Origin of the sequence: Microcoleus sp. B3-D2 (assembly GCF_036705345.1) — a bacterium.
Taxonomy (GTDB): domain Bacteria; phylum Cyanobacteriota; class Cyanobacteriia; order Cyanobacteriales; family Microcoleaceae; genus Microcoleus.
Genome location: NZ_JAUBUG010000061.1, coordinates 1 through 45,187 on the forward strand (window position 1 = coordinate 1; position 45,187 = coordinate 45,187).

Genomic DNA, 45,187 nt, shown 5'->3' on the forward strand with positions numbered 1-45,187 from the left:
CAATTATGAGTTAGCTCTAGGGGGCTAAATTTAAAACTTCTGATTATAACATATATCTTTTTTGCAAGAGGTCTAATGCTCGATCGGCAGTGATTAACTTGAATTGGGGAGCATCATCGCAACAAAGAGTTTGTACGACTGGGCAATCTGTTTGCTGATGATAGAAAGCAATAGCTGCTGCTTCCCTAATCCGGGTAACTTGTTGCTCACCCAGTTTGGGTAGATACTTATTGAGTAGGTGATTAAACTGTGACTCACTCAACACCGTTTCTTGAGGTAATAGCTTGAGAGCATTCTGCCATTTAGTCGGAATTTTGAAGTCCTGAATTAGTGAGAATGTGAGTGGATTCAACAGGAATTCTAGTTCTCGTCCTGGCTGTAATCCTTTCAGGACAGTCAATCTGTCTTTATTCGCTGTTGTAAAGTAGACTGTATATAAAGGGTTGCAGATGATATTGGTAGTATGGTTTACTCCACCTACACGCGCACCAGTTTGGTCGAAGTGTTGCCAAGGACTACTTGCTAGTCCTGAATCATAAACTTCTTTTTTCTCGGTTTCAAAACCTGAGTGGTTTTTGATTAACAGCTTGGATAAATAACCTGCGGATATAGAAATACCTAAATCGGCTAAAAAATCTAGTAGTTTGCCTTGGGTCATATTGCCACCATAGTACAAACTGATGATTAAGGCTTTGATTCCTGGTCCAAATTCTCCTTCGTAGCCTAATGGTAATTCTGCTACATAAGTTTTCCCCACTGAGGGTGAGTAATATTTCTGTTTGCGAAATAATATGTTGTCGGTTGCCAAGCTGATATCTTGGATGATTACTTGTTCGTATCCTTTAAATTCTGCATCTGCTGGCAGTCGATCTTTGGGATATTCTAGTATTTCTTCTCGATCTATTTTAATCGTCGCGTTCTTACTGCCTTTTTTGTGCTTTTTTGGCGTTTTTCGCTCTTTTTCTGATGAGTGCTGGCTGCTGAATCCTTTGGAGTTGGCTTTGATGTCTGGTTTTCCTTGTTCTCCCTTCAATCGGTTGTTTTCATCTTTCAACCGTTGATTCTCTGACTCCAAGTCTTTGACTTTTAATTGTAATTGCTCTATGAGGTTCAGTAAGATCTCTACTGTCTGACGCATTGATTCGTCTGCAATTCCTTTTGGGTCGATGGTTTGCAGTATATTGCAGGATGACTTGTCTTGTGAAATAATCTTTGGCGTCATGTTTCCTATTTTATGACACTTTGTGTACTCTGCTTACTTTTTTTGCTCTGCTACCCCTACTTATTGAGCCGATACAGCAAATCCAACTCTAATTCTGGTTTCACCGTTAGCTTACTAACCAGCGGCCACTATCGTGGGATTGTTAATAATTATAAAAAAGGAGATTGGGTCGGTACAATTTAAAATTATGGTAGTAAAAATCAGATTAAATCTGGTTACTGACGGGGTGACAACCCCGTCAGAAGACCGGCCAGTGGCGGATTTACCCAAGTTGAGCTAAAAAAAGATGGGGTCGAAAATCTTAAGTGGCCCCATCTGTTAATTATGTTTCCTCAATTTTACCAGAATCATCTAGAAAAACAACTTAAACCTGCAGAATACCAAACTCTTCAGAGTCTAGTATATTTATTGCAGAGCCACAGACAAGTTAGTATTGAATTACTCGCTTCTGTAATGCCTTATCCGATTCAATTTGAGAGCCGGAGGCGTAGTCTGCAAAGATTCCTCAATTCAGACTGTCTCAATATAAAAAGTTTGTGGTTTCCCCTGATTAAAGAAATTTTAAAAGCTAAATTTAAGAAATCGAAACCTTTGAAGCTGGTTATCGATCGCACCCAGTGGCGAGCGCACAATGTATTTATGCTCAGTCTAGTCTGGGAAAAACGAAGTATCCCCTTATACTGGCGACTACTAGATAAGAGAGGATGTAGTAATATATGTGAACAACAAGCTTTAATCACTCCAGTTTTAGAGTTGCTATCAGATTATGAAGTTATCGTGTTGGGCGATCGAGAATTTGGTAGTGTTAAGCTGGCATCCTGGCTCTCATCAATGGATGTGAAGTTTGTTATACGGGTCAAACAAGAGCGCTATATCCTTGAAGAAAACTCTGATTACATCCGCCTGTCCGACCTGGGATTACTACCAGGAACGCGCTTTTATTTATCAAATGTAAAAGTTACCAAGCAAAAAGGATTTGGAACTTTTGATATGGCTGGTTATTGGCGGCGTAAATATCGAGGTAAAGAGGAGGATGAAGGTTGGTATCTTTTGACTAATGTTGGAAATCTCAAGCAATCAATTGATACTTTTAAATCCAGAAGTGGGATTGAGGCGATGTTTAAAGATTGTAAAACAGGTGGTTATAATTTAGAAAGAAGCCATGCTAATAATCAGCGTTTAAGTAGTTTGATATTATTGATAGCGATTGCCTATAGTTGTGCAGTAATTCAAGGTCAAAAAATCAAGACGATGGGAATCCAAAAATATGTGGGTAGGTTAACCGAATACGGGCGCTCCATACGTCGTCATAGTAGTTTTTGGATTGGATTATATGGTCAAGCTTGGGTAGTTGGCATGGAATTTTGTCAGGATATTATTACTGAATTAATGAGAATCAGGCGAAATAAACTACCATTTTTTCAGAGGGGTATGAGGGCTATGTCCTTTATTCTATCAATGTTTTGACGGGGTTGTCACCCCGTCAGATCTGGTTAGTTTATTCACCACTTTTGTATAATGTATAGTTATTGTCGGGGCGGGTTCCCCAGTATGTTTGATTTTAAAGCCTTTCTATTCCCAGTCTCTTAAAAAATAAAATCAATGAACTTCTTTAATAAAATTCCCATCGCGTTAATTGGTACAGTTGCAACTATTGTCATCGCACAACCAACCGCAGCTTTGGCAATATCTGCTGATGAAGTTGGCAAAATCGCTAAATCAATCACAGTCCTGATTGACAGTAAAAATCCTGGTTCAGGAATCATTATCAAACGGAATGGTAACACTTACACGGTAATCACAGCCCGTCACGTTTTCAAAGATGCTCAAGCTAAATATGAGATTGTCACCCCTGATGACAAGCGGTATTTGCTCAATTACAGCAGTGTCAAAAAACTGCCAAATATTGATTTAGCAGTTGTCGAGTTTACCAGCAGTCAAACTTACAGCGTTGCTAAGATTGGCAACTCGGATTTGGCGACAGAAGGGAAAGCAGCTTATGTGGCTGGGTTTCCGAAGACTTCATCGGCGATTAATAGTTCGATTTACAATTTCACGGATGGGCGGATTACGGCTAATGCTTCTCGACCTTTAGAAGATGGTTATGCGTTGGTTTATAGTAATAATACGTTGCCGGGAATGAGCGGGGGGCCGGTGTTGAATGAGAATGGCGAGGTGGTGGGAATTCACGGGAGGGCGGATACGAGGGCGGCGGAATCTAGCAATATTAATCAGAATATTCAAATTGCTAAGACAGGTTTTAATCTGGGGATTCCGATTAATACGAGTTTGAGATTGTTGGCTTCCTCTCAAGTGGATTTAGGGGTGAAGGTTCCGAGTGCACCTGTGGCGACTGGGCTGAGGGCTGATGATTTCTATATTCAGGGTGGGGATAAGTTTGAAAAAGGAGATTATCAGGGTGCTGTAGCAGCTTACAATCAAGCAATTGTGCTTAATCCTAACTATGCTGGAGCCTACTTCACCCGGGGTGTAGCCCGCTATAAATTAGGAGACAAACAGGGAGCCATTGCAGATTACGACCAAGCTTTGCGAATTTTTCCTAACTCTGCCCTTGCCTACAGCAACCGGGGAGTTGCCCGCTCTGATTTAGGAGACAACCAGGGTGCGATCGCCGATTACAACCAAGCCCTGAACATTAACCCTAACTCTGCCCTTGCCTACAGCAACCGGGGAATTACCCGCTCTGATTTAGGAGACAACCAGGGTGCGATCGCCGATTACAACCAAGCTCTGAACATTCACCCTAACTTTGCTGAAGCCTACTACAACCGGGGTTCAGCCCGCTATAAATTAGGAGACAAGCAGGGTGCGTTCGCCGATTTCAACCAAGCTCTGAAAATTAACCCCAACTTAGCTATAGTCTACCACAGCCGGGGAGTAGTCCGCGTTGATTTAAAAGACAATCAGGGGGCGCTCGCCGATGTCAACCAAGCCCTGAAAATTGACCCTAACTTTGCTGCAGCTTACAGCCTCCGGGGTACTGTCCGCTATAAATTAGGAGACAAGCAGGGCGCGATCGCCGATTGCAACCAAGCCCTGAAAATTGACCCTAACAATGCTGGTGCCTACATCACTCGTGGTGGAGCCCGCTATGGCTTAGGAGACAAGCAGGGTGCAATAACAGACCTTCAGAAAGCTGCAGACTTATTGCAGCAACAAGGAAAGATGGCTCTTTCCCAACAGATATTAAACCTAATCAGGGCATTTCAGAAATAAAGGCAGGATAAATATGGTCTAATCTCCGCAACAGATAACAGATATCATTATTGATACTGTCACTATAATCTGACAACTGCCTCAATAAATTTTTTTGGTGTCTTGAACTTCCAGGGATTTAATCATTTTCTCAACAACGGGCAAAAACTGCTCGTACTTCCCCACTTCAGCCACATAAGTAATCAAATAAGCCTTGTCATTTTTCATCGTCCAAACATCCAATTTTTTTAACTCTCGATCCCCTTCTTTGGTTATATAAACAACTCTATACCCGTTGTTGCCTGCTAAACTCGATTCACCCTCTTCAGCTATCTTAGCATTTTTATCTAAATTTATGATTTCTTGTTTAGATAACTTCGTATATTCATCGAGGGTTTTATTGCTCGTAGGTTCAACTGTGACAATCAGCCGTTCTCGAAAGCGATCTGCATCGCTTTCTTTAGGTGAAATAAACTCAACAACCTCTTTAGTAATTGCGTTAGGAGCTTCTTGTTTATCCCAATTCTCTGGATATTTCATCTTGATTCCTTGGGCTGTATTGTCATAACTTGCCAGATTATCTGCAGCATCCAATCCCAGGATTTTTCTAATTTCTGGTGTCAATAATCCTGCTACACCAAATATGACAGCCAAACAAAGGCTAAGGAAACCAATTTTATGATCTCGCGTCCAGTTACTCATTAATGTCAATAAGTTAGGAGATGATACTAAAGTAGAAGCTGGTCTAATTCTCCTGAAATTGTTGAAAGCTTGCAACACCTCTGCGGCTGACTGGTAGCGATCTCGAAAATGATAGCGCACCATTTTGTTTAAAATATTAGCAAAACCGGCGCTAACTGGGACGCGATCGCGCCAAATAATTTCACCGTTAGCATCTTTTGGCAACTCGTGAGGAAGTATGCCAGTCAGCCATTCAATGGCAGTCACTCCCACAGCATAGAGATCGCTGCTAAAGTTAGGCTGTCCGTTATTTTGTTCTGCTGGCATATAGCCACCTGTGCCGATGCAAATAGTCGGCGGAGTTTGCCCTGTGGTGTTAGCTATTTGAGTGCTAATTTGTTTGACAGCCCCAAAGTCAATTAAGAATATTTTGCCGTCAGAATTGCGCCTCATTAAATTAGCAGGTTTAATATCCCGGTGAATGACTTTGTGCTGCTGAACAAATACCAATATTTCTATGATCTCCTGCAAAATAGCCATAACTTCCGACTCCCTAAGCTGCTGGCCAGGAGTAATTTCTTTACTTAAATCTATCCCCTCAATCAACTCTTGAACTAAATAAAATTCTTGATTTTCCTCAAAATGATCCAAAAGTTCGGGAATCTGAGGATGAGTTCCTAGTTGGTGGAGGGTGTCTGTTTCTGTTTTAAATAAACGTCTAGCTATACTTAGAGTTTGCGGATCTGTAAACTGTGGCTTGAGTTGCTTGACGACACACCGAAGATTACCCGATCGCTTTTGATCTTCAGCCAGGTAAGTCTGACCGAAGCCACCGCCTCCCAAGTGTTTTATGATGTGGTAGCGTCCTGCGAGTGTTTGTCCTTGCATGAGAGTTATGTTGGGTAGCAGTAGTGTGGGGGCTGAACTATTGATAGCTTAGTTTAGTTTGGGAAACCTGTCATCTTTAACGGCTAGGCTGAGACTATCTCGATTTTGTAGTTATAACAGTTGTCCCCTACGGATGAATCTGACTCAAAATCACCCTCAACCTGTCATAATCATCCTTCAGCAAAACACTCAAACTCCTCCCGGCTTCCACCAACCAAGATCGATCGCGCATCCGCAACTGATAAATCTCCCGAATCGCCGCCGCCGTCAGCGCATCCACCGGCGCATTAGCCACCCCCAGCAGCGTCCTCAAAAAATCCAACTGCACCGTAAAATCAATCACCTCATCCGGTTCGCAGCGATAAACCGCCTGGTGAATTTGCGGCGGGCGCGGCGGCAAATACTGATAAATTTTACCCCTAGATGGGCCGTGACCGTTGAACCTTTCCGGCGCAGCCTCAAACCCCACAATCGCCACTCGAAACTCGGTTTTGAGCATCGCAAAAATCTGCGGTTGTTCTTCCCGCAACTCTTCCAGCGACAAACCCAAAGCGCGAGCTCTGTGCACCGAGTCGATCGGGCTAGTCGTAGCGTAATAAACCACGCCGTAGATTTGATTTTTCGACTCTTCATCCTCGGCCTTCACCCAACTCCCAAAAGGTGGCATCACGGGAAAACTTAAGTCTTCTGGTTCCAAACATTGAGCCAAAAATTCCGAAGTTGCCGTCTCGATTACCTCAGCAATGCGATCGGGATGGCGCTCTTTTGTAGCAAATTGGGGTAAAGGTAAACGCATATTAGTCAGTTGGCAGTTGGTTGTTGGTTGTTGGCTGTTGGTTATTGGCTGTTGGTTGTTGGCTGTTGGTTGTTATTTATTATTATTTGTAAGTGGGTACTAATAAACAATAACTGACAACTGACAACTGACAACTGACAACTGTCAACTGTCAACTGTCAACTGTCAACTGACTATTTCGCCCGACCAGCCGTAGCATCGACAAGTTCCAATTGCGACAGCCGGAACGTGATCAGCTTGTCCCAATTGCCACCTTCAAACAGTACGGCGACCTTCCCATCGCTAACTCGCTGAACTTGTCCTTGAAAGGCGTAGTAAATCTCACCCTTATCTTTAACTCGAACTGCCGAACCTGGAAAAATCATAATTCTGTGAATGTTAAGTTGGCTCTTTATAGCTTACCTTTTCTCGTTTCTAGTTCCCAAGCAGAGCCTGAGAACTAGGCAAATCTTCGTTTACAGGAAGACGCGAGGCAAAGCCCAGAAACGAGAGTTTGTTAGGCTAAGGCTGCTACGGAAACTTTACCGGCAATGCGGCCCGCGATCGCCCGCAACTCCCTAGCTGAAGCAGAACCCGGTTGCCCCACCACGATCGGCACCCCCGAATCCCCACCTTCCCGCAACGGAATTTCCAGCGGAATGCGGCCTAACAGCGGCACTCCCAACTCAGCAGCAGTCTTTTCGCCGCCACCGGAACCGAAAATATCGTATTGCTTGTCGGGCATATCCGGCGGCACAAAATAGCTCATGTTTTCCACAATTCCCAACACCGACACTCCCAACTGCTGGAACATCTTTAACCCCTTGCGGGAGTCCAACAATGCCACAGTCTGCGGCGTCGTCACGATCACCACACCAGCCATCGGCACCGCTTGCGCCATTGTCAACTGCGCGTCTCCAGTACCCGGAGGCATATCGACAATCAAATAGTCTAAATCGCCCCAATTCACCTGATAGAGGAACTGTCGAATGATCCCGTTCAACATCGGGCCGCGCCAAATGACGGGCTGGTCTTTGTCAATTAAAAATGCCATCGACACTAATTTGACGCCGTAGTTGAAGGCGGGTTCGAGGCTTTCCCCGCTTTTCCCGTCCCTAACCATCACTTTCGCGTCCCCCAGACCCAACATTGTCGGGTCATTGGGCCCATAGATATCCGCATCCAGCAAACCCACCTTAGCGCCGGTTTGCGCCAGCGCTACTGCCACATTTACCGCCACTGTGCTTTTGCCGACGCCGCCTTTACCGCTGGAAATTGCGATAATATTTTTAACGCCTTCAATGCCTTGGCGATCGACCACACCCTTTTGCTGGGGCGTCTCGGCTGTCACCTCCACCGCCACTTTTTCGACTCCTGGCAACTGTTTGACCGCTTTTTGGCAATCTTCGACAATAAATTCTCGCAGCGGGCAAGCAGGCGTTGTCAGCACTAAAGTAAAACTGACGACACCGCCGTCAATTTTTATGTTACGAATCATGTTCAATTCCACCAAACTCTTTTGCAGTTCGGGGTCTTGCACGGGTCGCAGGATTTCTAAGACTGAACTAACATCGAGTGTATTGGGCATTGTGTTCTCCACCATAGCTCTGCAATTGGGTTAGCGAATTTTCGATCGCAGGTTTAAGTATATTTTTATTGCTATTTTTTAATGTAACTTCATAGCGATCATTTGCAGACCTACGGTGGCATAATTACATGACGACTGGATTTGGGATTCATCGCCCATCTAAGACTCAAATCTGACAACAGAAAATTTTATGACAGTTTCTACAACACTTAAAACAGCCACTTCCCCGTTTTTGCCACCCGCTGACTCTAGAGCTAGAGTCAGCCAATTTATGAAAAGCCTACAAGACGAAATTTGTCAATCCCTCGAACAGCTCGATGGCGTTGGCAAATTTAAGGAGGACTCTTGGGAACGCTCAGAAGGCGGCGGCGGACGTTCTCGCGTCATGCGCGAAGGCGATGTTTTTGAACAAGGGGGAGTCAATTTTTCCCAAGTGTGGGGCGAAAGTTTGCCGGCTTTGATTCTGGCAAAGCACCCAGAAGCTGCTGGTCACGATTTCTATGCAACGGGCACTTCGATGGTGCTGCACCCCCGCAATCCATACTTGCCTACGGTTCACCTGAATTACCGCTATTTTGAGGCCGGCCCGATTTGGTGGTTTGGCGGCGGTGTAGATTTGACTCCTTATTACCCGTTGGCTGAGGATGCAGCTCATTTTCACAAAACTCTGAAAGCAGCTTGCGATCGCCACCATCCCGGATATTATCCGACCTTTAAACTCTGGTGCGACGAATATTTCTACCTCCCCCACCGCCAAGAAACCCGCGGCGTGGGCGGCCTGTTTTTTGACTACCAAAGCGCTCAAGGCGCGCTTTACCGCGACCATCATGTCAAAGGCAAGGCCGCTGAGTGCAGCAACAACATCGGGGCGCCGGAACCTAGGACTTGGGAGTCGCTGTTCGCCTTCGTACAGGACTGCGGCGGGGCATTTTTGCCGGCTTACACCCCTATTATTGAAAAGCACCGATCGAAAGAATACGGCGAGCGCGAGCGTAATTTCCAACTTTACCGCCGCGGCCGTTACGTTGAATTTAACTTGGTGTACGATCGAGGCACGACCTTTGGCTTGCAGACCAACGGACGCACCGAATCGATTCTAATGTCCCTGCCACCTTTGGTACGCTGGGAATACTGTTACGAACCAGAACCCAACTCTCCCGAAGCCGAACTCTACTCGAAGTTCTTAAAACCGCAAGATTGGGCGAATTGGATGCCTCAGCAGTCACCGACCTGAGTTAAACTACTGGGACAGTAACCACCGCGATAGATAATAAATTTGAGGGAAGGGTCAGTGATTCATATTGATCAAAAAACCCACACGCTTCAAGACGGTACAACAGTTATCGTCTTAGCACCGACAGGACGGTTGGACATCACTACAGCTTGGCAATTCCGCCTCAAGTTGCAAGAGTGTATTTCCAAACTCAGCCGCCATGTCGTAGTGAATCTTGGTCAGGTTAACTTTATCGATAGTTCTGGCCTGACCTCACTTGTAGCAGGTATGCGGGATGCGGATAAAGTTAAGGGAAGTTTCCGCATTTGCAATGTTCATCCCGAAGCCAAACTGGTGTTTGAAGTCACCATGATGGATTCTGTGTTTGAAATCTTTGAAACGGAAGAAGAAGCTCTAGAGGGGGTGCCACGCGCAAGTTGAGCACTCCTGCTGGCATCGATTGCAGTGTCGCGGGTAATTTAAGCTTGAGGCTCACAAAATGCGCCGGAACCCTGCACAAGAACAGGAAGCAGGTAAACTCTTGCCAGCTTCCTTATGCTTTCTTCCTTTCTTGAGAGGTTGAGAGGTTCAAAACACTAAAGTAGAAGAATAGGTCAAGGTAAAGTCTTGCCTTCTATCCTAGATAGCTAAATCTTTCTTCCTTGTTTATTGTTGCTTCTTGCTTCAAACGAATATCTCAGCAGCAAAATCCTGACGCTTGACAAATCTAAAAGGGCCCATTAAAGCTCCCCAGATAGCCTTGCCTGTCGTGGGGCTTATTCCTTTGTCGTAGCTGAGAAATTCCTCGCCTGCGGCTTCAAATCCCAAGTCTACTTGGTAATTTTGCCCCCCGTAGGCAAAGCCGCAGCGAGTTCCCTCCGGCAAAGATGCCCGAAAGCGATAGCTGTTTGAGCCTAAATTTTGCACTGCAACCGACAGGGTGCAGCCGGGGAGGAGTTGGATTTGCTCCTTCGTTAGCTTTCCAAGCAAGTCGGGGTTGCAACCGGCTCCTTTGACGGCTGTAATGTCGTGGAACATATAATACTGAGCTTCGATAAGTCCCGGCGCTATCTGTGAGTGCCTCAGTTGCACGATGCGGGGGCGGTATGGCTTGTCTAATTCCAGAATGTTGGCTTGTTCGGCAAACAGGGCAATGCTGGGTTCGGAAAATAAACGAACCTGCAGGGGTCTTTGCCACAAACGAAGGTGGACGTACCACGCCGGCTCTGCTAGCGCTTGTTCCCGGTTGTCAAATTCGCCCGCCATGTACTGGGCTAAAGCTATTAATTCAGGAGAAATTGTCATGTTTGTTTGATTTTTCACCATTGGGGGTTGACAAAAAAGAGTTGTTGTGATATGCAAGACCATATCTAGGCTGGGCCAGTCAGAAGATTAGATTTATGAGCGATCCCAGCTAAGCTATGATTGTAAAGATACTGGGGTTTTTCCCTCCTATTGCGACATATTAATTGTTGCTGCCGATCGCGCGTAAAATTTTTTTGATAAAATTTTGTCTCGCAAGGAGGCGGCAACGCTTAAAAAAAACTGGCACTTTTTGTCAGACCGATCGCAGAATTGACTACCCCGACTTTACTCACGCCGCGCTGGCACGCCCGCTACGGCAAAATTATTTATCTATAAGACTCAGGTGAACAATAACCGTACTGTTTCAGATACTAAGCGAAGTTTCTATACGATTCACACTCGACCGATCAATTCAATTTACCGTCGAGTGGTGGAAGAGTTGATGGTAGAAATGCACTTGCTTTCGGCGAATGCCGATTTTCAATACGACCCGATTTATGCTTTGGGTGTAGTGACAGCTTTCGATCGATTCATGCTTGGGTACGCCCCAGAAGCAGACAGAGTTTCGATTTTTAACGCTTTGTGCAAGTCGCTAGAAGACGATCCAGATCGCTACAAGCAAGACGCTCAGCGATTGGAAAGCTTGGCAGATAGACTTTCCGGGCAAGAGTTGCTCTCGTGGCTCGATCGTTCGACCAGCTTTGAAGATACCGCGGATTTGCAAGCTTCTTTAGGGGCGATCGCCAGCAACCCTCAATTTAAGTACAGCCGGTTGTTCGCGATCGGTTTGTTCTCGCTGTTAGAAAAAGCTGACCCTAACTTAGTAAAAGACCAAGAAACGCGAAATAACGCGATCGCCAAAGTCAGTGCGGCCTTGCACCTCCCAGAAGACAAAGTTAGCAAAGATTTAGATTTGTACCGCAGCAATTTGGAAAAAATGGCTCAAGCGCGAATAGTGCTTCAAGATGTCATCCAAGCGGAACGTAAAAAACGCGAAAAGCGAGAAACAAAAGTTACCGCTGGCCCCTCGGCAGACTCTTCTGACAGCAACAATTAATCGTTTGATGGAAGAAGGAAGAAGGAAGAAGGAAGAGGGAAGAAGGAAGAGGGAATTTTTTATTTGATGTAACAAATAAAGAAAACTCTTAAATTTTAATTTTTTTTCTTTAATTCTGGCTTCGGTCTTCCGATGAATCTTGCTGACTCAGAAACTAAAAATCCCGCTTTCTGAATTGAGCGGGATAGACTTAACTGAAATAGAGCTGTTGGGGTGGTACTAAGGCTGCGGCTCAAAATTAGTGGCGTTAGCTTGCAGCCAAGTGCTTAGCTGTGAAAGAACCTCGTTTCCAGAAGACTTGCCCAAAGCTGTGGGGTTTGGGGTGTCAGGCCGATCCAAGTTGCGGGAGATCGCTGCGTTGACTTCTTTGGAAATCAAATCGTGAAGTTGCTCTTTAGCCCTAGCCCTTTGAAAGTGAGCGCCCTCTTCCGTCGTAGCGTACAGAGGTGGCAGCCTATTTAAAGCATAAGCTGCAATATCTCCCACATCTAGACTCAGGTCGCTCGTCGCCTCAATTTCGGCCACCCTAGCGATCGCATCGCTCAGGACCAACTCTTCCATAACGTTGATGAACTGTTTGCGTGGCAGAACCACAACTTCGCCAGTCAACAAAGATCCCATCAGACGATCGAGAGCCATGTACTCTTCGATCGACAATTCCGAAGCCGTATTGCAGATCCGTCCCACCTCAGCTTCCATAGACGGCGTTAAATAACCATCCTGCAAAGCCTGTTCAACAATTTTTTCAATACTCATATATGCGTCCCCGCTCAACGGCATCATTAATAAAGTTTTGTGAAGACGCGATTGTTAGCGTCTTGAGATTTGAGTTGTGAGGGTTGAGTTGAGAAATTTTATACAAATCCTAACTCAATACAGATAACCCATAACAGTTATCTGCACACCCCAGCCACAAACTTACCCCATAATTGACTGATAAATCCGTCAAAACCTGTAAAAATTCCTACTCAACTCCCTGAAGCCGCCAAGGTACAGGATCGACGGACTGCCCGTGCACGTAAAGTCCCCAGTGCAGGTGAGGGCCTGTGGAAGCCCCCGTTGACCCCAGAGCACCGATTACTTGACCGGCTTTCACGACATCGCCTTCCTTGACATCAATCCGGCTGAGGTGCATCAAAATACTTGCTACCCCCTGACCGTGGTCGATACCAACCACGTTCCCGTGGATTTTGAAGCCTTGCGATTCGCGTCCCACTAGAGACACGCGACCTGCTGCCGGTGCCACGACAGGGGAACCGTAAGCACCTGCGTAATCAACGCCGCGGTGGTAGTAGTCTTGAGCAAATACCCCATTATAATAACGTCGCACCCCGTAAATAGTAGTAATTTCGCCGGAGTTGGGGCGCAACAATTGGCCGTCCCAAAATTTTTCGGGTGTCACCAGTGCTTTAAATGCGTCTACGCGATCGAATTCAGCATCTGTACCTTCCTCGTCTTTCCCAGGCGGTAGCCAGATGGATTGAGTGGGAAAATCTCGACCGCGCACTTGCACGCTCAACTTCTGCACTTGTCCATCACCTGTGACTTGGATTTGGCGGGCACCGGGTTTCTCTAACGGCGTCGTCGGCAGCAAGGCCCGAAAGCGCCCGTTGCCGATGGGAAAGGCGGGGTAGTTTTTTTGCTGTAGAGAAACTTTTGGAGTTTCCCCGCCATTACCGTCAGCCTGAATAATTACTGACAGCGTATCTCCCAGTTCGGGATTTGTCGGCGTCACAACTACCTGCAAAGCTTGCACCGGCAGGGCAAAACTCAGAAAGCCAGCAACAATTCCCCCGATCGAACTGGCGGTTAGCTTGTTTGCTTTGAACTGCCGCCACGGCCAAATCAAACCCCTAACTATCTCCGCACTTAGCCCGCAGTTGTCTCGATTCACAGTCATTACCATCACTCGCTGTCCTTAACCTTTCTCTCGCTGATATATTTTTAACTATCTAGACTAACTATACCAATCCGCAATGATTCGAGAGAAACAGCCGTAGGTAAAAAGCTCGGTCACAGATTTGGATATGAGAGACTAACTTTAATAAATACTTAACTTGAGGTGATAACAATAATAAAAATTCCCGTAGTCCGGGGAGGAAAGCCCGTTTGAGCCAGACGCTCACACTACCCTTTCCACCACAAATCAAGGAGAACCCAAGTTTCAACAGAAACACTCTTCATCTCTAAGCGGATAGGATTATATTTTATCTGTCCTAGCTACTGTTGCATAACCTTTAACAATTGGTATTAGTTATAGTTCACGGCGCTACAACAGAATTATTTTTCACTCAAGAGCTGTTAAATCAATTCTTTCTTTGCCGTTTACTTTCCGACAACCTTCCTCAAACTCTCTAGTTATTGTAGCCTGTTTTTGGCATAATAGTATTGATTCCCAATTTTAAAATCTCACCTCTAAAATGGTATGAAATAAAAATTGAGACTTGCTATAATCTTATCACCTAGAATTATAGGGATTCAAAGGTAGCAGTGAAACCATCTAATGTCAAGCATTCTTCCATAAATTCCTCTACATCATTGACATTCTCAAGCTGATATTCCATGATGCGTTGACCGTCGCCTTTCATCTTTTTGGAAGAGGAAGGCGTGGCCGGATATTTGGCCGCGATGGCTTTGAAAGTTTTGGAATGGATCTCCCAGCTTTCAGCAGAACATTTTATGATTAAACGCCACATAATTAAATTACTCCTTGGGTTTGGTTTAGTAATAGTCTGACGACCGTGAAACTTAGCTCAATAGTGCCGACAAATCAAGGGATTCTGTTGTTTGGAAAAAAGTTAAAAGCCGATCGACTATGCGAGCGACACCACCCTTAACATTAGACTCAACATTCAAAGGCATCACCGGATCGTGGAGTGATAAGCGTAACAGAAACCAGCCTGATTCGCTAGCTGACGTGCAGGAAATTCGCAAACCTTCGTAGTTATTGGGAACTATTTTCCAGTCTGCTTGGGTAGAGACAAATTCTTGCAGTTGTTCAATAACGCGCTCGCCGTGAGCCTTGAAATCATCTACACCAAGTTTAATCCGAAATTCTGCACTTTCTTCGGGTTCTTTTAAAGTCGCAATTAAATCGGGCAAAGATTGATTTGCTAGCTTTGATTTAGCCAATTCAATCAATAATTTACTGACTAAATAAGCGCCATCATCCAGAAAGTAATTTTCTTTCAAAGCTCCATGTCCCGATGTTTCAATCGCCAGCCATGATTCCTGTCCGGCTTCATTGAGGCGAATCGACTCGTCAATCACATTTTTGTAGCCGCGTTTAAAGCGATGGTGAATCCCTTTTAAATCTTGTTCGATGAATTGTGTCAAGCCATCGGAGGTGATAGAATCGGTAACAATGGTAGAGCCTGGGTGTTCTTTTAATACGATCGCAGAAATCAAGGCAATTAAGCGATTGCGATTGAGTTCCTTGGCAACTCCATCGACGGCCGCACTGCGATCGACATCCGTATCAAAAATAATCCCAAAATCCGCTTGATGTTCAATTACCGCTTGACAAATTGATTGCATTGCCTGTTTATCTTCGGGATTTGGCACATGATTGGGAAAAGTACCGTCTGGTTCTAAAAACTGACTCCCCGTGGTGTCTGCACCTAAAGGTTTTAAGACTTTATCAACATAAAAACCGCCAGCGCCATTGCCCGCATCCACAACAATTTTTAACCCAGTCAGCGGCTGCTCAAAGTTATCGGGATGATTGACTGATTCCCTAATCTTTGTGACTAATTGGTTAGCATAAACAGAGATAAAATCATGCTTTGTAATCTTACCGGGCGATGAGGCTGGCTCAAAGTAATTGCTTTGGGCTAGTGTTAAGATATCTGTAATATCCTGCTTTTGTAACCCACCTTTGGCAGTAAAAAACTTTAAGCCGTTTCGATTAAATGGCAAATGGCTAGCAGTGAGCATAATCGCGCCGTCGCAATCAAAACCAGGGGTAATGGTGCTCATAAACATGGCGGGGGTTGAGGCCATTTCAAAGTCGTACACGGTTGCACCAACTGAGGCGATTCCCTCCATGACTGCTTGCATTAAGGTTGGCCCTGATAGGCGACTGTCACGCCCGATCGCGATCGTTAATTCTGCCGCTGGTTTATTGACTTTTTGCACCAGCCAACTGACAAAGGATTTACCTAAGATTGTCGCAATTTCGGGCGTTAGGTTGACTTTTTCATTGGGAACGCCTTCGAGGGCGATACCGCGAATGTCTGATCCATTTTGAAGTTTTGTCCAGTTGAAGATTTGCATAATAATTGATGGTAAGTAAAAAGATCGGAGTCGGCGGTTGAAACCGATCGTACAAAGTTTGTTCTATGGCTAGACGGTTCGAGTCAGATTAGCAGAACTTCCGGCGCGGACTAAGAAATAAACAAGGGAGAAATTTTAGATTTGGTATTATTAGTCATTAGGGTGACAGAGTTTTTCAATTCAATCAGCTAATCGGCATTTAATTTGTATTTAAAGAAACAATCCCAGTCTTGTGGGTGGGATTTCAGCAACGCCCAAAATATCCACTTGAAATGTTGAACAGCTTACTGGGAATTGTTTGCCCCATCACCGCTAAGATTAAGCTCTAATTCCTTAGTTGCGTTCAACGCTGTAAATTGCCTGCAAGCCAAACTCACCATGAGGGGGAACTTCCACAATATCTGTAGCTGCATTGGTCGTTTCTACGCAGAGTAAACGTTGATAATCTGCATCATCAAGGTCGGCCATATTTGCAGAAATTGTCACCCAGGGATTCCACACTACGACGGATTTACTACCCGATGATTTAATGCGAATCCGACGATTGAGGGCGCTATCGTCAATGACTAATTCATTGGTGACATCGAGATAAATGCGATCGACTTCACCTGTTATCACCACTGCACCCACTTGAGTTTTTTCGACACCACCATCCGCTTTATCAAGATACTGGCTATTTTCTAAGCCTAAAACCTGCACGCGGTTGATATCGCCGACTTGGAAATAGGTGTGCAAAGCTTGGGTGAGGGGAAATGCTTTGTCGCCTAGATTGCGGGTGATTAATTCTACAGTGAGGCTGGTGCCGATCGTAATCACGATCGCCAGTTCAAAGGCTTGGGGCCAAATTGCTCTAGTTTCATCGGTATCCTTGAGCCCGAGAGTGACTTTGGTTGCGCCGTCTGGAGTTGTGGCGGTTTCTAGCACATTCCAGAGGCGATTCCGCACGAATCCATGACTCGGACGCCCCAAGGCTTCGGGATCCGGGCCAAACCATGGCCAGCAGATGGGTATACCGCCTTTTATGGCTTTCCCTTCGGCATAGTAGGCTTTTTCGCTGACGAACATCAAGTCTGTGGTTTCGGCGGCGGGTTGAAAGGAGAGCACTTGACCGGAATACACAGAAATTAAGGCTTTGGCTTGACCGTTGTCGATGTGAATCATCGGGAAACCACCGTTTCCGGTGGCGAAGGTGAGGTTCCCGGCAATGCCGTAGTCTGTGTTTAATTGGTCAATACTCATGCTGTTGGCTTGGTGAATTGCTTTACAATTATCCGATATTATGGTTGCTAGATTGATTAGATTGTTGGGTTGGACGGGGCAAGGTGCGATCGACACAACCATGCCCTCCGACAAACAGATTGGAAGTGCCAACCGATCGCGAGGGGATGTGCGATCGAACCCACCGACAAACTTTGCTGATTTCTCCGCAAGCAAGCCGATCGCGTTTAGCAGCGAGATCGTTGAGGATGGGATGCCTCAATCGCCAGCTTCGGGCCCAACTATGAATCAGCAGCAACGGCTTACCTGTGCAACCTCGAATGTAGTGCATTTCACCAGCCATTCGGTCTCCAGTTGAGCCGTTGGGTTAAATTCAGTTGAGTCGATCGACTTTCATTCGCCCCACTTCACAACTCCTGACGAGTCGGACGGATGATCATTTCGTTGACATCCACATCACCGGGCTGCTCAATAGCATAGGCAATCGCCCGGGCGATCGCATCCGCATCAATGGCGACTGAATACAACTGATTCACCCCTGATGCCGTATCACCATGAGTGATGGTACTGGTCAACTCAGTCGCAACCGCACCGGGTGAAATGTTGGTAGAACGAATTTCACCGTTTGACTCCAGCCGCAGCCCTTCGGAAATGGCTCGCACTGCATACTTGGTAGCACAGTAAACTGCCCCCGCCGGAAATACTTTATGTCCTGCAACAGACGACAAGTTGATTACGTGCCCAGACTTCTGTTGGCGCATAGTCGGCAGCACCGCAGCGATGCCGTAAAGCACGCCTTTAATGTTGACATCAATCATTTGATCCCACTCATCCACCTTAATCTGGTCAAGGGGAGACAGTGGCATTAAACCCGCATTATTGACCAGCACATCAATGCGCCCATAGGTTTCCAACGTTGCGTCAGCCAATGCTTGCACTTGGGCGCGATCGGCAACATCGGTGACTCGATAGGCAACTGTGCCACCTGTTTTTTCGATTGCAGCCACCAAGTCCTTGAGTCTATCTTCGCGACGGGCAGCAAGCATGAGTTTGGCTCCGCTGGCGGCTAAACGATGAGCGGTGGCTTCACCTAAACCGCTACTTGCTCCAGTAATGATGACAACCTTGTTTTGAATTTCAGACATATTCACTCCTGTTAATTGATTAAATCCGCTCACCTAAAACCGATCGCAAATCCGCTTAATTACCAAGCGCGAGCGTATTGAATTGGAGCAGGCACTGATTGACGTAGTTGCTTCGCAGCCCGCATCGGCCAATAAGGATCGCGCAGCATTTCTCTGGCAAGTAATACCATATCTGCTTGACCTGTACGGATGATGTGGTCGGCCTGCGCGGCTGCAGTAATCATACCAACGGCTCCGGTAGCGATGTTGGCTTCGCGTCGAATGCGATCGGCAAAAATAGTTTGATAACCTGCACCTGTCGGAATCTTTTCACCCGGTACAATTGCGCCTGAGGAACAATCGATTAAATCAACGCCCAGTGACTTTAATTTATCGCTGAGTACAATACTTTGTTCAATGTCCCAACCATTTGGAAGCCAATCGGTTGCAGAGATGCGAACCCAAAGCGGTGTTCGATCGGGCAAAACATTTCGCACCGCTTCTACGACTTCACATAAAAACCGGATGCGATGCTCAAAACTGCCACCATAGTCATCTGTCCGTTGATTGCTCAAGGGAGACAGAAATTCATGCAGTAGGTAGCCGTGAGCCGCATGAATCTCGATTACGTCAAATCCGGCTGCGAGAGCGCGTTGGGCTGCGTTGACAAAGAGTGTCGTCTGCTTCTGAATGTCTTCGATACTCAGAGCGATCGGGGCGGGGCTATCGGGTTCAAATGGAATGGCGCTAGGGGCGAGCGAAGTCCATCCTCCTTGAGATTCCGAAAGCACATCGCCGCCATCCCACGGAAGTGCTGTACTGGCTTTTCGACCTGCATGAGCAAGTTGAATTCCAGCAACCGCACCATTGCGGTGAATTAACTCGACGATTCGCGCCCACATTTCAATGTGAGCATCTTGCCAGATTCCCAAATCTTGCGGCGTAATTCGTCCTTCAGGCTCGACTGCTGCTGCTTCAGTCATCACCAGCCCTGCCCCTCCTACGGCTCGACTGACGAGATGAACCAGATGCCAATCATTCGCGAATCCATCAACGCTTGAATATTGACACATGGGAGAAACTGCAATGCGGTTGCGGAATGTAACACCGCGTTGATCCAATGGCTCAAATAAATGCGACATGGTTGTAAACCCGTGAGTTATAAAGTGCACAGATGTCAAGCACAGACTTTCTTCACACTGGGAAGTTGACTGACCTCATTCCACCAAGTCCGCAGCTTTGAAGTTCGCGCGATCGTTGCTTCGTACTCTGGGGTCTGCGATAGGTAGGTGAAGACCGGAATTAGGTAGAAATCGGCAATGCTCAGTTCGTGACCGAGCAAATACGGGTGTCCTGCAGTTAGGGACTCGATCGCCTCTAGTGCAGTTTTTACAGGTGCGACGGCAGCTTTGTCCCACCTACATCCCGAATGGACAAGTCATTTTGAGGTATCAAGAGCAACGACCAAATTACTTGTCTAAAACCTAAATCTTTATTGTTAGCAAAACCTGGGATTACTAGAAAAAGAGACAAAAGTGCCTGAGTAATTATCCAGTATATCGGGTAAATCCGCAACCAGGGCTTGAATAAATAAAAACGATTTTAACTAATCCTTTTTACAGAGCGCAGATTTGTGAACCTACACCGTGATAAAACCGCTCAATACAAAAAAGTAATCAACACCACTTTATTCGGTCTGAAATGGATTAAAAAAAGTAACTTGATTTAATCTCACCGCGCCCATCTCGTTGAGGTGAAACATTACCCTCAATCAAGGCGCAATGCCTCGCTCTACTTGCAAGAGGTTAAGCTTTTTTTGAGGAGTGAAACTCTTTGGCCTCAGAAAATACCTGGTTCTATAGTTGCAGTTGCCCTGGCTCCCCAACTACAGTCAACCCCCTAAACATAATCAACACATTAGACACTATAATATAACTTTATACTTTTTTCATAAAGTTGTGCAAGAAGACTTCCGACTGATCGTTGACTTAGTTCTAGTTCTCGCTGCTGCCGCAGCAGGAGGACTCTTTGCATCGCTGTTGCGACAGCCGGTAATTCTCGGCTACCTGCTGGGAGGGATCGTAGTTGGGCCGGCCGGTTTGGGGCTGATTAAAGAATTAATTCAGGTAGACACCCTGGCTGAATTTGGGGTTGCCTTTCTGTTATTTGCCTTGGGAGTGGAATTTTCCTTCGCCGAACTCCAGAAAGTTAAAACCATTAGTTTGGGCGGGGGGGGCTTGCAAATTGTGCTGACGATCGCCATTACTACTGCAATTTCCTTGGCTGTAGGCTGGGTAGAATCGCCCGCTCAAGGCGTGTTTTTAGGAGCGATTCTGTCGCTTTCTTCGACCGCAGTTGTACTCAAGTGCTTGATGGAGCGCAATGAAGGCGGTACTTCCCACGGTCAAGTCATGCTGGGAATATTAGTAGTTCAAGATTTGGCTTTGGGGCTAATGCTAGCGGTTTTGCCGGCACTCAACCAGCCCGCAGAAGCGATCGGCATGACGGTAGCGTGGGCCCTAGTGCGGATTGGGTTATTTGCTGTCGGTGCTGTAGTCGCCGGCATTTGGATGGTACCGCAGTTGCTGCGATACCTCGCGAAAACAGAAAGTCGAGAACTGTTTTTGCTGGGAGTTGTGGTTTTGGCTTTAGGGATTGCGCTGCTTACAGAATATTTGGGTTTTTCCATCGAGATGGGCGCATTTGTGGCGGGTTTAATGATTTCGGAGGTGGAATATGCTGACCAAACTCTAACTTATGTCGAGCCTTTGCGAGATATTTTTGCATCCTTATTTTTTGTCACCATCGGGATGTTAATTGACCCGATGTTTCTGTGGAACCATCTAGAAGTAATTCTGGGACTGGTATTTATAGTATTTGTCGGCAAATTCTTGATTATAACGCCGATCGTCCGACTATTTGGCTATCCGCTAAAAACAGCATTGATCGCAGGTTTGGGCTTAGCTCAAATAGGAGAATTCTCCTTTGTACTCGCTAGTGCCGGCCAAGCTATGGGGCTGGTTTCGCGGAACGTTTACCTGTTAATTTTAGGAACGACAGCCGTCACCCTCGTGCTAACTCCGTTTGTATTGAGAAGCGTGCCGCAGTTATTGAAATGGGCGGAAAATTTCGGGCCTTTGCAGCGCTATTTTGACGAAACATCTCAACCTGTGGCAATAGCTGAAACTTTGCCGGAACAAAATTATGTTGTGGTTTGCGGCTACGGGCGAGTCGGCAGAATTTTAGTCAAAATGCTGCAAAGCCGCAACTGTTCAGTTGTGGTGATCGACGAGTCAGAAAGTAGAATTCAAGAGTGCAGAGTCCAAGGAATTCCTTACATTTACGGGAATGCTGCCAGCTTGCACGTATTGGAAGCCGCCCGGGTGGAACGGGCAAAAGCAATGGCGATCGCCCTTCCCGATCCCATGAGCACTCGCTTGTGTCTGAAGCGGGCTTTAGAATTAGTCCCGGATTTGGATATTGTGGTGCGGGCCAACCAAGATAAAGACATCGAACTGCTTTACCAACTGGGGGCCTGGGAAGTCGTGCAGCCGGAGTTTGAGGCGAGTTTAGAACTGTCCGCCCACTTGTTGGCTAGTATTGGGATCTCCGCAATGGCGATCGGGCGCGAAGTGCAGCAAATTCGCAGCAGCCGCTATCTGGAATTGCGGCCACCGCGCGAACCTTTGGCGATTTCGCGGGATTTGAAAGTGGCGGTTCGAGATATGAACAGCGAGTGGTACAGCTTGCCGTCGGGTTCTCCCATTGCCAGCATGACTCTGGAAGAAACTAACTTGCGACAGTTGACAGGCGTCAGCGTCATGGCGATCGTCCGCGAGAATGGCGAGGAAATTGATTATCCTAACGGCAAGACAGCTTTGCACTCGGGCGATCGACTTTTTGTAGTGGGAGAACCGGAAGAACTCATCAGTTTTGAGTTGCTGGCGAAGGGCGAAGTTGCTGTGCCGCAGGGCGACAGTTCTTGCCAGTGGCTGAGGCTGCCAGCAAAGAGCCCTTGGGCGGGCAAAAAACTGTCAGAGGTAGAATTGCTGACCCAGTACGGGGTGCAGGTGCGGGCGATCCGCCGGGAAGGGAAATTTACTCGCTGGCCGGACGGAACTACCAATTTGCAAGAAGGCGATCGTTTGCTGCTGTGCGGTGGCTTCTACGAGCTCGGCTTGATGCAGCGGACGGCCTCGCCGCCGGTGCCGCAACCTGCTTTAAAGCTGCCTTTGGTCAAGGTTCAAGTCAGCGAAAAGCTGTTTAGCGATTAGGGAAGGAAGAGGGAAGAAGGAAGAGGGAAGAAGGAAGAAGGAAGAGGGAAGAAGGAAGAGGGAAGAGGGAAGAGGGAAGAAGGAAGAGGGAAGAAGGAAGAGGGAAGAGGGAAGAGGGAAGAGGGTAGAAGGAAGAGGGAAGAGGGAAGAGGGAAGAGGGAAGAGGGAAGATTTGTTCGACTGTCTCCCTCTCCCAATCTCTCCGTCTCCATTCTCCCACTGTCCCCCTCTCCCACTCTCCCCGTCTCCTCAGCCGTTGGGTTTGAGATAAGCAATTGCTGGCCGCGAGATCAGAATTTGTGTTTCTGAGGCATCGAGGAGGCAAATGCAGCTATGATCCTGCCAAAAAATTCTGCCCTCTAGCAAGTCGCCGGTAACGAGTTTGAGCTGCACCTGTTCTTTGTCTTTGATGTAGCTTTGTATTAAGCGAACGCTGGGCAATCCGGTTTCAAATTCAGACATAGTTCAGAAAAATATAGTCAAATATTACCTTAAACCATATTCTTCTGTTTATACCGTTTAACCCTTACTGCCGCAACTACAAGTGCCTGTACCAGATAAGGGAGAAACCAGTGGGTGGCTAGTTTTCGACCGATATTCATTGAGCCATTGACATCAGCATTAATTAGATCTCCCTGTGGAGTTATAAATATTATATTTGTTTATATTTGACTAGAAAGGACTATAAATTGCATAAAGTTTTATAATACTGGAAAATGGGTAATTTGGTCATCAAATTATCTAATCACTTTTAACCAAAAGAGGTTTGTTTTTATGCCGATCGAGTTTGCGAAGTATCACGGACTGGGAAATGATTTTATTCTGATTGACAACCGCCACTCGTCAGAACCGGCGATCGCGCCAGAACAAGCTGTGGATTTGTGCGATCGACATTTCGGGATTGGCGCAGACGGTGTGATATTTGCTCTTCCGGGTCAAAACGACACGGACTATACGATGCGGATTTTTAACTCCGACGGTTCGGAACCGGAAATGTGCGGCAACGGGATTCGCTGTTTGGCTAAGTTTATCGCCGATTTGGAATCGAAAGAAATTCACCCCCCCCAACCCCCCCTTGCTAAGGGGGGGAGTGAATCTAACACTGAGTACCGGATTCACACAGGTGCGGGCGTTATTATCACCGAATTGCGATCGGACGGTCAGGTGAAGGTGGATATGGGGGTCCCCCGGCTGCTGGCTGCGGAAATTCCGACAACTTTGGCGGCAGCGGATGCCAAAGTTATAGATGTGCCGATCGAAGTTGCTGATAAATCTTGGTCTGTTACCTGCGTCAGCATGGGCAATCCTCACTGCATTACGTTTGTAGAGGATGTTTCGGCTGTTGCTTTAGAAACTGTCGGGCCTCAATTCGAGCACTACCAAGCCTTCCCGCAGCGTACCAATACGGAATTTATTCAAGTGATACGTTCAGACTACGTAAAAATGCGGGTGTGGGAAAGAGGCGCGGGTGTTACTCTAGCTTGTGGGACTGGTGCTTGTGCTGCTGTGGTAGCTGGGGTGTTGGTAGGGAAGTGCGATCGGGCAACTGCAGTTGAGCTCCCTGGCGGCGTTTTGGAAATCGAATGGGCAGAAGTTTCTGGGCGGATTTACATGACCGGGCCGGCACAGCGAGTATTTACTGGTTGTATTAGTGATTAGTAATTAGTCATCAGTCATCAGTCATCAGTCAGAAGGTTTTTTTGGTGGAATTCACAAACAATAAAAATTATTGAACTCAAAATTTTTATTGAATTCTGACCAATGCCTTGGGCCTTCACAAGTTATTGGCTGCGGACTGAAGACTGAAGACTAATAACTAAGCCTGAAATCTAAAATCTAAAATCTAAAATCTAAAATCTAAAATCTAAAATTAAGTAGGTGGGCTTGCATGGCTGGAGGTATTTATCTGATTCAGGATGACGACAGGCTGGTAGAAATGATGGAACAGCCCTACGACTCGGAAGACCAGTTACAAGACTTGCTACTAACTTATCCCAATTTGATCGCGGGAGACCAAATCGATCGGGCGACACCGCGCAGGTGGCTGTTAATTTCGCGGGAAGCAGCAGTAGCCAGCGATGAGGAAACGGCGGTACAGTGGTCGCTGGATCATTTGTTTCTCGACCAAAATGCAGTTCCTACTTTGGTGGATGTCCGGCGAACTCCTAATGCCGAACTGCGGCAAAAAGTTTTGGGTCAGTCGATCGACTATGCTGCTAATGCGTTGTTTTACTGGCCGATCGATTCAATTATTTCTCTGTTTGAAGCTAATTGTCGCGATCGGGGTCGCGATCCCGAACAGATTTTTGAAGAGTTTCTCGGTGCAGATGCTAATGAAGACAGATTTTGGCAAAAGGTTAAAACTAATTTGCAAGCGGGTAAAGTTCGCTTAGTGTTTGTAGCTGACGAGATTTCCGCTGAAATGCGCCGAGTTGTGGAATTTCTCAACGAACAAATGGACCCGGTTGAAGTTTTGGCCCTGGAAATTAAGCAGTATGTAAGTGAAGATGGTTTGAAAACGCTGGTTCCCAGAGTGATCGGTCAGACAGCGGAAGCACAGCAGAAAAAATCCAGCGCAACGCGCGAAAGAAGGCGCTGGGATGAATCTTCATTTTTTGCGGAAATCAAAGCTAGACGGGGCGCGGATGAGGCGCAAATGGCAAGAGCAATTTACCTTTGGGCAAAAAGTCAAGAACCCGAAGTTCAAATCCACTGGGGCACGGGGGACGCTTACGGCGGTTTCGCCGCCCAATTGCCTCAAAGGGGAAGAAAACCTTATCAGTTATTCACTGTAGATATTGCTGGCAGAATGGAGATTTCTGCTGATAATTACGGTTCCCAGCCGCCGTTTAATGCGGAACACAATTGGCTGGAATTGAGAAGTAAACTGAGTTCGATCGGTCTGTCGCTACCTACAGAACCTGGGGAGAGAAGGTCGCCGAGTCTGGCTTTGTTTACTTTGCAAGATGAATCTGCCCTCAAGCAAGTTATACAAACTTTTGACTGGGTGATTGAGCAAATTCAAACGTTATAGTTACACTCAGAGATTAGAGAAACGAAGGACACGACAGTGCCGTTTACCTACGCCCATTAATTGTAGGGAAACGGCACTGCCGATAAGTGTCAACTTAACGTAAAACCGATAGTCCGGCAAGGGTTGAAACCCCTGCCTCAAAGCTAAAGTCCTCTCAAAGAGGACTAATGAGTTTTTCAGTCCTCTTTCAGAGGACTTTAGCTATTAGACAGGGAATTCATTCCCTGGCGGACTGCCGGGTGGGCGGGAGGACTGGCGCACAAAAAGCTTAAGTTGACACTTATGGGCACGGCGCCGTGTCCTGATTGTGGGTAATATTAATTCCGAGGCTACCGGATTTGATATGACACACCCTACCCTATGTGCTGGGTAGTATGTATATGCCTGGTTCAGTGTCTGGCCCAGGCAGAATTTCACGGCTGCTTTTAACACCTTTACTTTCGCACAGATTTGCAAACGATTCTAAACCCTCTAATCTCGCTGAAAGTTCACTCAACCCATCCAAATATTCAGCTACAGCAATTTGGCGATGTGTCCATGCTCGATCAAATTTAGCAGAACTATAGGACATTTCAAACTCTACATCAACATAATTTTTTTTGCCTCGGATTTGGTCAGGAGATAAAGTGCGATCGCTTGGTGATATTTCCGTAATTCGTTCTACTCGTTCTGAGGTAATATGGTTTTTAAACCGAGAATTAGTAAAGCGATAAGCAGTAGATAGATAAGTGTTTTCATCATTGATTAGTGCCTTACCCCATCTTTCCGCGACTTGTTTAAATTGGGGGATTTGTAACGCCAGTAATTCTTTAGCTTCTTGATGTTTCCCTATTTCTAAGAGAAGATTGGCTTCTGTTGCTAAGGCTACAGCCCAACCTTGAATAGAAACATCAGCATTAAGCATAATTTCAGCATCTAATTCTGGGGTAGCTTGCATTGCTTGATTACTGAGAAATAATCCCACCCTAGAAGCTGTTTTAATGGCTGATCTCGGTGATTCATCAGGAAAACGAGAGCGCTCGTCAAGTTCAGCTTTTAAAGCAGCTATTTCTTGAAATAGCATGGCTTGATGAAGATTGGAAATAGCTTTCGCGAGGCTTTTTTGCTTTTGGTGGCTGTCTTCTACCAATAAATACAGATATGCCAATTGTTCAGAGATAATATCTAAGCGATTATCAATCCGATTTAAGCCAGCTTCAACACGGTTAAAGCCTTCTTCCATTGACTGGTGAATGTGACCTAAAGTTTTTTGTACTTGGTTCAGTTTAGATCCCATATAGGCAAAGCCAGCAATACTGATACCAAGGTTTAAAACACTTGCGGCGGCAGCAATTTGACTTAGCCCCATCACTGAGGATAAGGTTTTTTCAAAGCCGATTAATTTACTATCGATACCGATTAATTTACTATCGATACCGATTAATTTACTATCGATACCGATTAATTTATGATCAACACCTATTAATTTATGATAGTTAAGCGCATGACCAATAACATCAATTCCTGCCACAATGGGATCAAATGGAACAGTCATCAGTTTGCTAGTCAGTCCGGGAGTTTCGGCTAAATGGCGGACAATTTGACCAGCCTTGAAAGTTCCCGCAGCCCATCTAATAACGCTTCCATAGCGTTTCATGGAACCATCAAGTAAACCCTTGATAATTTCTGGATCTTTAACTAAAAGAGTGGCCTCAATCAGCATTTTACTTTCTCCTGTTTAGCGATTATAAACTTCAAGGTTTTCGTAGGCTTCTATTTGCAATCTATCAGACACTTTAACATCAACTGCTAAATCAGCTAACTTACGAAAAGCATCGAATCTATCGAGTTGATTGACATTAGGCTTAAATCCTTCGTCATCTTGCTTGAGTTCAATATAAACCAAGTAAATGTTATATTCTGATTCGGCTCGGCCCACTGAATACTTATCGATATCAGGTCGGTTTTCAGAAAGTTGAGTGTCAGTTCCTAGCCCTAAATATCTCGTAATTTGGTAAAGTTGTTCTCCCTCACTAACATCAATATGCTTTTTGTCTTTGAGCGATTTAAGAAACTCTGCGTGCGAGGCAGAAACGACTAAAACTAAAATTGAAGATTCTTGAGAATTTTCCTGATCTAGAGGAGTTTCAACTGGCGTAGATTGATGATTAAAATCTTCTCTAGAAGTTGGCTTTGGTAATTTTTGTCCTTTTTGTTTCTTGAAAACAAGTGCTGCTCTTCCTACTGCTCTTCCTACTGCTAATACTACTACTCCTACTCCTAATACTGCTCCTACTACTACTGTTCCTCCTACTAATACTACTACTACTATTAATAAACTCTCCATATCCCTAGATTCCATTTTTTAACTCCTGAATTTCATTAGGTTTAAAACTTGCTTCACTGACGAAAAATTTTTTGTAACTTTTCACAATCTGCTGTTGCATGATATTTTTTATCTTCAAACTCACGCCAAAACAGTTTTTTTTGCTCAAAATTGCCCTCAATAATACTTAATTCTTGCTGCAAAGCACGTTCAGCTAGATTGGTAATCTCATCAACGGATTCTTTAAAGATATCGCTAACATAATCTAACCGTTGGAGAATCCACTCAAGCAAAATATCCCACAAACTCCCTTTCCCTTTCTCAATTCCACTTGACCATTGTTTTGCCATTAAGCCTGAAGACGGAAGGAAAAGTTCGATGTATTCAACATCTTGGGTAATATCACGAGTTACTGATTCTTGGTAAGTACGAGTTACAGGTCGTGTTTTTGTTCTCGTTTTTGTTGTTTTCAAGCAAGACCCTTCCTTATAAGATTTTTCATACTTCTCCTGTTCTGTTTTGGTGGGTGTTTCGTCTTCTGTTTTTTGTCGCACTACTTCTGTTTTTTTTGAACGGTTTTGCTGGATATTATCTGGCAATTCAAAAAAATTTTCTGGTAAATTTGGTAAGTGTTGAGCTAGCTTTTTGCGTAAATTACTGAGGGCTGCTTTTTCAAGATTAATCGAGTAAAAAATGCCCTCGGTCAGAAAAAGTTTTAGTTTCTTAACTTGTTCCTCAACTAATGATTCTAAAGCTTGTTCAAACTGTTTTGCTTTTGATTGTAGAACAAACTCTGCCCTTGCCGACATAGCTTCTCTCATCGTGTGATATAGCAAGCGAACATAGCGTTCATCATCTTCAAGTTCTTTTTTCCCCTTATCATCATCAGCCCGTATACGCTTAACTAAGTTTTCTGACTCAGAAGAAAATGTACTGAGTCTACGACTAACATGATCATAGGCTTTAGAAATATCATCAGCTAATGGGGGGGATGTTACTTCCCCTAGTTTATCTCTGAGTTCAAAAGCTCCTTGATGATTTTTAAAAGCATCAAAAACAGGAATAATTAAAACTTTAATTAAATCTCCTTCTACTTCTCGAACAGCATCATAAATCGGCTCAAATCCCTTACGCCCTTTTTTTACCGCATCTTGTACAAGTTGATCATTAGTCGTAGGGTTGTTTTCCTTAAGCTTTTCGATTAATTCCTTAACTTCTCCATTAAATTCTTTGCCAATTGTTTGTATATTTTTATGTAAATTTTGACGAATTTTAGCAAGGTTATCTCTTTCTTGCTTAACCTGTTCTTGCTTAACCTGTTCTGGATTGTAAATTTTTCTCGTTTTAATGATAATTTCCAGAGATTGTGCTAAAGCATTGTAATTGGCGAATACTTCCAACAATGCAGGAAGTATTACCAATTCAGCAAATGATTCTTGAACCCGCACACGGAAACGATCCCAAAGTTCTCTACCTCCACTCCATTCTAAAGAAGATTGGAGAATTTGCCGCATGGTTTCATCATCAATAGTCTTATTGTCTTCTACCCGATCTTCAATATCGCGAAACCAATTCTTTAAATCGCGCTTCTCCTTAGTATTTAATTTAATAACTCCTGCACAGTCTTGAAACATAGCTTTAAGGAGTTTTAACCGTATCTCCTGACTGATCACTGACGGTTCGTTAAAAGCTCCTGAACCCCAAGCACACTGAGCATAATATAAAAGACGAGCATTAAAAGGCAGAACATCAGGAAGTTCTGGAAGCGATAAGACCTCTTTAATTTCTTCTCTTAACTTATCAATCCGCTCTGATAGGGGTAAATCATCGGCTCCTCGGTTATCAACCCGATTTAAGATAAAAATCATCGAATCTGTGCGACCTTGTAGATCTTCGACAACTTTCTTTAATTCTTCTAATAAGCGTTTTCGGTTCTCATCATCTACCTGCATATAGTCTAAAGCCACTAAACTAAAAGCTTTATTAAGTTGCTTTTGGATAGTTGCTAAGTTAGCCCGGTCTTGAACAGATTTCAATCCCGGTAAATCAATCAATTCAACTCCGATTCCGGTGGGTAAATCTAGCAAAGAAGCATGACAAGCAGGTAAAAGAGGAACATGAGCGGTTATTTGTGGCGCAACATACTCACGCTTTTTCCGCGCCGCGTGATAGGAGTGCATCACGGTGCTAATTCGCTGGTATAAATCCTCATCGCTTAATCCCGTCCATTCACCAGTATCCCAAGCAGCATCTTCCGTTTCTGCAATCATTAATCTCTGTTCTTGAGAATGTTTGATGGTTAATACACCCCCACTCATTTCTCCGGCTTCAATCGGTGCGATTTTTCGACCAATCAGCGCGTTAACAATCGTTGACTTTCCAGAGGAAGTTGTGCCCAGAGTAGCAATCCGAAAACTAGGATTTTCTAGGCGTTGGACGGCTTCTTGATAAACATTTAAAAAATCATCTAGGCAAGATTTAATCCCCGCATCAGCAAAAACATCAGGGGAGCAGTTGACTAAGCTAGAGACTGAGTTGCCTAATTGTTGTAAAAGGTTGCGGGTGTTGTTTAACTTAGATTCAATTAGGGGCATGGCAAAAATGCTTTCTTAATGATCTTTGTTAAGTATAACTAAGGAGACACGGCATCGCACCTCGTACATCCACCGATGTTTTAAACCTTGGCACAAAATAAAGAGTCACTCTTAAATCAACTTGTAGAGTGCCTCGGAGATTGATTATTTCGATTTTAACAGGTTTATTCTGCTCCGGGGCATCCTACGCACTAAGCTGTCCCGCATCTTGCGTTGTATTTTTCGGGCGGGCGGGACACCCCACAATAATTTCATCAAACTTGACTGTAGAATTTATATGCGCCTGAGCTTGTTAATCTCATTATTATGTTTAGGGGATAATGGGTGTGACCCTCAACATAATAATGAGTTGATGCAGAGTGAGCGACCGATCGCAAATTACCAATAACCAATGACTATTGATAGCGAATGTTTGCTTGTTTCAAACGCCGCAATGCTTCTCCCAGTCGGTCGCAATCTGCAATTAAACTAATTCTCACATATCCTTCGCCGCCCGGCCCAAAAGCATTGCCAGGAGTCACCACAACACCCGTTTGCTGCAAAACATTCAGGGCAAAATCAGTCGAACTCATGCCCGGAGTGCAGGGAACCCAAAGATACATGGCCGCCAGAGGTTTAGGAATATTCCACCCTAATTCTGCCAATCCTTCCACCATGAAATCCCGGCGAGTCCTGTAACGATTCTGCACTTCGTGCAAGTAACTATCCGGCAATTGCAGTGCTGTTTCTGCTGCTGTTTGCAAAGCGGAAAATATACCGTAATCTAGGTTAGTTTTTAATGTCCGCAAACCTTGGATAATTTTGCTATTTCCTACTACAAAACCGACGCGCCAGCCGGCCATATTGTAGGTTTTGGACATGGTGTGAAATTCGACGCCGATTTCTTTCCCGCCGGGAATTTCTAATAAACTTGTCGGTTGATACCCGTCAAAGGCTAATTCCGCATAACACAAGTCGTGAACCAGCAAGATTTGATGTTTGTGTGCGAAAGCCACAATATCTTTGTAAAATTCGCGGGGTGCAGTTGCTCCTGTCGGATTACTGGGATAATTGAAATAGAGTATTTTGGCTTGTTCGGCTACGCTGTCGGGAATGTCGGCTAAGTCAATTACCCAGTCATTTTCGGGTTTGAGGATGATGTTGTGAACTTTTGCACCGGCGATTATTGGGCCGCGAAATAATACGGGATAAGCGGGACTTGGTACTAATATTACGTCCCCTGGATTGATATAGGCGATCGCAAAATGTGCTAAACCTTCTTTAGAACCCAACAAAGGCAATGCTTCGCTTTCTGGATCGAGTTCAACGTTGTAGCGGCGGCTGTACCATTTAGTAATAGTACGGCGGAAACTGGCAGTTCCTTCAAAGGGTGGATAGCCGTGATTTGCAGAATTTTGGATGGCTGCGACAGCGGCATCTACTACTGGTTGAGGAGTGGCACCGTCGGGGTTTCCCATTCCTAAGTCTATTAAATCGAGTCCTTGTTCGCGGGCGCGGGCTTTGAGTTCGTCGAGACGGGCAAATACGTAGGGCGGTAGTTTTTGCAACCTGTCAGCAGGGCTAATCCAATCCAAGGTCATTTATTTTTTGTCAGTTGTCAGTTTTCCTGGTTTGTAGTAAGGACTTTCGTCCTTGCTAGCACAGCCTTTTCAGGACTTTAGTCCTTACTACAAACTGTTTTAATTCTTAATCTTTAATTCTCCCACAGGTGCGGTGGTAGAAACCATCGCTGCCATTAATTGTTGGGGAACAACTTTAAAAGGCAGTCGGTGGATGTCGGAATTCGGATTGCAGGCTATGTCGGCGGCGCGCTGCAATTCTGTGAGGGTAATGTCTCCGAGTCCGAGGTTGTCTAAAGTTTGGGGCAATCCAATCTCGGCGTAGAATTTTAGCAGTTGCTGTCTGGCGCTAGCGGCGAGTTGATTGTTTTGCAGCATTTCTTCTAGTCGCAGTTGTACTAAAATGCCGTAGGCGACTTTTTCGCCGTGCAATGTGCCGTGACTTGCTAATAGATGAGTTAGGCCGTTGTGGACGGCGTGGGCGGCGACGGTGCGACATTGGGCGCCGCCAATTCCGCCGATTACTCCTGCTAGCAATACGGCCGCATCTGTGACTTCTTGCCAGGTTTCGCTACCGGGTTCTTTGAGGGCGGCGGCTGATTTTTGGAATAATATATCGCGCAGTATTCTAGCTTGTTGAACGGCGGAAATTATCAGGGTTTGTTCGGAGTGTCCGCTGCTGACTGATGCTTCGTACCATTTGGCGATCGCATCTCCAATTCCTGCTACCAATGTCCGCTGCGGTGCGGTTTGAATTAAGCCGTAGTCGAGTATTAATAAGTCGGGACATCTGGCTAATGTGACATCGTATTGGAATGCACCTTGTTCTGAATAAATGTTAGAAAGGGCTGTCCAAGCGGCACAGGTGGCGGCTGATGTGGGTATGGTGACGATCGGGATTTTGCACTGATGGGCGACGAGTTTGGCTGCGTCTAAGGCTTTGCCGCCGCCGACACCGATGATGAAGTCGGCTTGATGGGTTTGGGCTGCTTCGCGGAGGGTTTCGAGGCTGGTTTCGCTGCAATCCTTGCCGTATGCTGTTTCGGCGGATTTTAACTGCTGCTGTTCGAGGATTGGTTGCAGGTAGGGTTGGGCGGCGGCGAGGGAGTTGCTGCCGCCGACGATTAGCGGCCGCTTTCCGAAACGGGCGATCGCCTCTCCGGCTTGTGCGATCGCCGATCGACCGCGCAATACACAGGCGGGAGCAATTGTCAAGGAATAAATTGCAGTTGGGGTGGCGGTTTTATTGCTTTGGGTTTGAGTCATCGAACCACTGGATAAGTGACGAGAAGGTTGACGCTTTGCAGGATTGCTGGATTTTCTAGGATAACTCTAATCTATGCGGAAATGGTAAGTTTTATAAAGTTTTTATTAAGTATTGTTGGGCTGTTGGGGGATGGGAGGGGGGAGTTGAGGGCGATCGCTATGATAAATTTAGGAATATAAGCAATTTCAAGGATAGGGCAATGCTGACTAAACAAGATTGGGACTGGTTAGCAGTGTGTTCTCATTATCAAACGGCTGTCACAGTCCAGACACTTCTCAAAGAAGGAAAATCTATGGAAGCAACGGCAGGTTTAGAATCTTTAATTGAAGCAATGGGAAGAACCGAAAAACGAGCATTAAAAAGCCAGTTAATTCGTTTAATGCTTCATATTATTAAATGGAAATCTCAACCTGAGAAACGAACTGCTAGCTGGGCTATTAGTATTCGTTCTGCGCGGCGAGAAATTGAAGAAAGTCAAGAAGAAATGCCTAGTTTAAATCGTGATTTTATTGAGTCTATCTGGGATAAATGTTTTCAAGTTGCGGTGAAAGATGCCCAGGATGAAATGGGTAAAAAATGTCAATTAACCTCACTTGCTTGGTCTGAAGTTTTTGAGGATGAATATAGTTTTGAGACTTTTTGAATTCTGTCATCCTCCCAGTCTTCGCCATCGAGTACCGAAAACTCGGTTAATTCAGGATATGTCAAAAAATCTTCGGCTGTAGCAGGTATAAATGGTGCTAGTATTTTATGGCGTTCTGCTATTGGCAGGCTAGCAATTTCTCGCTTGTGATAGCTTGAGACTAGGTTCGGTTGTTGACGAACTGTTAGACTCTGAACTTTCCCTGGGTAACTGCTTTTTCTGTTCCATTTTTTGCACGAGGAATTGTGCAAAGTCGAGCACTTCTTGTTGTTTTTCCCTTGGCAACTGTCGCAGATTCTCTAACACGGCTTGCTCAAAATTAATTGTTTGTGACATTTGAATTACCTTCCCTAAGCGTTTATCGGTTTATTTCTCACACAGTCAAGTTTTGTAGTTCCATGTTTGCCAATCGCTCCATAATTTTCATCTTTCCCTGTTAGTTCACTTATGACACCGCCAAATCTTGATACTCCCATCATTACTGCCACTAACCAGAGTGTTTCCATCTGGGCTAAAACAGACCGAATTAACATTGGCTGAATGCCCTGTGAGAGTGAAAATTGTGTGTCCATTTTTTAGATTCCACAGTTTGATAGTGTTGTCTCGACTACCACTAGCAAGAATTTGTCCATCCGGGCTGATGACAACAGAAAAAACCGGCTGTGAATGCCCAGTGAGAGTGCGAATTTCCTGTCCGGTTTTCAGATTCCATAGTTTAATAGTGTTGTCTCCACTACCACTAGCAAGAATTTGTCCATCCGGGCTGATAGCGATAGACCAAACCGACTGTGAATGCCCTATAAGAGTGCGAATTTCCTGTCCGGTTTTCAGATTCCATAGTTTAATAGTGTTGTCTCCACTACCATTAGCAAGAATTTGTCCATCCGGGCTGATAGCGACAGACAAAACCGACTCTGAATGCCCTATGAGAGTGCGAATTTCTTGCCCGTTTTTCAGATTCCACAGTTTGATAGTATTGTCTTGACTGCCACTAGCAAGAGTTTCTCCGTCTGGACTAAAAGCAAGAGACCGAATTAAAGATGAGTGACCCTTTATGGTTCTAAATTCTTGTCCAGTTTCCAGATTGCAAAGCTTAATTTGTTTGTCATAACTGCCAGTAGCTAAAATTGTTCCATTAGGGTTAATGGCAACGCAATAAACCGCACCTGAATGCCCGGAAAAATTACGAATCAGCTCTCCTGTATGGAGATTTAAAAGTTTGCTGCAATTTCTACTGCTGTTACTAGCAAAAGTCTTGCCATCTGGACTAATAACTACGCAATCAACAGATGACCTACCTACGCCATCAAGAGTTTTTATACATTTGAAGGAGTGAGCTTTTCTAATTATTTTTTCTTCTATTTGTTGTTTGCTTTGGGCTTTAGCTTTGGCAGACGCTTCTTGTATTTGTTGTTTGCGTTTTGCTTCAGCTTTGGCAGATGCTTGAGATTGACCTTCAGCCTCTATTTGCTCAATCAGCTTTTTCAACTCCTGTTCATACTGTTCTCCCTGTCGCCGCTGAATATCCTGAAGAATATCAAAATAAGGTTTCACCCATTCTTCAGCCAAGCCATCTTCAGTCAATTCATCCCTTAAATTAAACAACAGAGGTTCATAGCCGGGGTCAATATTGAGATAATACAAATCGGCTAAAAATCCCGCCAGTAACTTGTGAATCGCTACAATTAACTGCCGAATCATGCGGAGGGCTTTTTTCTCACTTACCCCAGATGCTAAAAGTGCATTTTTTGCCTCTTCCCAGTCAAAAACTTTGGTAGAAAACAGGGAGACTTCCTGATTATTCAGGAATCCCCAAAAGCCGACGCGAAAAGTTACGGCATAATCACTGATATCGCTATATAAAATTGTAGTCGGAACCGGAGATAAAATTCGCTGCAAGCGTTCCACATCAATATCACCAATCGACTCAGTGAAATAGTCGCTATAAAACTTAACGGGGCGTAAGACATCCTGTTGAGGATAATGCTGTCTGAGAAAATCTCCCACACTTCTCATCTCAATGGGCCAATCTTCACAGAAGGTTTCCGGGCATCGCTTGCTAATTTTTGGCGGTGACAGTAAGATTAAGAGGCGGTGTTGCTGCTGAAGTAAAATCTGCTTAGTTTCCTCTCGATTCAACTTAGAAAACCAAGTATCTTTATCCCAAATTGTTTGAATTTCAGCCAGCTTGACCTGAATATCCTTTGCTTGCAATTCTCGCATCAAATCCCGTTGCAAGGCTGCCAGCTTCACTCTATCCTGCTGTTCCTGTTCCTGCAACTCAATGCGACGTGCCGTTTGTGCTACTGTTAGCTTTAACAATTCCCGGTCTCTGGTATCTTTCGCCTTCGCGTATTCCAGCATTTCCTCGGAATAACGCTGTTTTGCTTGCTCTATTTCTGTCGAATCAGATGAATTATTAAGATAGGGAATCATGATATCTCGGTAATTTTGAGAGTTATGGCCGAAGGCTTCTCCTAGTTTCTGGCCGATATTTCGGGCGATGGGTGAGAGCACTCCCGATATGTAGGGAGCGATAGCGGCGATGATTGTTGGAAGCATAAATGTGGGTGAGGATGCGGTTATTAATAGTGTAGCAGGATGTTGGGAGGTATAATTCGGATGGTTGCCCGATATTCTGCACTTCTTGCTTTTTAGATTTAATTTCATCATTGATACTCCTGGACGCAGAAACCAGGTTTTTTACGGACATACTGCATAACAATATTTTTAGACTTTATCCTGTAATGTACCGCAAATGCGGTACAATTATCAGTTAGCTGGCTTCGCTTTGGGCTGCAACAATGCTTCTAAATTATCTGCCAGTGTTTAACATTAAGCTATTCACCTCTAATTGCTGTAGTTCAATCTATGAGAAAGCCACAAACTGTTAAAGCTTTGGAAGAGCTAGGACGGGTTCAACTCTCTAAGAGTTTTTTCATGCGTGAGTTTCTTTATTCAGAAATCTCTCAAATTGAAGGTATCCCTAACATTCCTAGCGATCCTGACTTGGCGATCGCAGCAGGAAAGAATTTGTGTGAGAGGGTGCTTGAACCAATTCAAGATGCGCTTGGTCGGATTAGTATCCGCTCAGCCTATCGTTCTTGTGCGGTGAACGCCAAAGGAGCAGAGAATAAAAATCAGTACAACTGTGCCAGTAATGAGGCCAACTATGCAGAACATATCTGGGACGTAAAAGATTCAGAGGGGTATATGGGAGCAACAGTATGTATTATTGTTACATCATTCATCCCTTACTACGAACGCACTCAAGATTGGACAGCATTGGCATGGTGGATACATGACCACATTGATGCTTATGCAGAAATGACCTTTTTCCCAAACTATGCAGCGTTCAACATTAGGTGGAGCGAGAATCCTAAGGTTTCAAAAGTAATTTATAGCTACGTAGAAAACCCGCACACTGGTAAGAAGATCGGGTATCTGACAAAGGAGGGGATGGAGAATTTCTTAGGTTTGCATGAGCAGTTTTACCAAGAATTTATCGCTCGCTGACTAACCATCACCTTGAACCTCAATAGTATAACTGTAGCCCTGTTCAGTGAGCCATTAAAATCGCCTGTTTTTCCGGGATGGCTGCGGTGGGAACAATGCTGGATATAGCCTTTACTGAAGCCGGAAAAATCGCAGAGGCACTTAAGCCGATTATCAAAATATTTAGCGGGTGTTTGAAAGTTTTGGCTGGTTTGTTCATGGGAGTTTAACACTATGAGTGAAATGGATTTAATTGTATGATTATAGCTGACTCGCCTTGTGTGCGTGCGATCGCTCTTACCGATAGACTAATTTTAGCTTTTGCAAACTGTCAATCGATTTCAGCTTTGAGATTTTAGATTGAAGCCTAAGATGTGGGATAATTTTGTACGATCGGGACTTACGCATTACTGTAAAGCTGCCGGCGCGCGCCCAAAAGTAAGATCGCCCGTCAGCCGTGTTACCAAAAAAATTGCCAGTCCAGGACGCACAAAAACCTTCAGAAACCGGGTTTCTTGACAAAAAACTACGCTTTCAAACAGATTCCCCCACAAGAAACCCGGTTTCTGACCAACTGTGCGTAAGTTCTGTTTGCACAATTCCTAATTATCACAAACGAGACGATATGACTCAAAAGCCAACCGCAACCTATCGCACCGAAAGCGACTCGATGGGAGACAAAAAAATCCCATCTAATGTCTACTACGGCATCCAAACTCTAAGGGCTATCGAAAATTTCCCGATCAGCGGCATTAAGCCTTTATCAACATACGTTGATGCTTGTGTTTTAATTAAAAAAGCAACGGCGATCGCCAATGGCGAACTCGGCTGCATTCCCCAAGACATCAGTCAAGCAATTGTCCAAGCAGCAGATGAAATCCTAGCTGGCAAATTGCGCGATCAATTTGTAGTTGATGTCTACCAAGCCGGCGCCGGAACTTCTCACCACATGAACGTTAATGAAGTTCTTTCAAATCGCGCTTTGGAAATTATGGGCGATGAAAAAGGCAACTACAAGCGCGTTAGTCCTAACGATCATGTAAACTACGGTCAATCGACAAATGATGTGATTCCGACAGCGATTCGGATCGGCGGATTGTTGGCGTTAGAAAAAACTCTTTTTCCGGCTTTGTCGGATGCCGTAGTCGCCCTAGAAAACAAAGCAGAAGAATTCAAAGATATTGTTAAATCCGGCCGCACTCATATGCAAGATGCTGTGCCGGTTCGACTCGGCGACACCTTCGGCGCTTGGGCGCAAATTCTCAGAGAACATACCTTGAGAATTGACAGGGCATCCGATGATTTGACATCCCTGGGATTGGGTGGAAGTGCGGCAGGAACAGGCTTAAATACTCACCCTGAATACTGTCAAAAAGTTGCTGAAATTCTCTCAGAATTAATCGACCACCCCCTGAAACCAGCAAAGCATTTAATGGCTGCTATGCAGAGTATGGCACCGTTTGTAAATGTGTCCGGCGCACTGCGAAATCTCGCTCAGGATTGCGTTAAAATCTCCCATGACTTGCGTTTGATGGACTCCGGGCCGAAAACAGGTTTGAAAGAAATTCAACTCCCTCCTGTGCAACCTGGTTCGTCAATTATGCCGGGAAAATACAACCCTGTGATGGCAGAAATGACATCGATGGTTTGTTTTCAAGTTATGGGTTACGATAGCGCGATCGCCCTTGCCGCCCAAGCAGGACAATTAGAGTTGAACGTGATGATGCCCCTGATCGCCTACAATCTCATTCACAGCATCGAAATTTTGGGCAATACCATCAGCGCGTTGACTACACAATGCCTCGACAAAATTGAAGCTAAGGGCGATCGGTGTCTCGCTTACGCAGAAGGCAGTCTCGCCCTCGTTACCGCCCTCAACACTCACATCGGCTATCTCAACGCCGCCGCCGTCGCCAAAGAATCTCTAGAAACAGGCAAATCTTTGCGGCAAATTGTGCTAGAACGGGGTTTAATGAGTGCAGAAGACTTGGCAAAAGTTCTAGATTTAGAGAAAATGAGTGCGATGCCGGCATCTTCTGCTAACGTTTAGGATCTCGCAGGTATCAGCTAGAAACTAGAAGGCTGAACTCGATTTAATTCTGCCTTCTGCCTTCTGAGTTCTGCCTAAGTGCTGTCACAGGTTAAAGTTAAAGAATTCAGAATTCAATTTTTTTACATTTAATTCTGAATTTTTTTTATAGTCTAAAGTTTGGGAGCAACATTTATGCGCGCAGGTTCTTTTGGCAAATTAACTCAAGATAAAGAGAACACAACTCACGTGACATTTCATTATGTGGAAGGTCACGCAGAAACCTTTACTCTTCCGATGCCTGCACAAGAATTCCAAGAGGAAGTGCTGAATTTGTTAAATCAACCTTGGTTGACTTTCCATTTAGCAGATCAAACGGTTTTTATCTGTACGGCCCGGGTAGTAAAAGTAGAAGTAAAACCTGCTATCCCGGCACTTCAAGGTCAAGGAGTATTCTCTAACTCGCTGCGAGTTAGTACCATGCAGCGGGCGGCAGCGGGCAGATTGCCGATGGATACTTAAACCGAGTTGCTAGTTAGCGGTAATGGGTAATGGGTAAGGATAATCGCTGACAATTAATAGCGAGGTAAAATTACCCACTACCAATTACTAATTACCAATTATCAATTACCAATTACCAATTACCAATTATGTCGGCTGTTAGTTTAATTCGTGCCAATTCATACGATCGCCCAATCTTGCAAGCATCTTTAGAAAGTTTGCTCGCACCCTTGGGCGGAATCTCGGCTTTTGTCAAATCGGGTGATCGGGTTTTACTCAAACCCAATCTCCTCACCGGTTCTCGCCCTACAAAAGAATGCGTCACCCGCCCTGAATTGGTTTACTGCGTCGCTAAAATGGTGATTGAAGCGGGAGGAAAACCCTTTTTAGGCGATAGTCCGGCTTTTGGCAGCGCAATGGGTGTAGCCAAAGCCAACGGTTATTTGCCGCTGTTGGAAGAACTGAATTTGCCAGTAGTTGAGTTTCAAGGAAAACGCTACGAAACTGTCAGCGAAGATTTCAATCATCTGCGAATTTGCAAAGAAGCAATGGAAGCGGATGTAGTGATTAATTTGCCAAAACTCAAATCTCACGTTCAATTAACGGTGACAATGGGCGTGAAAAATTTGTTCGGCTGCGTCCCCGGGAAAATGAAAGCTTGGTGGCACATGGAAGCTGGCAAAGATAGCGCCAGATTCGGTGAAATGCTGGTAGAAACTGCCCGGGCAATTAACCCAAATTTGACGATTTTGGATGGCATTATCGGTCACGAAGGTAACGGGCCAAGCGGTGGCGAACCTAAGTTTTTGGGAATTTTGGGCGCGTCTGATGATGTGTTTGCTTTGGACAGAACTTTAGTTGAAATCATTAATGCCGATCCGGCGGCGGTTCCCACTGTAGCTGCGGCGATGAGATTAGGACTTTGCTCGAATTTAGAGGATCTTGATTTTCCGCTTTTGCAGCCGGAAACTCTCAAGGTTTTGGATTGGAAGTTGCCGGAAAGCATGATGCCGATCGACTTTGGTATGCCCCGCGTGGTGAAGTCGGCTTTCAAGCACCTTTATATCCGGTTTATTAAAGAAAAGTTCAGCATCAAGGCTTCGCATTAGCGAAGACAGAAGGAGTAAAATTTCTTTTTTTTTATTCCTTCTCCTTTGCCTGGTTAATTGTAAAGAAATATAATGTGTATGTTACACAATATGTATTTATGTAAAGTTTTAATAAATTTGTTATAACTCTATGGTTTAAGTAGGGACGCCGGATTAAACCGCATAATGTAACACTATGTAAACAGGTTTAAGTCAGCCAGTAGAGATAACTTGGAGACTTGGCCCTCGTTTACATAGGAGCGTTTTTTCGCGCCGACTTACTTAAAGCATTGGTCTCGCCGTATTCGCAACTCGCGCTCATTCTTGCTAGCTAGAAGCAGTTAAAGGATATTACTTAAGTATAAATACTTATAACAGCCCTTGTTTTAACCAAACTCACCCTAAAATTGCGCTCTTCTTTATAATTGACCGCTCAATTATAAAGATTGAGTAAAGCTCGGAAAAGGTTATTGACACTTATACGTAGATCGCAGATGATTGCGAGATATGAAACAGACCTCACCTTAAATAATAAAGGTCTAATCCAGTTGCGGGTTCCATCTTAAGTATGAGATATCTCCGCAACAGAGTCTGAAATGCTTCTCGTATCAGGCGGGGAAATTTAAATTCGGTCGATGTCGGTTATATCGATCAACAGCCCTTGCCAAATAGAGCAAAGATTCACTACCGCATCAACAGTCAAACCTTAAAATCAGGGAGTACCTAACCTATGCTTACTAACCACAATCTGACAATCTTACAGCCACTCAAAGCTAAGCTTTTGCCCAACGGTGAAGTTTTACTCACCCGCAAATTGATTGAAGCAGTTGGTGAGTTAGCCAAGTATTGGTCGGGTTCCATTACGGTGATGATGGAAGAAACGAAAGAAGACAACGACCAGATAGATTCAAAAAAATTAAAACTTGATGAATTGGCATTCAAACTGGAAGTAATTTCTTTTAGCCAAATCACCCCTGCTTTACTACACCAGCATCAGAGCTCGCTGGTATTGGCAGCCCCGGAACACAGACAGAACCATATCAGTAAAGTGTGTAAGTTAGCGGGAGTACCGTGTATTTACGTTTCGGAATACAGTCTAAAAACTCGCAAACAGATAGTGAATGTGAGTACGAGCAATCCCTTGCTCCGCTTACGAAGAATTCTTTGGACTTACAGTCAGGAAAATAAGCAGCGCAAGGCGATCGCAATGGCAGATGGATTGCAGTGCAACGGCACTCCTACCTACGAAGAGTACAAGCGTGTCAATGGCAATCCACTGTTTTTCTTTGACACGCGGATTAGCGAGGATATGTTAGCAACACAAGCTGACATTGAAATGCGGACTGAAAACCGCTCTCAAGATATGCCTCTGCGACTGGTATTCTCAGGTCGCCTAATTAAGATGAAAGGAGCAGATCATTTAATTGAGGTCGCTAAAGAACTCCAACAACTGAAGGTGAAATTTGAAATGTTCATCAGTGGTGCTGGTGAATTAGAAGAGATGATGCACCAGCAGATAGCTACCAATAAACTTAGTGATTGCGTGAAAATGCTCGGGGTTCCAGACTTTAAGACGGAGTTTTTCCCGTTTGTCAAGCAAAATATTGATTTGTTTGTTTGCTGTCACCGGCAGGGCGATCCTTCCTGTACTTACATAGAAACTATGTCTTGCGGCGTGCCGATTGTTGGGTATGCTAACGAAGCATTCCAGGGAATTGCAGAAATGTCGGGCGCAGGATGGGTAGTGCCGATGAATCAACCCAAACAAATGGCGAAGAAAATTGCAGAACTCAGCCACAACCGGGAAGCAATTAAATCGATGTCGTTCAAATCGCTGGAGTTTGCTCAACAGCACACTTTTGAGAAGACTTTTAAAGCTCGCGTAGAACATATGCAACAGGTTATTCTCTCCTCAATGCGGGCTAATCAAGCCACCGAAAGTCAATTATGCGAGCAGCCAGATCCGGTTTTGGCTTACTAGCAACTGCCTTAACAATTCTTCGGCCTAGGATTGAGACCAGTTTCATTAAGGTAGCCACTGAAATCGGAGGCCCTGTAAAGGCAATGGTTGAGGTGATGGATCGCCATTAGATTTAGATGTTTTTTTTCCAACTTAATAGCCTCAAACTCGACTTGGCGATCGCACTTCCTCCATAGGTTCTCATTTGGCTGCGAGGGTGACAACGAGGCCTATGAAGTAGACTCCATCTGGTTGGCACCCCGTATACCCCGTTGATAACAACGACGTTTATTATGAGTTAACTTCATTAACTCTTGTACAGATTCAGAATGTCGCTCGAGATAATCAAACCACTGCTCTCCATAGAAGCCAACGCCAAATGTACTCCGTCTACGGCGTTGCATAATAGAGGGATGAATTGCCCAAACTGTGAATCTACCCACGTCAGTAAGAAGGGTCATCGACGCCAGGGCTATTTCATTCTGAACAAGATTTTGAGTGTGTTAAGATTAAAGCCAGCACTTCGTTGTGCTTGAGCCATGTTATTAAAACCGTTATCTCGGTACAAATTGAGGGCAAAATGGCGGGCGATTGCCCAAATTTGCACTCTTTTGTGGGGTGCGAATACGAGAAGCATCCTCGCCTTGAGTTACGTCTCGAACATAATGGACTTTGTTCTCAACGCCTTACTTACCCTCGAATTCGTGCTGCAAAAGCTTGAACCGTATCGATAAATGAGGCAACGTACCGGTTCATCAAGATTAGAAAATGTGCGATTAGCTAGAGGTTGATCTGTTAGCGTCCATAACCTTTCTGCTGGTTGAAGTTCAGGAGAATGTGACGGTAAGGGCAACAAATGAATCCCTTCTGGAATAACTAATTTCTGACTCATATGCCAGGAGAGCGCGATCAAGCACCAATAACACTCGTTTCTCTCTACCAATTCCAAATTCTTTGGCAAAGTCTGCCAATACTGTAGTAAATACGTCAATATTCACGTAAGGTACAATCCACCAGTATGTTTCACCTGATTGCGGATGAACGAAGGCGTATAACCACAGCCATTTAAACCGCCAATTTACCTGTGCAATTGGGTTTTCCCCTTCAGGTACATAGACTCGTTTGAGAATTGGCTTTAGTCCAACTCGATGTTCATCTTCACACCAGAGCTCGATAGTCGCATCTGGATAGTCCGCCTGTATTTGTTCAACCTCGCTAGCTAGTTTTTTTTCCAGGCATCTTGCTCTTGTGGATCAGCTTTAGTGTGTGCTGGGCGAGGTACCCGCAATCGGAACGTCATTTGCTTTAAAATTTCCCACCCTCGTTGTCGATGTACAGGTTCCCCTTTCCACTTACTCAAACAATCTGCTACTTTTCTGCCATTCCACAACCCTCCATCAGGAGCCTCCCCTTGCAAGGCTTGCCATAGTTCGGCAAGTTCAAGATCATCCAATATGCTGTTAGTTCCATAGTTACCTCTTCGCCCATCTCCTACCCCTGCTATTCCTGAAGAGTTGTAACGCCTGACTACACAGTATATCCAGTTCCGACTATAGCCCGTAATTGAGCTGACCTCCTCAGTTTTTTTCCCTTGTGCTAGTAACCAGAGGACGTGGAACTGGCGACTTTCGATCCCAACTTTTGCTTGACGGTAACACTGTTCTAACTCTTCTACACTCAGGTGATTTGCTAGGGTAATTCTGGTTCGCATCGCTTTGAGCGCGTTACTAAGCTGTTCGACATCTAAACTGCATTAACCAAGTTACCTTTATTTTTTATTTTTCGGTTCCATTTCATAATTAGGGCTTGCTGAATAAGTTAAGAAAAATCACGATAGCAATTGAGGAATGATTCAAGTTCAGCGACACATAATTTT

At 44.9% G+C, this 45,187-nt stretch carries 37 protein-coding genes and 2 pseudogenes; 14 read left to right on the forward strand and 25 right to left on the reverse strand.

All coding sequences use genetic code 11. The annotated features are described in order from the left end of the window. Positions 1–43 precede the first annotated feature (43 nt). Positions 44–1,222, reverse strand: coding sequence for a hypothetical protein (locus QUB14_RS21150; RefSeq protein WP_333218815.1), 1,179 nt, complete (start codon positions 1,220–1,222; stop codon positions 44–46). 324 nt (positions 1,223–1,546) lie between these two features. Between QUB14_RS21150 and QUB14_RS21155 the strand changes: the two genes are divergently transcribed. Further along, on the forward strand, positions 1,547–2,689 hold the full coding sequence (locus tag QUB14_RS21155; protein WP_190737770.1) for an IS4 family transposase: 1,143 nt from the start codon (positions 1,547–1,549) through the stop codon (positions 2,687–2,689). Between the two features lie 135 nt (positions 2,690–2,824). After that, positions 2,825–4,459: a tetratricopeptide repeat protein gene (locus QUB14_RS21160; RefSeq protein ID WP_333218817.1), complete on the forward strand. Its 1,635-nt coding sequence runs from the start codon at positions 2,825–2,827 to the stop codon at positions 4,457–4,459. Positions 4,460–4,540: 81 nt separating this feature from the next. Here QUB14_RS21160 and QUB14_RS21165 read toward each other — a convergent pair whose 3' ends face one another. From QUB14_RS21165 to QUB14_RS21180, 4 genes are all read right to left on the reverse strand, one after another. Then, positions 4,541–6,007 carry a protein kinase domain-containing protein gene (locus QUB14_RS21165; protein WP_333218819.1) on the reverse strand — a complete coding sequence of 489 codons (1,467 nt, stop codon included), beginning with the start codon at positions 6,005–6,007 and terminating at the stop codon, positions 4,541–4,543. A 127-nt stretch (positions 6,008–6,134) separates the two neighbouring features. After that, a complete protein-coding gene (locus QUB14_RS21170; protein ID WP_333100500.1) occupies positions 6,135–6,803 on the reverse strand; it encodes an HAS-barrel domain-containing protein in 669 nt (222 codons plus the stop codon). A gap of 173 nt (positions 6,804–6,976) precedes the next feature. Continuing rightward, the gene (locus QUB14_RS21175; protein WP_015175937.1) at positions 6,977–7,168 is read right to left on the reverse strand and encodes an NAD(P)H dehydrogenase subunit NdhS; all 192 of its coding nucleotides are present in this window, start codon (positions 7,166–7,168) and stop codon (positions 6,977–6,979) included. A 131-nt stretch (positions 7,169–7,299) separates the two neighbouring features. After that, complete coding sequence (locus QUB14_RS21180; RefSeq protein WP_006631390.1) at positions 7,300–8,370, reverse strand: Mrp/NBP35 family ATP-binding protein; 1,071 nt, start codon at positions 8,368–8,370, stop codon at positions 7,300–7,302. Between the two features lie 190 nt (positions 8,371–8,560). Here QUB14_RS21180 and hemF point away from each other — a divergent pair, with 190 nt between their 5' ends. Beyond that, positions 8,561–9,604, forward strand: coding sequence for an oxygen-dependent coproporphyrinogen oxidase (hemF, locus tag QUB14_RS21185; protein ID WP_333218821.1), 1,044 nt, complete (start codon positions 8,561–8,563; stop codon positions 9,602–9,604). A 57-nt stretch (positions 9,605–9,661) separates the two neighbouring features. Further along, positions 9,662–10,024 carry an STAS domain-containing protein gene (locus tag QUB14_RS21190; protein ID WP_006631392.1) on the forward strand — a complete coding sequence of 121 codons (363 nt, stop codon included), beginning with the start codon at positions 9,662–9,664 and terminating at the stop codon, positions 10,022–10,024. A gap of 243 nt (positions 10,025–10,267) precedes the next feature. On the opposite strand, the gene QUB14_RS21195 is transcribed toward QUB14_RS21190, so the two are convergent. Further along, positions 10,268–10,888, reverse strand: a complete 621-nt coding sequence (locus tag QUB14_RS21195; protein ID WP_333218823.1) for a chromophore lyase CpcT/CpeT — start codon at positions 10,886–10,888, stop codon at positions 10,268–10,270. A gap of 343 nt (positions 10,889–11,231) precedes the next feature. Here QUB14_RS21195 and psb29 point away from each other — a divergent pair, with 343 nt between their 5' ends. Further along, complete coding sequence (gene psb29, locus QUB14_RS21200; protein ID WP_190658646.1) at positions 11,232–11,945, forward strand: photosystem II biogenesis protein Psp29; 714 nt, start codon at positions 11,232–11,234, stop codon at positions 11,943–11,945. 219 nt (positions 11,946–12,164) lie between these two features. Here the strand turns inward: psb29 and QUB14_RS21205 are convergent, their stop codons facing one another. The 9 genes and pseudogenes from QUB14_RS21205 to QUB14_RS21245 all read right to left on the reverse strand — a co-directional run. Next, positions 12,165–12,701, reverse strand: coding sequence for a late competence development ComFB family protein (locus QUB14_RS21205; RefSeq protein WP_190658647.1), 537 nt, complete (start codon positions 12,699–12,701; stop codon positions 12,165–12,167). Positions 12,702–12,909: 208 nt separating this feature from the next. Continuing rightward, positions 12,910–13,851 (reverse strand): M23 family metallopeptidase, encoded by a 942-nt coding sequence (locus QUB14_RS21210; protein ID WP_333218827.1) that lies wholly within the window; start codon positions 13,849–13,851, stop codon positions 12,910–12,912. A gap of 562 nt (positions 13,852–14,413) precedes the next feature. Then, the gene (locus QUB14_RS21215) at positions 14,414–14,641 is read right to left on the reverse strand and encodes a hypothetical protein (RefSeq protein WP_333218829.1); all 228 of its coding nucleotides are present in this window, start codon (positions 14,639–14,641) and stop codon (positions 14,414–14,416) included. Positions 14,642–14,693: 52 nt separating this feature from the next. Beyond that, positions 14,694–16,220 (reverse strand): phosphomannomutase/phosphoglucomutase, encoded by a 1,527-nt coding sequence (locus QUB14_RS21220; protein WP_333218831.1) that lies wholly within the window; start codon positions 16,218–16,220, stop codon positions 14,694–14,696. 333 nt (positions 16,221–16,553) lie between these two features. After that, entirely contained in the window at positions 16,554–17,459 is a 906-nt protein-coding gene (locus tag QUB14_RS21225) for a D-hexose-6-phosphate mutarotase (RefSeq protein WP_333218833.1), read from the reverse strand. 28 nt (positions 17,460–17,487) lie between these two features. Then, entirely contained in the window at positions 17,488–17,781 is a 294-nt protein-coding gene (locus QUB14_RS21230; protein ID WP_333218835.1) for a hypothetical protein, read from the reverse strand. Positions 17,782–17,845: 64 nt separating this feature from the next. Beyond that, the gene (locus QUB14_RS21235) at positions 17,846–18,583 is read right to left on the reverse strand and encodes an SDR family oxidoreductase (protein WP_333218837.1); all 738 of its coding nucleotides are present in this window, start codon (positions 18,581–18,583) and stop codon (positions 17,846–17,848) included. A 59-nt stretch (positions 18,584–18,642) separates the two neighbouring features. Further along, positions 18,643–19,704, reverse strand: coding sequence for an NADH:flavin oxidoreductase/NADH oxidase (locus QUB14_RS21240; protein ID WP_333218839.1), 1,062 nt, complete (start codon positions 19,702–19,704; stop codon positions 18,643–18,645). Between the two features lie 35 nt (positions 19,705–19,739). Continuing rightward, positions 19,740–19,955, reverse strand: a pseudogene (locus tag QUB14_RS21245) (glutathione S-transferase family protein); the annotation flags it as partial. Positions 19,956–20,520: 565 nt separating this feature from the next. On the opposite strand from QUB14_RS21245, the gene QUB14_RS21250 reads away from it, so the two are divergent. Next, a complete protein-coding gene (locus QUB14_RS21250) occupies positions 20,521–22,836 on the forward strand; it encodes a cation:proton antiporter domain-containing protein (protein WP_333218841.1) in 2,316 nt (771 codons plus the stop codon). A 249-nt stretch (positions 22,837–23,085) separates the two neighbouring features. On the opposite strand, the gene QUB14_RS21255 is transcribed toward QUB14_RS21250, so the two are convergent. Then, a complete protein-coding gene (locus tag QUB14_RS21255) occupies positions 23,086–23,298 on the reverse strand; it encodes an Hfq-related RNA-binding protein (RefSeq protein WP_333218843.1) in 213 nt (70 codons plus the stop codon). A gap of 312 nt (positions 23,299–23,610) precedes the next feature. On the opposite strand from QUB14_RS21255, the gene dapF reads away from it, so the two are divergent. Next, positions 23,611–24,495 carry a diaminopimelate epimerase gene (gene dapF / locus QUB14_RS21260; protein ID WP_333218845.1) on the forward strand — a complete coding sequence of 295 codons (885 nt, stop codon included), beginning with the start codon at positions 23,611–23,613 and terminating at the stop codon, positions 24,493–24,495. 229 nt (positions 24,496–24,724) lie between these two features. After that, the gene (locus QUB14_RS21265; RefSeq protein WP_333218848.1) at positions 24,725–25,870 is read left to right on the forward strand and encodes a hypothetical protein; all 1,146 of its coding nucleotides are present in this window, start codon (positions 24,725–24,727) and stop codon (positions 25,868–25,870) included. 358 nt (positions 25,871–26,228) lie between these two features. Here the strand turns inward: QUB14_RS21265 and QUB14_RS21270 are convergent, their stop codons facing one another. The 5 genes from QUB14_RS21270 to QUB14_RS21290 all read right to left on the reverse strand — a co-directional run bounded on the left by QUB14_RS21270 (position 26,229) and on the right by QUB14_RS21290 (position 33,594). Further along, the gene (locus QUB14_RS21270; RefSeq protein WP_333218850.1) at positions 26,229–27,572 is read right to left on the reverse strand and encodes a hypothetical protein; all 1,344 of its coding nucleotides are present in this window, start codon (positions 27,570–27,572) and stop codon (positions 26,229–26,231) included. Positions 27,573–27,587: 15 nt separating this feature from the next. Next, complete coding sequence (locus tag QUB14_RS21275; RefSeq protein WP_333218852.1) at positions 27,588–28,211, reverse strand: hypothetical protein; 624 nt, start codon at positions 28,209–28,211, stop codon at positions 27,588–27,590. Between the two features lie 38 nt (positions 28,212–28,249). Next, a complete protein-coding gene (locus QUB14_RS21280; RefSeq protein ID WP_333218854.1) occupies positions 28,250–30,769 on the reverse strand; it encodes a dynamin family protein in 2,520 nt (839 codons plus the stop codon). A gap of 395 nt (positions 30,770–31,164) precedes the next feature. After that, positions 31,165–32,349, reverse strand: a complete 1,185-nt coding sequence (locus QUB14_RS21285; protein WP_333218856.1) for an aspartate aminotransferase — start codon at positions 32,347–32,349, stop codon at positions 31,165–31,167. A gap of 99 nt (positions 32,350–32,448) precedes the next feature. Beyond that, complete coding sequence (locus tag QUB14_RS21290) at positions 32,449–33,594, reverse strand: iron-containing alcohol dehydrogenase family protein (RefSeq protein ID WP_333218858.1); 1,146 nt, start codon at positions 33,592–33,594, stop codon at positions 32,449–32,451. Between the two features lie 200 nt (positions 33,595–33,794). Between QUB14_RS21290 and QUB14_RS21295 the strand changes: the two genes are divergently transcribed. Continuing rightward, the gene (locus QUB14_RS21295; RefSeq protein WP_333218861.1) at positions 33,795–34,238 is read left to right on the forward strand and encodes a DUF29 domain-containing protein; all 444 of its coding nucleotides are present in this window, start codon (positions 33,795–33,797) and stop codon (positions 34,236–34,238) included. A gap of 129 nt (positions 34,239–34,367) precedes the next feature. Here the strand turns inward: QUB14_RS21295 and QUB14_RS21300 are convergent, their stop codons facing one another. Together QUB14_RS21300 and QUB14_RS21305 are read right to left on the reverse strand one after the other, a co-directional pair. After that, a complete protein-coding gene (locus QUB14_RS21300; RefSeq protein ID WP_333218863.1) occupies positions 34,368–34,574 on the reverse strand; it encodes a DUF2281 domain-containing protein in 207 nt (68 codons plus the stop codon). Between the two features lie 105 nt (positions 34,575–34,679). Next, positions 34,680–36,800: a WD40 domain-containing protein gene (locus tag QUB14_RS21305; RefSeq protein ID WP_333218865.1), complete on the reverse strand. Its 2,121-nt coding sequence runs from the start codon at positions 36,798–36,800 to the stop codon at positions 34,680–34,682. Positions 36,801–37,109: 309 nt separating this feature from the next. Here QUB14_RS21305 and QUB14_RS21310 point away from each other — a divergent pair, with 309 nt between their 5' ends. Continuing rightward, positions 37,110–37,754, forward strand: a complete 645-nt coding sequence (locus QUB14_RS21310; RefSeq protein ID WP_333218867.1) for a peptidase M15 — start codon at positions 37,110–37,112, stop codon at positions 37,752–37,754. A 43-nt stretch (positions 37,755–37,797) separates the two neighbouring features. Here the strand turns inward: QUB14_RS21310 and QUB14_RS21315 are convergent, their stop codons facing one another. Next, on the reverse strand, positions 37,798–37,953 hold the full coding sequence (locus tag QUB14_RS21315; protein WP_333218869.1) for a hypothetical protein: 156 nt from the start codon (positions 37,951–37,953) through the stop codon (positions 37,798–37,800). Positions 37,954–38,358: 405 nt separating this feature from the next. Between QUB14_RS21315 and QUB14_RS21320 the strand changes: the two genes are divergently transcribed. The 4 genes from QUB14_RS21320 (at position 38,359) to QUB14_RS21335 (ending at position 43,332) form a co-directional block, all read left to right on the forward strand. Beyond that, complete coding sequence (locus QUB14_RS21320; protein WP_333218871.1) at positions 38,359–39,783, forward strand: aspartate ammonia-lyase; 1,425 nt, start codon at positions 38,359–38,361, stop codon at positions 39,781–39,783. Between the two features lie 174 nt (positions 39,784–39,957). Next, on the forward strand, positions 39,958–40,284 hold the full coding sequence (locus tag QUB14_RS21325) for a hypothetical protein (protein ID WP_333218873.1): 327 nt from the start codon (positions 39,958–39,960) through the stop codon (positions 40,282–40,284). A 128-nt stretch (positions 40,285–40,412) separates the two neighbouring features. Beyond that, complete coding sequence (locus QUB14_RS21330; RefSeq protein WP_333218875.1) at positions 40,413–41,372, forward strand: DUF362 domain-containing protein; 960 nt, start codon at positions 40,413–40,415, stop codon at positions 41,370–41,372. A 709-nt stretch (positions 41,373–42,081) separates the two neighbouring features. After that, the gene (locus QUB14_RS21335) at positions 42,082–43,332 is read left to right on the forward strand and encodes a glycosyltransferase (protein ID WP_190658687.1); all 1,251 of its coding nucleotides are present in this window, start codon (positions 42,082–42,084) and stop codon (positions 43,330–43,332) included. A 628-nt stretch (positions 43,333–43,960) separates the two neighbouring features. Here the strand turns inward: QUB14_RS21335 and QUB14_RS21340 are convergent. Beyond that, positions 43,961–45,022 (reverse strand): annotated as a pseudogene (locus QUB14_RS21340) (IS630 family transposase). Positions 45,023–45,187 lie beyond the last annotated feature (165 nt).

What these genes read in the sequence shown, in the direction of transcription:
- QUB14_RS21150 (WP_333218815.1), bottom strand. Translation starts at nt 1,222, where the DNA reads ATGACGCCAAAGATTATTTCACAAGACAAGTCATCCTGCAATATACTG.
- QUB14_RS21155 (WP_190737770.1), top strand. Translation starts at nt 1,547, where the DNA reads ATGTTTCCTCAATTTTACCAGAATCATCTAGAAAAACAACTTAAACCT.
- QUB14_RS21160 (WP_333218817.1), top strand. Translation starts at nt 2,825, where the DNA reads ATGAACTTCTTTAATAAAATTCCCATCGCGTTAATTGGTACAGTTGCA.
- QUB14_RS21165 (WP_333218819.1), bottom strand. Translation starts at nt 6,007, where the DNA reads ATGCAAGGACAAACACTCGCAGGACGCTACCACATCATAAAACACTTG.
- QUB14_RS21170 (WP_333100500.1), bottom strand. Translation starts at nt 6,803, where the DNA reads ATGCGTTTACCTTTACCCCAATTTGCTACAAAAGAGCGCCATCCCGAT.
- QUB14_RS21175 (WP_015175937.1), bottom strand. Translation starts at nt 7,168, where the DNA reads ATGATTTTTCCAGGTTCGGCAGTTCGAGTTAAAGATAAGGGTGAGATT.
- QUB14_RS21180 (WP_006631390.1), bottom strand. Translation starts at nt 8,370, where the DNA reads ATGCCCAATACACTCGATGTTAGTTCAGTCTTAGAAATCCTGCGACCC.
- hemF (WP_333218821.1), top strand. Translation starts at nt 8,561, where the DNA reads ATGACAGTTTCTACAACACTTAAAACAGCCACTTCCCCGTTTTTGCCA.
- QUB14_RS21195 (WP_333218823.1), bottom strand. Translation starts at nt 10,888, where the DNA reads ATGACAATTTCTCCTGAATTAATAGCTTTAGCCCAGTACATGGCGGGC.
- QUB14_RS21205 (WP_190658647.1), bottom strand. Translation starts at nt 12,701, where the DNA reads ATGAGTATTGAAAAAATTGTTGAACAGGCTTTGCAGGATGGTTATTTA.
- QUB14_RS21210 (WP_333218827.1), bottom strand. Translation starts at nt 13,851, where the DNA reads ATGGTAATGACTGTGAATCGAGACAACTGCGGGCTAAGTGCGGAGATA.
- QUB14_RS21215 (WP_333218829.1), bottom strand. Translation starts at nt 14,641, where the DNA reads ATGTGGCGTTTAATCATAAAATGTTCTGCTGAAAGCTGGGAGATCCAT.
- QUB14_RS21220 (WP_333218831.1), bottom strand. Translation starts at nt 16,220, where the DNA reads ATGCAAATCTTCAACTGGACAAAACTTCAAAATGGATCAGACATTCGC.
- QUB14_RS21225 (WP_333218833.1), bottom strand. Translation starts at nt 17,459, where the DNA reads ATGAGTATTGACCAATTAAACACAGACTACGGCATTGCCGGGAACCTC.
- QUB14_RS21230 (WP_333218835.1), bottom strand. Translation starts at nt 17,781, where the DNA reads ATGGCTGGTGAAATGCACTACATTCGAGGTTGCACAGGTAAGCCGTTG.
- QUB14_RS21235 (WP_333218837.1), bottom strand. Translation starts at nt 18,583, where the DNA reads ATGTCTGAAATTCAAAACAAGGTTGTCATCATTACTGGAGCAAGTAGC.
- QUB14_RS21240 (WP_333218839.1), bottom strand. Translation starts at nt 19,704, where the DNA reads ATGTCGCATTTATTTGAGCCATTGGATCAACGCGGTGTTACATTCCGC.
- QUB14_RS21255 (WP_333218843.1), bottom strand. Translation starts at nt 23,298, where the DNA reads ATGTCTGAATTTGAAACCGGATTGCCCAGCGTTCGCTTAATACAAAGC.
- dapF (WP_333218845.1), top strand. Translation starts at nt 23,611, where the DNA reads ATGCCGATCGAGTTTGCGAAGTATCACGGACTGGGAAATGATTTTATT.
- QUB14_RS21265 (WP_333218848.1), top strand. Translation starts at nt 24,725, where the DNA reads ATGGCTGGAGGTATTTATCTGATTCAGGATGACGACAGGCTGGTAGAA.
- QUB14_RS21270 (WP_333218850.1), bottom strand. Translation starts at nt 27,572, where the DNA reads ATGCTGATTGAGGCCACTCTTTTAGTTAAAGATCCAGAAATTATCAAG.
- QUB14_RS21275 (WP_333218852.1), bottom strand. Translation starts at nt 28,211, where the DNA reads ATGGAATCTAGGGATATGGAGAGTTTATTAATAGTAGTAGTAGTATTA.
- QUB14_RS21280 (WP_333218854.1), bottom strand. Translation starts at nt 30,769, where the DNA reads ATGCCCCTAATTGAATCTAAGTTAAACAACACCCGCAACCTTTTACAA.
- QUB14_RS21285 (WP_333218856.1), bottom strand. Translation starts at nt 32,349, where the DNA reads ATGACCTTGGATTGGATTAGCCCTGCTGACAGGTTGCAAAAACTACCG.
- QUB14_RS21290 (WP_333218858.1), bottom strand. Translation starts at nt 33,594, where the DNA reads ATGACTCAAACCCAAAGCAATAAAACCGCCACCCCAACTGCAATTTAT.
- QUB14_RS21295 (WP_333218861.1), top strand. Translation starts at nt 33,795, where the DNA reads ATGCTGACTAAACAAGATTGGGACTGGTTAGCAGTGTGTTCTCATTAT.
- QUB14_RS21300 (WP_333218863.1), bottom strand. Translation starts at nt 34,574, where the DNA reads ATGTCACAAACAATTAATTTTGAGCAAGCCGTGTTAGAGAATCTGCGA.
- QUB14_RS21305 (WP_333218865.1), bottom strand. Translation starts at nt 36,800, where the DNA reads ATGCTTCCAACAATCATCGCCGCTATCGCTCCCTACATATCGGGAGTG.
- QUB14_RS21310 (WP_333218867.1), top strand. Translation starts at nt 37,110, where the DNA reads ATGAGAAAGCCACAAACTGTTAAAGCTTTGGAAGAGCTAGGACGGGTT.
- QUB14_RS21315 (WP_333218869.1), bottom strand. Translation starts at nt 37,953, where the DNA reads ATGAACAAACCAGCCAAAACTTTCAAACACCCGCTAAATATTTTGATA.
- QUB14_RS21320 (WP_333218871.1), top strand. Translation starts at nt 38,359, where the DNA reads ATGACTCAAAAGCCAACCGCAACCTATCGCACCGAAAGCGACTCGATG.
- QUB14_RS21325 (WP_333218873.1), top strand. Translation starts at nt 39,958, where the DNA reads ATGCGCGCAGGTTCTTTTGGCAAATTAACTCAAGATAAAGAGAACACA.
- QUB14_RS21330 (WP_333218875.1), top strand. Translation starts at nt 40,413, where the DNA reads ATGTCGGCTGTTAGTTTAATTCGTGCCAATTCATACGATCGCCCAATC.
- QUB14_RS21335 (WP_190658687.1), top strand. Translation starts at nt 42,082, where the DNA reads ATGCTTACTAACCACAATCTGACAATCTTACAGCCACTCAAAGCTAAG.